Here is a 55535-nt window from a genome sequence, read left to right as displayed (position 1 = left end):
GCTGATCACCGGCCGGTGCCACACCGCCGCCAGCGCCTCCGCGCGCTCCGCGTCGACCTGCACCAGCACCGCCTCGCCGGTCTCCAGGCACTGCGCGTACGGCGTCCCCTCCGGGTAGACCAGCACCTCTTCCGGCGGGAACGCGGCGTCCCACGGATGCTCGGCGCTGTCGAACGCCGTCGCCATCCGCCGCATCGGCTGCGGCCCCCTGGCGAACCGTTCATCGGCGTCCACCAGGCTCTCCAGCAACGCGAGCGCGCCCGAGTTGGCGAAGTGCGGCACCACGATGTCCATGAGCCCGCGCGCGAGCTGGTCGAGGTCCAGCGACGCACCCACCCGCGGCAGCGAGTCGTCCAGCAGAGCCCGCCGCGTCACCGCCGGATCCAGGAACCGATCCGCCAGCGGCACCGGCACCCGTATGACGGCCAGCGCCGCCAGATCAGGGTCGCCGCCGCTCATCGGGTGCACGGTCACGACCGCGTCGAAGATCCTGCCGTCCGCCACCTCGATCGCGAGCATGGCGCTCGTCTCGCGCCCGTTCCCGATGGCGGCCAGCAGCCGCTCCAGCTCGCCCTCACGACCGCCGACGATCACATCGCCGAACGAGGCGCCGCACAGGTCGTCCGGATTCACCCCGAGAAGTGCCGCGGCGTTCCGGTCGAACTGGAGTATTTTCCCCGACGAATCCATGCCGACAATCAGAATTCGGGTGGACGACTCCATCGCTCGATTATGGGATATTTCACGCCGTGATGCGGCAGATACCGTCGATAAAAAGAGTGACCAGCGTGGCCCACGACATCGCGGCCGCCGATGGCGCCTTAGTGGGGGTAGCGGGCGGCCAGATAGTCGGACCAGGTGCGCTTGGCCGTGGGGTGGCCGGGGGCCAGGTGACGGCCCTCGCGGAAGGCTCGGCCTACGGAGCCGGGGAGGTGGAGAGAGATGAGGGTTCGGCGGCGGCCGGTGGCCTTGAGGTAGGCGCGGGCGATCTCGTTGAACGTGAGGACCTCGGGGCCGCCCATGTCGGGGACTCGGCCTGCGGGCTCGGCCAAGGCCAGTTCGGCCATGTGGGCTGCTACCTCGTCGACGTCCAGGGGCTGATCTGAGGTCTTGGAGAGGATCGGCATGACGAGGGGGGACTTGGCCAGGAGGCCTAGGACCATGTCCAGAAGCTCGAAGAACTGGGTCGTGCGCAGGATCGTGTGGGGCAGGCCGGAGTCGGCGATCAGGCGCTCTACGGCGTACTTGGTCTTGTAGTAGCCGTAGGGATGGTCGTCCACGCCGACGATGGAGATGTAGACGATGTGAGGCTTGTTCTTGGCGGCCTCAAGGAGGTTCTTGGTCGCGGGGAGGTCGGCCTTGGGGCGGCGCCAGTCGCTGGCGCAGTGCACGATCGTGTCGGCGCCCTTCAAGGCTTCTAGGCCGTCGCCGGTGCGCAGGTCGCCCTGGTGCCAGGTGACGCCGTCGGCCGCCGGTCTGGGTTGGCGGCTGAGGGCGTGGACGTCCGCGCCCGCGTCGACCAGCAAGGGGACTAGGGAGCTGCCCAGGTTGCCGCTTGCTCCGGTCACAAGAATCATGTCGTCACTCCTTTTCTCGCCAGAGGTGACCAGATGGCGAGGTGGGATGTGACAGCCGCTGGAGCTTGTCGGGGTTGAGGACGTTCCAGAGGCCCTGGATGCGGCCGTTGGAGGCTTCGAAGGCGGCGACGATCGCGGGTTCGCCGTGCAGTCTGCCGACGATGGCGGGGCGGCCGTTGATCTCCTCGAAGTCCAGGTCCATGGCCTCGACCTGGGCGACGACGCCGAGGACGAAGCGGGCGACGCGGTTGCGGCCGAGGATCGGGCGGCGGGCGGCGGTGACCTTGCCGCCGCCGTCGGACCAGGCGATGACATCCTCGGCGAGAAGTGCCTCCAGGCCGGAGACGTCGCCCTCGGACGCGGCGGCGACGAAGCGTTCGACGAGCTTGCGCAGGTCGGTGGGGTCGGGGTCGAAGCGGGGGCTCGCGTCGCCGAGGTGCTTGCGGGCGCGGCTGTGCAGTTGCCGGCTCGCGGCCTCGGTCACGTCGATGATGTCGGCGATCTCGCGGTGCGGGTAGGCGAACGCCTCGCGGAGCACGAAGACGGCGCGTTCGGCGGGGGTGAGGTTCTCCATGAGCGACAGGAGGGCCAGAGAGACGGTCTCGCGCTGCTCGGCGGTCTCCATCGGGCCGAACGCGGCGTCGGCGGTCGAGACGGGCTCGGGCAGCCACGTTCCGGCGTAGGACTCGCGGCGGACGCGAGCCGAGTTCAGCCGGTTGATGCAGAGGTTGGTGACAACCTTGGTCAGCCAGGCGGCGGGCGCCTCGATCCCCTCGGCCTGGCTCCAGCGCAGGTAGGCGTCCTGCACGGCGTCCTCGGCCTCGTGGACTTCACCCAGCATGCGGTACGCCAGGCCCATCATCAGGGGCCGCCACTGTTCGAACGCCTCAACGTTCATGCGCGCCCGAAGACCTGCGGCGGCGGAACGGGGGCCTCGACGTCCTCGCCGTCGTGCAGCGGTCTGGCCCCCGAGCAGAACGCGGTGAGGTCGGTGCCCTCCAGCAGGCGCGCCTGGACGATGCCGCCCGCGGCCCGGCGCGTCAGCTCTGCGACCGGCAGCGGCTCGCGGGAGGCGGCCACGATGAGGTTGCCGAACCGGCGCCCACGCAGGACGGCGGGCTCGGCCAGCACGATGACGTGCCGGAACACCGAGCGGACCGTCGCCGCCACGCGCCGCGCGAACGGCAGCCGGAACCCGTCCGCGACGTTGATCAGGTAGACGCCGCCGGGGCGCAGCACCCGCGCGATGTCGTAGGTGAACTCCTGGGTGGCGAGCTCGACCGGCATCGAGGCCTCGGCGAACGCGTCCAGCACCGCCAGGTCGTCGGCCTCGTCGTCGATCCCGGCGATGCCGTTCCGCCCGTCCACGATCCGGATCTTCAGACCGGGCACGCCCTTGACCGGGAGCTGCTCGCGGACCATCTGCACCAGCGGGCCGTCGGGCTCCAGCACGACCTGCCGGGACCCCGGCCGGGTCGCGGCGATGTAGCGCGGCAGCGTGCAGGCGGCGCCGCCGATGTGCACGGCGTCGAACGCCTCGCCCTCCAGCCCCAGGCAGTCGACGACGTCGCCCATCAGCCGCATGTACTCGAAGTCGAGGTAGGTCGGGTCGGACAGATCCACGTACGACTGGGGAACGCCGCCCACGCACAGGACCCAGCCGCCGTCGCGGTCGGCGTCGCGCAAGAGCTCCGCCTCGCCGCCGGCGATCTCGTACCGGTCCGCCCGCGGGCCTCCGCCGCTCCTGCTGCCCTTGCGCGCCATGCCTCAACTCTACGGAGGCCCCCGCAGCGGCCGTACGTGGGTGCTCACCCGGGTTTGACCACCCCTCGCCAGGCTCTGTGATCCTTCTCCCCCGATGAACGTTTAGACCACCTCATATCGGTCATGCATGACTCATGCATGACGAACGCCTCGCCAACCTGCTGGGCGCGCTCTCGCTGACGGTCCGCGACCTGATGCTGGGCGACGTCCTGCGGGCGACCGGAACGAGCGCCAGCGGCGCCGCGGCCATCAAGGTCGCGGCGACCGAGCCCGGCCTGTCGGTGACCGAGCTGGGGCGGCGGATCGGCCTGAGCCAGCCTGCGGCGGCGCGCATGATCGACGCGCTGGAGGCCCGCGGGCTGGCCGAACGCCGCCCGGCCGCGTCCCGATCGGTCGCCGTTCACCTGACCGACCAGGGCCGGCAGGCCGCCGAGCAGATCCGCCTGGCGCGCATCCAGGCCCTGCTCCCGCTCTCGGACTCCCTGGACGAGAACGAACGCGCCGTCCTCGCAGGCCTCTTCGACAAGCTGCTCGACGCCGCCTACGACCGGCTGCCCGACAGCGAACTGCTGTGCCGGCTGTGCGACGGGCCCGCGTGCCTCTCCGGAGGCAACACCTGCCCCGTCAGCGACGCCCGCAACGCCCGGGAGGCCGGCGACACCAGGGAGGCGACCGATGAACGGTGAGCTGATGGCACTGTCCGCGGCCGCCTGCTACGGCATCACGCACTTCGTCTGCGGCCTGCTCGCCCGCCGCGTCCCCGGGCTGACCGTCTCCCTGTACGCGCAGCTGGGTGGGACCGCCGTCTCGATCCTGGCCGCTCTCGCCCTCCCGTTCGGCACCCCCACGCCGGCCGATCTCGGCTGGGGCGTCCTGTCCGGCCTCGGTACGGGCCTGGCCGTCGCGTTCCTCTACCGGGCGATGAGCTCCGGAGCGATCAGCGTGGTCGTGCCGGTCAGCGATGTCGGCGCAGTGGTCATCCCGGTGCTGGTGGCGCTGCTGCTCCTGGGTGAACGCCCGCCGCCGGGCGGGATCGTGGGCTTCTGCGTCGCGCTGCCCGCGCTCTGGCTGGTCTCCCAGTCCGGTGGCCGCGAACGCGGGAACGCGGCGCCGGGCCTGCGCGACGCCCTCATCGCCGGAGTCGGCTTCGCGATCACGTTCCTGGCGCTGAAGCCGATCCCCCTGGACGCAGGGCTGTGGCCCATCGTGGCGAGCCGCGTGGCCTCGGTCGCGATGATCCTGCCGCTGGTCGCCACGATGGGCGCACCGCTCAAGGCGCCCCTCCGCCCGGGTCTGGCGGCAGCGGCCGTGGGCATCGTCGGCACCGCCGCGACCGTCCTGTACTGGATGGCCGTTCACCACCAGCTCGCGGCCGTCGCGACCGTCCTGGCGGCCCTCTACCCGGCCGTCCCCGTCGTCCTGGCGCTGGTCTTCCTGCGCGAACGCCTCAACCGCAAGCAGGTCCTCGGGCTGTGCGGCGCGGGCGCCGCGATAGCCCTCATCGCCCTCCCGTGAGCACCTCGACCGACGCGAAGTGGCAGGCGCTCGGATGCGCGGAGCCGTCCCGCTCGATCAGGGCGGGCTCCTCCTCGGCACAGATGTCCTCGGCCTTCCAGCAGCGGGTGCGGAAGCGGCAGCCCGACGGCGGGTCGATCGGCGAGGGCGGCTCGCCCTCCAGCTCGATCCGCGCGACCGGCGCCTCCGGGTCCGGAACGGGCACCGCCGACAACAAGGCCTGGGTGTACGGGTGCGTCGGCTGCTCGTAGATCTGCGCCTCGTCGCCGGTCTCCACGACCTTGCCGAGGTACATCACCGCGATGCGGTCGGAGATGTGCCGTACGGCCGCCAGGTCGTGCGCGATGAAGACGTACGCCAGGCCGAGCTCGCTCTGCAGCTCGCCCAGCAGGTTCATCACCTGCGCCTGAACGGACACGTCCAGCGCCGATACCGGCTCGTCGCACACGATGACGTCGGGCTTCAGCGCCAGCGCTCGCGCGATGCCGACGCGCTGCCGCTGTCCCCCCGAGAACTGGTGCGGGTAGCGGCTGACGTGGTCGGGGTCGAGGCCGACGAGCTCCAGCAGTTCCTGCACACGGGCACGTCGCTGCCCCTTGGGCGCGGCGTCCGGGTGGATCGCGAACGGCTCGCCGACGATGTCGCCGACCGTCATCCGCGGGTTGAGCGAGGAGTACGGGTCCTGGAGCACCATCTGGATGCGGCGCCGCAGGGCGCGCAGTTCGCGGCGCGGCAGCGAGTAGATGTCGCGGCCGTCGAAGCGGACCGTGCCCGAGGTGGGGCGTTCGGCGGCCAGCAGCAGCTTGGCCAGGGTCGACTTGCCGCAGCCGGACTCGCCGACGACACCGAGGGTCTCGCCGCGCCGCAGCTCCAGGTCGACGCCGTCGACCGCCTTGACGCGGCCCACCTCGCGCTTGAAGAGGATCCCCTGGGTGACCGGGTAGTGCTTCGCCAGGCCCTCGACCTGGAGGATCGGACCGTCACTCTGTTCCGGCACCGTAGACCTCCTCGGCGAAGTGGCAGGCGGCCCGGTGGCCGGATTCGCCCACCGGGGTCAGGGTCGGGCGTTCGTCGGTGCAGATCGCCTGGGCGCGGGGGCAGCGCGGCGCGAACGGGCAGCCGGGCGGCAGCGACGCCGGGTTGGGCGGCGTTCCCTTGATCGGTACGAGCTGCTCGCCCTTGCGGTCCAGGCGCGGCACCGAGGCCAGCAGGCCGGCGGTGTAGGGGTGGGCGGGCCGGGCGTACAGCTCCTTGGCGGACGCCTCCTCGGCGACCGAGCCCGCGTACATCACCACGATCCGGTCGGCGACGCCGGCGACGACGCCGAGGTCGTGGGTGATGAGGATGAGGCCCATCCGGTACTCGTCCTGCAGGTCCGCCAGCAGCCGCATGATCTGCGCCTGGACGGTCACGTCGAGCGCGGTGGTCGGCTCGTCGGCGATCAGCACGTCCGGCTCCAGCGCCAGCGCCATCGCGATCATGATGCGCTGCCGCATGCCGCCGGAGAACTGGTGCGGGTAATCGCCCAGCCGCGTCGCGGCCGACGGGATGCGCACCCGCTCCATCAGCTCGATCGTCTTGGCCTTGGCCTCCTTGCGCTTCATGCCGCGGTGGACCTGGAACATCTCGCTGATCTGGTCGCCCACGGTGAAGACCGGGTTCAGCGCGCTCAGCGCGTCCTGGAAGATCATCGCGATGTGGTCGCCGCGGAACGAGCGGCGCCGCCGTTCGGGCAGGTCGAGCAGCTCCTGGCCGCGCAGCCGCACCGAGCCGCCGGTCACGCGCGCGGGCGGGGTGTCGAGGATGCCCATCACCGCCTGCGCGGCGACGCTCTTGCCCGACCCCGACTCGCCGAGGATCGCCAGCGTCTCCCCCTCGGCGAGGCTGTAGGACAGGCCGTTCACCGCCCGCACGTCCTGGTCCCGCACCCGGAACTGGACGCTCAGGTCCTCGACCGCCAGCAGGGGCTCGTTCTGGTCCGTGCTCACCGGAGTCTGGTCCATGCTCACCGGAGTTTCGGGTCGAGGGCGTCGCGGACGGCGTCGCCCAGCATCAGGAAGCTGAGCACCGTCGTCGTCAGGAACACCGCGGGGAAGATCAGCAGGTGCGGGTGGTCGACGAAGTAGGTCTGCGCCATGTTCAGCTGCAGGCCCCACGACACCTGCGGGTACTGCAGGCCCACCCCGAGGAAGTCCAGCGTCGCCTCGCTGGAGATCACGTTGCCGACGTTCAGCGTGGCCACCACGATCACCGGCGCGATGGCGTTCGGCAGGATGTGCCGCGTCATGATGCGCAGATCGGACGCGCCCAGCAGCCGCGCCGCCTGGACGTAGTCGGCGTCCCTGGCCACGATCACCTGACCGCGCATGATGCGCAGCATGATCGTCCAGCCGAGCAGGACCAGGACCAGCGTCATCGCGTTCATCCCGTGGTCGGGGAAGGCGACCAGGATGACGGTGGCGCCCAGCACGAACGGCAGCCCGAAGAACACGTCGGTGATCCGGGCGATCACGGTGTCCAGCACGCCGCCGTAGTAGCCCGCGAGCATCCCGAAGACCACCGCGATCAGCATCGTGAAGATCGTGACCGACAGGCCGATCACCATCGTCGGCCGCGCGCCGTGCACGACGTGCGCGTAGTAGTCGCAGCCCGTGGTGTCGGTGCCGAAGCGGTGCCCAGGCCCGGGCCCGAGCTTGGCGTAGTTGGCGTTGCAGCCCTCGTTCTTGCCCTTGTCGGTGAACAGGCTCGGGAACGCGGCCATCAGCGTCACCAGCGTCAGCACCGCGGCCGACAGCCAGAAGACCACGCGCCGCCGCAGTTCGCGCCAGGCGTCGCTCCACAGCGACGCCGAGCGTCCCTCGACCAGCCCGCCGGCCTCGGCGACGGCGGACCCCTCGGCCCCGGCCTCACTCATAGCGGATCCTCGGGTCGAGCACGCCGTACAGCAGGTCGACGATCAGGTTGACCAGCAGGAAGATCAGCACCAGCACGGTGACCGCGCCGACCACCACCGGGCCCTCCTTCAGCTGGATGGACTGGAACACCTGCCCGCCGACGCCCGGCAGGTTGAAGATGCCCTCGGTGACGACGGCGCCGCCCATCAGCGTGCCGAAGTCGATGCCAAGGTAGGTCACGACGGGGATGAGCGAGTTGCGCAGCGTGTGGCGCCCGACCACGCGCACCCGTTTGAGGCCCTTGGCCCTGGCCGTGCGCACGTAGTCGGCCCGCAGGTTCTCCACCAGGCTGGTGCGGGTCAGCCGGGCCACGTACGACAGGCCCAGCGACCCGAGCACCATGCCCGGCAGGATGTAGCTCAGCGGCCAGCCGTCGTCGGTCCCGGCGGACGGGAAGATCGGCCACTTCACGCCGAGCAGGATCTGCGCGGTGTAGCCGAGCACGAACACCGGCACGGCGATCGCCAGCGTGGTCCCGCCGAGCACCAGCGTGTCGGCGAACTTGCCGCGCCGCAGGCCCGCCCACACGCCGAGCGCGATCCCGACGGTCAGCTCGAAGATCCAGGCGGTCGCGGCGAGTTGGAAGGTCACCGACCAGCGCCCGCTGAGCATGTCGGAGACCTTCTGCCCGTCGTAGTTCTCGCCGAGGTCCCCGTGCAGCAGGCCCCAGATGTACTTGCCGTACTGCACGAGGAACGGGTCGTCGAGGTTGTACCGGGCGTGCAGGGTGCGCACCACCGACTCCGGCAGCGGCTTGTCACCGGCCAGAGCGGCGATCGGGTCCCCCGGCAGCAGGAACACCATCGCGTAGATGAACAGCGTCGTGCCGAGGAAGACCGGCACGAACTGCAGGAGACGACGGACTGTGTAACGCCACATGATCGCTTACTTGACCGTCACTTCGTTCGCGATGAGACCGGTGGCCCAGGCGGTGATGGTCACGTTGGAGACGCGCTTGGAACGGCCGCCCTGGCCGGTCCAGGTCCACAGCGGAATCATCGGCATGTCCTGGGTCGCGATGTCCTCGGCCTTGTTGTAGTACTGCAGCGCGGTCGCCTGGTCAGAGGCGGTGTTGGCCTTCAGGATGGCGGCGTCGAAGTCCTTGTTCTTCCACGTCATCTTGTTGCCGACGCCCCACATGCCCTCGAGGTAGTTCTGGGGGCTCGGGTAGTCGGCCTCCCAGTTCTGCCGGTACGGGCCCTTCTCCTCGTGCTTGCTCAGCATCCCGAAGTAGTCCGAGGCCGGGGTCTGGCGGAAGGCGATCTGGTCGTCGGTGAGGCCCAGGTTCTGCTTGAGCGAGTTCGCGACGATCTGCATCCACTGCTGGTAGGTGGGCTGGGCGTTGGAGAAGTAGAGCTCCAGCTTGCCCTTGAAGCCGCCGGCCTTGGTGAACAGCTCCTTGGCCTTGGCCGGGTTGTAGGTGCACAGCTCGCCGCAGGCGTTCGCACGGTGCCCGGTGATGATCGGGGGCAGCAGCGAGTCGGCGGGCGTGTAGTCGCCGTTGTAGACCGCCTTGTTGATCGCCTGCCGGTCGATCGACATCGAGATGGCCTTGCGCAGGTCCGGGTTCTGGAAGCGCTTGTCCCACAGCGGGAAGCCCAGGTAGTCGATCGTCCCCATCTTGCGGGGCATGAAGCGGTCGCCGAGCAGCCGCTTGGCCTCGGGAACGCTGGCCGCGGGGATCGTCTGGAGCACGTCCAGGCGCCCGGCGCGCAGGTCGGTGTAGGCGGTCTGCGCGCTGGAGTAGCTCTTCCAGGTGTAGCCCTTGTTCTTGGGCTTGCGGGGGCCCGTGTAGGTGGGCGAGGGCACCAGCTTGATCTGCTTGTTGCGCTCCCACTTCCCGTCGACCATGTACGGGCCGTTGCCGATCGGCTTGTCGTCGAACGAGGCGGGGACCTTGCCGTCGGGGCCGAACGCGGCCTTCGGCAGCGGCGCGAACGCCGGGTAGGTCAGCAGGTACGGGAACTGGTTGAACTTGTCGGTCAGCGTGACTTCGAGCGTGGTGTCGTCGACGACCTTCAGCCCGCTCAGCTTGCCGGTCTTCGGCGCGGCCTTCTCGTCCTCGGGGTTGAGCTCGTCATACCCCTTGATCTTGGAGAAGTACTCGTTGGCCTCGTAGGCGTTGGCGCCGAGCGCGGCGTTGTTCCACGAGTCGGCGTAGCTCTGCGCGGTGACCGGCTCCCCGTTGGAGAACTTCTGGCCGGGCTTGAGCTTGATCGTCCAGACCTTCTGGTCCGTGCTGTCCACCGACTGCGCGGCCAGGTTGTAGGTCTTGCCCTCGACGGTGAGGCCGACGAGGTTGTCGTACAGCCCGCTCAGCACGTCGAAGGAGTAACTGCTGGTGGTGTTGCCCGGCGTCAGGTGGTCGGGCTCTGAGTGCCCGGCCGTGAAGGTCCCGTCGCTCGACTTCCCGCCACCTCCGCCACAGGCGGCCATCGCCGCTCCCAAGACCGCCACCACGGCGACCGACACGGCGCTCTTACGCAGGCCTAGTCCGGACATGATTCTCCCTTGCACGACCCCTGTTGAGGGAAGCGTGGTACCGCCGACCCCTCGCGCGGTACGCCTCTAAAGGATTCGTCACAAGATCGATACCATGACCACCTCGGGGATCTTCATTGACTAAGGTCAGAACGAGGGCGAAACGCAGGGGTCCTTCGAAACCGACGAAGTCGGCCGGGGGGCGTGGGGGGTCGCCCCCCTCGGGAAGTTCCGAAAGGCGCGCGGAAGGCGGGGCAGGGGTGACCGAACCGCAGGTACAGGAGCGGACGGCGGCCGATGAGGTCGCGGGAATCTGCTCCGACCTCATCCGGATCGACACCACCAACGAGGGTGAAGGCGTCGGCCGGGGCGAACGCGCGGCCGCCGAGCACGTCGCCGAACTCCTCGACGAGGTCGGCGTGCGGCCTCAGGTCGTGGAGTCGGCTCCGGGCCGTACCAGCGTCCTCGCCCGCATCGCCGGCACCGACCCGGACGCGCCCGCCTTCCTCGTTCATGGTCATCTTGACGTGGTGCCCGCCGACCCGGCCGAATGGAGCGTTCCCCCGTTCTCCGGCGAGGTCAGGGACGGCTGCGTGTGGGGTCGCGGCGCGGTCGACATGAAGGGCACCGTGGCGATGACCCTCGCGGTCGTGCGCCAGCGCATGCGCGAGGCGCGCAGGACCCGGGGCGATCTGGTCCTGGCGTTCCTGGCCGACGAGGAGTGCACCGGCGACTACGGCTCGCGCTTCGTGGTCCGCGAGCACCCCGAGGTCTTCACCGGGGTCAGCGAGGCGATCAGCGAGTCCGGCGGCTTCAGCGTCGTCGCCCAGGACGCCCACGGCGAGGACAAGCGGATCTATCCGATCGCGACCGGCGAGCGCGGCACGACCTGGATGAAGCTGTCGGTCCAGGGCACGGCGGGGCACGGCTCCAAGCCCGCGCCCGACAACGCGGTCGCCGAGCTCGCCCACGCGATCTCGCGGCTGGCCGCCTACGAGTGGCCGGTACGGCTGACCCCGGGCGTGCTGGCGCTGCTGGACGGCCTGGCGGACGCACTCGGCACCACCATCGACCACGACCGCCTCGACGAGGAGGCGCGGCGGCTCGGCCGCGTCGGCACCCTGTTCGCGGGCACCGTCCGCAACTCGGCCAACCCGACCCGGCTGGACGCAGGCTACAAGGTCAACGTCATCCCGGGCACGGCGACGGCGCAGGTGGACGGCCGCTACCTGCCGGGCACCGGGGAGGAGTTCCTCGCCACGGTGGACCGGCTGCTCGGCCCGAAGGTCACCCGGGAGTTCATCAACTACGAGAAGGCGCCCTCGGCCGACCCGGCGGGCGCGACGTTCGCCGCGCTCGCCGCGTCACTGCGCGCCGAGGACCCGGCCGCCCACCCGGTGCCGTACGTCATGGCGGGCGGCACCGACGGCAAGTCCTTCAACCGGATCGGCATCAAGAGCTTCGGCTTCGCGCCGCTGCTCCTCGGCCCCGAGCTGGACTACTTCGGCATGTTCCACGGCGTGGACGAGCGGGTTCCCGTGGAGGGACTGCGCTTCGGCACCCGCGTCCTGGACCGTTTCCTCGGCACGCGCTGAGTTCCGGCGGCTACTCCGCGACCGCCGTACGCTCGTACCACCTGAAGACGGGCAGCCTGCCCTCCGGGGTGTCGTGGTGACGCCCGGTCACCTTGAAGTGCTCGAAGCCGCCCCGGAAGGGCAGCTTCAGCTCGACACCGGGAGGAGTGATCCCGACGACCCGCTCCGGCAGATCCGCCGGGCCGCCTTCCAGGAATGCCTTCAAACTGGTGTCCATTCCCGGATGGAAACACAGCGGGACGCGTCAGCCAATCTCCCCGGGGGAGGTATCCCCGGTACCCGCCAGGCCGAGCCGCTCCAGGAGCTCCTCGAAGACCGCCTCCAGGTGCGGGGCCGAACGCGCCGCGAGCAGGTCGGCGATCGGCCCGGCCTCGACCTCGCGGCCGGCCGCCGTCGCCCACTGGACGGCCCGTCCGGCGACGTCGCCGGCGCACGAGGCGCGGGTGAGGCGGGTCCACCAGTAGCCGTACGGGCCGCTGAAACCCTCGACCGCGGCGCCGTCCTCGCCCACGGTGAACGAGGCCAGCAGCACGGGCTCGAAGGTCTCGGCGGCGACCTCGATCAGCAGCGAGATCGAGTCGCCCAGACCGGCGTCGGGTCCGAGCGAGCAGACCTGCCAGTTGTCGGCGCGCGGGCGGTTGCCCGTCACGCACTGCCGGTGCTGTTTCAGAGAATGGAGCTCGGGAAGCGGCCGGTCGTCTCTGCCGACGATGAGATAGCCCGAGAAGCCCATCCGCATCCTTCCGTCCCTTCCGGCGGCTCTCCTTTCTTAGGTCAGCGCTCCGGATCGTCGAATGCGTCACAGACGCTGTTAATGGCGGTGCGCGGCGTCGGCGTGACGCGGGTCGGCGGGGTGCTCGAAGCCGGGCATCAGCCGTACGAGGGCCGCGTGCCGGCGCGCCAGCCAGAGCGCGAACGCCCGGTCCGCGGCCTCCCGGCGCAGCCGCTGCGCCTCGCCCGGCGTCCCGGCGCGGTCGGGGTTGCGTTCGAAGTACGCGCGGATCTCCTCGTCCGGCACCTCGACGCCCGCCGTCACGTGCCGCCGCACCTCGCGTGCGAGCGGCGAGCGGGCGAGGACGGCCGCGGCGACCCCGCCCATCCGCATCGCCGCCGGGAGCGTGAGCGTCTCCCCCGCACCGCCACCGTCCACTCTCAGCCCGAGAGCAGCCGCCTCGGCCTCGATGACGGCCTCGTGGGTCATGACCTGGACGACCCAGCGGCGCAGGTTGCGCCCGTCGGCAGTCTCGGAACGCGGCAGCCGGGCGGCGAGCGGCCCGGTCCGCAGCGCGGCGACCCGGGCCTCCACCTCCTCTTCGAGGATGGCCCGCTCCCCCACGTAGGCGGCCGCGTTCACGCGGTCACCTCGACGCCGATGGCCTCGGTGTAGTGCAGGCTCCCGGCGGCGGCCAGCTTGACGACCGCCCACCAGCGGCCGGGCCGCGTCCCGGGCGGAACCTCCACCGGGAAGGTCAGCCGCGCCTCGCTTCCCGCCGGGACGTCGAGGCCCGCGTTCCAGACCGGGAACAGCTCGAACGTCTGCCAGGGGCTGATCAGCTGCGCCTGGAGGCCGATCGGCGTTCGGACCGCCGACGCGACCGACACCACGACCGACCCGGTCTCGCCGGGCGCGAGCCGCACGTCCTGCGTCTCCAACGTGACCGTCAGCTCCCGCTCCGGAGGCTTGTCACCGACGACCAAGCGCGCCACGTCCTCGAAGGTCTGCCCGTCGTGGATGATCCTCGCCCGCAGCCAGTAGACGCCCGGCTGAGCGTCCTCGGGCGGCACGGCGCGGATCGGGTGCTCGAGGTGGCCGCCGGGCGGCAGCTCGTACGGCACGCCGCCGGGTTCGACCGTCCAGCCGGGCGGCCCGATCAGCTTGACCTCGCCGTCGACCTCCACCTCGGTCAGGTCGGAGGCCACGGTCACGGCCGAATCGGTCAGATGGACCGCGACGGGCAGGTTGCCGATCGGGGCCGGGCCGGTGTTGTTCAGCCAGTAGCGCGTGTAGACGGGCTGCCAGGGCTCGCGGCCCGTCCCCGGATCGATGGCGGTGCGCAGCCGCGCCCGGACCGTCGCGATCTCCATGCCGTCCACGCGTGCGGCGACCGTCTCGGCCAACCGCGTCGTCACGGTGACGTCCGCCGCCGAACCGGTCACCTCGTGCAGGCGGACGTCGAGTGCCTCGACCGGCCCGGGGACCTCGCCACGCGCGAGCGGCTCGCCACTCGGCTTCAGCGTGGCCAGCACGATCTGCTCCGCGGGCTCGACGGTCAGGAACGAGTGACTGTCGGTCCTGTCCCGTCCGCCCGCGGCCACCACCGCACGCAGCGGATGGTTGACGTCGTGGGCCGCGTGAACGGTCGAGCGCGCCCGCCAGTCCCCCGGCCCTGCCAGCAGGCTGTATTCGAACGAGTGGGTCCAGTGCTGCTGCTGGAAGTTCGACCCGTCCGGCACCGTACGGCGCGGTGGATCGATCCACACTCCGGAGGGCCAGCCGGTGCACGACCGCATCAGCGACAGGTGCAGCGCGCCGCCGCTGTCCACCGCGAACCCGGGAACGCCCTTGTTGACCAGCGCGACCGTGTAGTCGTCCAGCGACGGATCGGTCAGTTCGCTCAGTGACGGATCCTGTGCGACCTCGACGGTGGCGTCGTGGAGATCGTTCACCAGGTCCTCCACGGCGCCAGGCCCGGCGATGACCAGCACGGGCAGCGCTCGCGCGGGGGTGAGGTCGGCGCTGGGCACCCAGACCTTCGCCAGGGCCTGGCCGGCGGGAACCCACACCCGAGCCCGGCCCCGCGCCGCGAGCTGGGCCTTCAGCTCGGCGGCGTGGTCGGGCGTGAGGACCTCGGCGACGAACGGGTTCTGCTCGGGCGTGCCGATCGCGATCCGCACGTCGGGCAGGTTGGAGTCGAAGGCGAGGCTGCCGTAGCGCGCGCCCGGAGCGGCCGAGCAGGTGCTGGTCACCCCGGCGCGGACGAGCGCCAATGCCAGGTCACGCGCCCCGTCCTCGTCGCCCTCCGTCGTGATGACCTCCGCGACGCCGATCGCCCGCACGCCGCCCCCGGCGAGGCGGACGCGGGCCGTGGACGACAGCCCGAACCAGGTGTGCGCCGGGTTGTCCAGGGTCCACGGATGGTCCTTGGAGTCGACGTCGATGAGCCCGAAGCCGCGCCCGATCACCGCGCCCGCGACCTCGCTCACCGGCAGCGCGCCGGGAACGCGGACCGGCCAGCGCAGCCGGACGAGCTGGTCCTCGCCCTCGAACTCGTCGATGTGCGTGACGCCGTCGACCCGGTCCAGGCCATACCAGAGCGTCAAAGTCTGGGTGTAGCGGACCGGGCCGACCTCACCGGTCACGGTGATCCGCTCGCCCAGCGACGAGGTCTCGACGGCGACCGAGGCGGCGGGCGCCTCGGCGCTGCCCTTCTGGGGCCCGGACGGCGTCAGGTGCCACGGCCCCTCGTGCATCCGCGGGTGATCCGGATACTCCTTGTAGACGACCAGCTCGTTGCCGACCCTGCCCTCGTGCAGGAGCTCGCGTCCATCGACCTTGATGCTGGACACGCAGCCGCCGCGCGCCGGGTCCACCTCGATCGCGTGCGTCTCGTTCGAGATCCGCGTCCCGGCGGCGGGCCGCCACCCGTCGGCGTCCCCCACCACCGTCTCAGGGCGGAACACCCGGTAGCCCAGCGCGGGCACGTCCTCGGCCAGGAAGGCGCCGCCGTCGACGCGCACCAGATCGGTGCGCGGCCACGACGAGGGGTTGAAGACCACCACGCCGTCATGGCCCGCGGACAGCGTGCGCAGCGAGGCGTCCAGCACGTCGCGTCCGATGTCGTGCGCCTCCCGCCAGCCCGTCAGCAGGTCCAGGTAGACCTGGTCGGACTCCGAGCCGGTGATCGCGTCGTGGTGCGCGCCGTAGGCGAGCTGCCGCCAGGCCTTGTCGAACGCGGCGTACGGATAGGGCACGCCCGTCGTCGCGGCCGCGAACGTCGCGAACTTCTCCGCGTCGACCAGCAGCGTCTCGGCCGCGCGCTGCGCCTGCTTGGTGTCGATGAACGAGACGTCCTTGCCGGTGTAGACCGGGTTCATGTCGCGGGTCTGCGGCGTCGGCGACCGCCCGTCGGCCTCCAGACCGGCCCGTACGGCGGCGAAGAACTCGCTCGGCAGCGCGCAGACGAAGCGCGGCCACACATAGCGCGCGTTCCAGTCCCGCTGGATCTCGGTGACCCAGCGGTTGGGCGGGGTGTAGTCGGTGCCGACGGGCAGCAGCACGTTCCGCGTCGAGGCGACCCCGCGCATCAGCCGGAACAGTTCGAAGACCGCCTTCTCGGCGTCCTCCAGCGAGGTGGCCTGGTCCATCCACCACCCGGCGCTGTAGTGGGCGGGCATGTAGTGGGTGAGGACGCCCTTGCCGCCGGGCGCCAGCCATTCGAACTCGGCCGGGAACTGCATCCTGGCGCGGGGATCGGCCCAGGCCTGGCCGCCTTCGCGTGCGGTCAGCATCGGACCCCACTGGTGGAACGGTCCGCGTGCCCAGGACGAAGAGGTCAGCCCAGCGTCCGCCGCCAGCGCCGGGAACTGCGGGTCGTGCCCGAACACGTCCAGCTGCCAGGCCGTCGCCGGGTCGCCGCCCATGATGCGGCGCTGGAAGCCCGTTCCGTAGACCAGGTTGCGGATCGTCGACTCGGCGGAGGTGAGGTTGGTGTTGGGCTCGTTGTAGGTGCCTCCCATCAGCTCCATGCGCCCCTCGGCCATGAGCCGGCGCAGGTAGGCGCGGTCGCCCGGGCAGGCGTCCCAGTACGGCTTGAGGTAGTCGACCTCGGCCAGCACGAACTTGTAGTCGGGGTCGCGGCGTGCGGCCTCCATGTGCAGCCGCATCAACTCGAAGCCCGGCTGCTGGAAGTCGCTGCGGTTGCGCTGGGCGGCGTCCCCGGCGTCGTCCCAGGTGGTGGTGTAGGCGGCCTGGGTGTTCCACCACACCGGGTCGTAGTGGAAGTGCGGGACCATCCAGACCGTCCAGCCCGGCTCGGCCACGGTCAGCTCGGCGACGGTCTCGCGGTCGCCCGAGGTGACGACGATGGGAACGACGGTGCCCGGCGGCGCCTCGCAGCGCACGCCGACCTCGGGGCCCGTCCCCTCGCCGTGCACGCCCTCGCCGGTGATGCGGACGAACGACGTCGAGGACACCCGCACGACCTGCAGGGGGTCCTCGACGCCGCCGATGAACACGTCAGTGGGCTCTACGTCCACGCACACCTCTCATCCGATGTCACCGTCCAGATCATTCGATCGTCACCCGCTCATTCGGTGGTCACCGCCCGGAGCACGTCGATGCGCGCGGCGCGGCGGCCGGGCAGGATCGCCGACACGACGCCGACCAGGCCCGCGGCCACCACCAGCGCGATCAGCGTGCCGATCGGCAACTGGAACTCGGTGATGCCCTGCGACTTCAGCGAGCTGACGAGCGTCCAGCCGAAGAAGATGCCGACCGCCAGGCCCAGCACGGCGCCGAGCACCGAGATGATGACCGCCTCCCAGCGGATCATCGCGCGCAGCTGGCCCCGGGTCATGCCGACGGCCCGCAGCAGCCCGAGTTCGCGGATCCGTTCCAGCACCGACAGCGCGAGTGTGTTGATGATCCCGATGAACGCGATGATGACGGCCAGCGCGAGCAGGATGTAGAACAGCACCAGGATCTGGTTGACCTGCTTGGCCTGCTCGTCCTTGAACTCGGCCTGGTCGCGTACCTGGACGGTCGGGAACTGCGCGACGACCTTGTCGATCGCCGCCCTCGACTCGGCGGGCGGGACGCCGGACTTGGCCTTGACGAGCGCCAGGACGTCCAGCTGGTCCTGATAGTGCCGCTGGTAGACCGTCAGCGGTATCAGGTAGCCGCCGTTCAGCTGGTTGTCCTTGTAGACCACCTTGATCGGCAGCCGTTCGGTGCCGCCCACGGGGAACTCGGCGGCGACCGCGTCGCCGAGCTTCCAGCCGTGGTCCTTGACGACGTCCTCGCGGACGGCGATGCCGCCGCCGGTGAGGTCGGTCATCTTGCCGTCGGTCGTCTCGGTGCGGACCGTCTTGTCGTAGGCGATCGGGTCGACGCCGTTCAGGCTCTGGTTCTTGCCGTCCAGCTTGAACGAGCCCGTCCGGATCCCGACGGCCGAGTCGATCTGCGGCTGCCTGGACAGCTGCGTGACCACGTCGGGGCTGAAGCCGACCGCGGCGCCGCCGGACGGGCCGCTCAGGATGTAGTCGGCCGCCACGCTCTCGTCCAGGATCTTGGTGAACGACGCCTTGAGCGACGCCGCGAAGATCGTCACCAGGCTGACCAGCGCGAGCCCGATCATCAGCGCCGCGGCCGTGGAGGCGGTGCGGCGCGGGATGCGCATCGCGTTCTGCCGCGCGAGCCGGCCCGGCTCGCCCGCCCAGTGCGCGAACGGCCAGCCGATCACCCGCGACATCGGCCGGGCCACCAGCGGGCTCAGCACCGCGACGCCGAGGAAGATCACCACGGCGCCGGTCGCGACGGTCGCCAGCCGGTTGCTCGCCTTGTCGTTGAAGAGGCCGGTGAGCAGCAGCGCGATGCCGATCACGGTCATCACCGCGCCGATCGCGATGCGCACCTTCCCGGTCCGGGTCGGCGACAGCGTCGTCGCCTCCTGCACCGCCGCGACGGGCGCCACCCGCGTGGCGCGCAGCGCGGGCATCAGCGAGGCGACCATCGTGACGACCAGGCCGACGACCAGCGCGACGATGATCGTGCGCAGCCGGATCTGCGGCGAGGTCGACGGCAGGTCCACGCCGAGCGCGCCGAACACCCCCTGCAGGGCGAGCGCGATGAGGATGCCGGCGCCGATCCCGACGATCGAGGCGAGCAGCCCGACGATCGCCGACTCGGTCAGCACCGACCGCAGCAGCTGCCGCCGCGAGGCGCCCATGCAGCGCAGCAGGGCCAGCTCGCGGGTGCGCTGGGCCAGGATGATCGAGAACGTGTTGACGATGATGAACGAGCCGACGAACAGCGCCACGAAGGCGAACGCCAGCAGCGCGATGTTGATGAACTTGGTGAACTGCCCGATCGCCTTGGCGTTCTCGTCGGCGAGCTGCTTGCCGGTGAGCGCCTCGTAGGACGGCCCGATCCTGGCGCTGATCCGGTCGCGCAGCGCCTCGTGGCCGACGCCGGGCACCGCGACGACGTCGACCTCGTCGAAGACGCCCTTGCGGTTCAGCACGTCCTGGGCCGTGGCGGTGTCGAACCCGGCCAGCGTCGCCCCGGCGAGATTGTCGGCCTCCCCGAACCCGACGACGCCGCTCACGGTGAACTCGCGCGGCGCCTTCTGGAAGAGGATCTTCACCCTGCTGCCGACCGTGAACCCCTGCTTGGACGCGGTACGGGCGTCGACCACGACCTGGTCCGGACCGGTCGGGAACGCGCCGGACCGCAGCGTCGACGACTGGCGCAGCTGGGGCGTGGTGGAGACCGAGACGCCGAGCGTCGGGGCGCCGCCGGTGGTGACCGGCTTGCCGTTCCTGCCGATGAACTGGGCGTAGCCGCTGACGCCGCCCTCGGCCGCCTTGACGCCGTCCACCCCGGCGATCTGGTCGCGCACCGAGGCCGGGATCGGCGTGCGTTGGTCGCCCTGATCCCCGCTGAACTTCTCCTTGCTGCGGACCGCCACGTCGGTGCCCTTCGCGACGTCCTGGAAGAGCTGGGTGAAGGTCTTGTTGATGGTGTCGGTGAGCACGTACGTCCCGGCGACGAAGCCGACGCCGAGGACGATCGCCAGGGCCGTGAGGGCCAGCCGCAGCTTGTGGGCCAGCAGGCCCTTGAGCGTGACCCGCCACATGGTCAGTCCCCGAGTCTCTTGAGGAAGTCCAGGACCTTCTCGGCGGTCGGGTCGGTCATCTCGTCCACGATGTGGCCGTCCGCCAGGAACAGGACCCGGTCGGCGTAGCCCGCCGCGCTCGGGTCATGGGTCACCATCACGATCGTCTGCCCGAACTCGTCGACCGAGCGCCGCATGAAGGTCAGCAGCTCGGCGCTCGTGCGCGAGTCCAGGTTGCCGGTCGGTTCGTCGGCGAACACGATCGTCGGCCGCGACAGCAGGGCGCGGGCGACCGCGACCCGCTGCTGCTCACCGCCCGACAGCTCGTTCGGGCGATGGCCGAGCCGCTTGGTCAGGCCGAACTCGCCGGTCACGCGCTCGAACCAGGACCGTTCCGGCTTGGTGCCCGCGATCGCCAGCGGCAGCTCGACGTTCTCGGCCGCGGTGAGGGTGGGGACCAGGTTGAACGCCTGGAAGACGAAGCCGACCCGTTCGCGGCGCAGCATCGTCAGGCGCCGGTCCGACAGCGAGCCGAGCTCGGTGTCGCCGATCCAGACCTCGCCGCCGCTCACCCGGTCGAGCCCGGCCATGCAGTGCAGCAGCGTCGACTTTCCCGAGCCGCTCGGGCCCATGACTGCGGTGAACTGCCCCGCCGGGAACTCGACCGACACCTCGTCGAGCGCCTTCACCTCGGTGTCGCCGGTGCCGTAGACCTTGCTGATCGCCACAGCCCGCGAGGCGACCTCATGGCCCCCCGCGCCCCCCGTGGGGCCGGCAGTCCCTTCCGTCTCTTCGGCCATCCGCCTCCGCTCCTTACCCGCCCACTTGCGACTCTCCGGGCATTGCCCCACCTTCGTCAATGGCTGATAGTGAGGCTGCGAAATACCGTCCCCCGGCACGCAGGAATCCGGCGCGGGCCTCCGTACGATCATGCGTTCGTACGTGAGCCGCGAACAGGAGCTGACCATGGGCCCCCGCCAGGACATGAAGAAGGCCAGAAGCCGCGGTGACCTCACCGATCGCGTGAAGATCGAGCTGGTCCGCGAGGACGGCGTGGTCCGGGAGGTGCGCGCGTCGGCCCTGGTCGCGCCGCCGGTCGCGGGCAGCATCGCCGACATCCCGTTCGTGAACGCCGCCGAGGCACCGTCCGCCGTGGTCGTACGGCGCAGGACCGACACCGGATGGGAGGGCGTCACCGCCGCGGAGTTCGCGGCCGAGGTCCAGGCGGCGGCGCGCGGCCTGGCCGCGGCCGGGCTGGCCCCAGGTGGCCGCGTCGCCATCATGTCCAGAACCCGCTACGAGTGGTCGGTGCTGGACTTCGCGGTGTGGGCGGCGGGCGGCCAGAGCGTGCCGATCTACGCGACGTCCTCCGCCGAGCAGGTGGAGTGGATCCTGCGCGACTCCGGCGCCGCGTTCGTGGTCGCCGAGACCGCGGCCAACGCCGCGACGGTCGCCACCGCCACCGCCATGCTGCTGGAGCCGGCCACGGTGTGGTGCCTGGACCAGGGCGGGCTGAACGAGCTGATGAACGCGGGCGACGACGTTCCCGATGAGGAGGTCGACAAGCGGCGCGCGAGCCTCACGCCCGACACGATCGCCACGGTCTGCTACACCTCCGGGACGACCGGGCGGCCGAAGGGCTGCGTGCTCACCCACGCCAACCTGCACGCCGAGGCGGCCAACACGATCGAGCTGCTGCATCCGATCTTCACCGAGATCACCGGCAAGACCGCCTCGACGCTGCTGTTCCTGCCGCTCGCGCACATCCTGGGCCGTTCCATCCAGATCGCGTGCCTGAAGGGCCGCATCGAGATCGGCCACTGCCCGAGCATCAAGCCCGACGAGCTGCGGCCCGAGCTGAAGTCGTTCGGGCCGACGTTCGTGGTCGGCGTCCCGTACCTCTTCGAGAAGATCCACGACACCGGCCGCGCGATGGCCGAGAAGCTGGGCCGCGGCTCCTCGTTCGAGCGCGCCGACCGCATCGCCGTCCGCTTCGGGCAGGCGCAGCTGGCCAAGTACCTCGGGACCGGGCCCGGCCCGTCCCTCGGCCTGTACGCGGCCTGGGCGCTGTACGACCTGCTGGTCTACCGGCGCATCCGCAAGGAGCTGGGCGGCAACCTCAGCTACGCCATCAGCGGCGGCTCCCCCCTCGACCCCCGGCTGAACTTCTTCTTCTACACGGCACAGATCGTCATCTTCGAGGGCTACGGCCTGACCGAGACCACGGCGGCGGCGACCATCACTCCCCCGCTCAGCCCGCGCCCCGGCACGGTCGGCCTGCCCGTCCCGGGCACCTCGATCCGGCTGGGCGACGACGGCGAGGTGCTCATCAAGGGCGGCGTCGTCTTCGAGGGCTACTGGCAGAACGAGACCGCGACCCGCGCGGCCCTGAACGACGGCTGGTACGCCACCGGCGACCTCGGCCACCTCGACGACGACGGCTACCTGTCGATCGTCGGCCGCAAGAAGGACATCCTGATCACCAGCGGCGGCAAGAACGTCTCGCCCGCGCCGCTGGAGGACCGGCTGCGCAGCCGCCCGCCGATCATGCAGTGCGTCGTGGTCGGCGACGGCCGCAAGTACATCGCCGCGCTGGTCACCCTCGACCCCGAAGCGGTCGAGCACTGGCTCGCGGTGCGCAAGCGCCCCCGTGACACCCCGATCGAGGATCTGCGCGAGGACCCGGACATGCTCGCCGACGTCCAGAGGGCGGTCGACTTCGCCAACGAGGCCGTCTCCAAGGCCGAGTCGATCCGCGCCTTCCGGATCGTGGCGGGCGACTTCACCGAGGAGAACGGCCTCCTCACCCCGTCGCTCAAGGTCAAGCGCAAGGCGGTCCTGGGCGCCTACGCCGACGAGATCGAGGCCCTCTACGCCGACTGACCCGCCTGCCGCATTGGCAGAGTGCCCAATAACGCCGTGCGAACGTTGCCCCAGATGCGGACAGACAGGCACGTCGCCCTCGGTGAGGATGGGCGGTCAAGAGGTTCCCACCCCCCCTCGGGCCTCAAGGAGGTCCCATGCGTCCCATCCTCGGCCGACGGCTGCTGTCCCTGGTCGCCGCCGTCGCCACCGCGCTCGCACTCCTCGCCGTTCCCGCGCATGCCGTGCCCGCACGCGCCTACGCGGGACCCGACTGGGACAAGCCAGGTCCCTACCAGGTCTCGTCCCAGTCGGACTCGGTGACGACCTTCTACTACCCGAGCAACATCGGCAGCGACTCCGCCAAGCACGCCGTCATCATCTGGGGCAACGGCACGTTCGCGTTCCCGGTCATCTACGACGGGCTGCTCGAACACTGGGCCAGCCATGGCTTCATCGTCGCGGCGGCCAACACCTCGTTCTCCAACACCGGCCTGGAGATGCGCACGGGCATCGACACCCTCACCAAGTGGAACGGCCAGAACGGCAGCCCCTTCAAGGGCAAGGTCGACCTGGGGAACGTCGGCGCGGCCGGTCACTCCCAGGGCGGCGCGGGCGCGATCAACGCCACGCTCGATCCGCGGGTCAAGACCACCATCCCGATCCAGCCGGGCCCGCTGGCCCTCCCGTCCTACCTGCACGGCCCGACGCTCTATCTGGCCGGTCAGTACGACGTGATCGTGTTCCCGGCGCTGGTGCAGGCCTTCTACGACAACTCCGGGCACGTGCCGGCGATCTACGCCGAGCTCGCGGGCGCCACGCACTTCACCACGATCGGTGACGGCGGCGGCTTCCGCGGCATCACGACCGCCTGGTTCGCGCTGCAGCTGCAGGGCGACGAGCGGGCCCGCGGGCTCTTCTACGGCCAGAACTGCGGGATCTGCTCCGGTTCCACCTGGCTGAACGTCAAGCGCAACGCCAAGATCACCGGCTAGCGCGCGGGCTCTACAGCAAGGCCCCTGCCAACTCCCGCCATTCCCGCATCGGGAGGGCGGAGGGATCGGCGGTCAGCACCTGGAGGCAGACGTGGTCGGCGCCCGCCTCCAGGTGCTGCCGTACGCGGTCGGCGATCGTGTCGACATCTCCGTAGGCCACCAGGTCGTCCACGAGCCGGGCGGTGACCCCGTCCTCGTAGCCGAGGCGGCGGACGCTCGCGGCCTGGTGAGGCGCGGCCTCCACATAGCCGGTAACGTGGGCCGTGGCCACCGCGCGGGCCCGGTCCAGGTCGGTGTCCAGGACCACGGCCTGCTCCACGCCCAGGAACGCGTCCGGCCCCATGATCGCCCTGGCCTTCTCGGTGTGCGCGACCGGAACGAAGTAGGGATGCGCCCCCCAGGTCCGTTCGGCCGCAAGTTCGAGCATCTTCGGACCGAGCGCCGCCAGGACGCGGGGTGGCGGCGAGGCCGGGACGGGCCCGTGGTTGGGCACCGCGTCCATCGCGTCCAGGTAGCCGCGCATCATCGCCAGCGGACGGCCGACCGGGGGCATCTGGTAGCCGTCGAAGACGCCGGCCACCGCGTCCACGCGCTGGCCGCCCAGCCCGAGCACGTACCGGCCGGGGAACGCCTCCCCCAGCGCCCGCTCGGCGGCGGCCATCGTGATCGGGTCGCGGAACGCCACGTTCGCGATGCCCGCCGCGACCACGATCCGCCGCGTCGCCGACAGCAGCAGCCAGGCCTGGCTCACGCTGTCGCGGCCGAGCCCCTCGCCGAACCAGAGCGCGCCGTAGCCGAGCTCCTCCAGTTCGGCGGCGGCCTCCCGTACGGCGCCGGCCGGCTGCCCCTCGAAGGCGAAGGTCCACAGGCCCACCCGGCCCAGGTCGTCAACGTTCACGAGCACTCCTTTCCGGAGAACCTCTCCGGTTCGCCGCCAGACTATACGGAGAACCTCTCCGCTTGGCTAGCATGGGGTCATGACCACGACCCGGCCGCTGCGCGCCGACGCGCTGCGCAATCGCGACCGGCTGCTCGCCGCGGCCGAGGAGGCGTTCGCGACCGAGGGCCCCGAGGCGTCGCTGAACGAGATCGCCAAGCGGGCGGGAGTCGGGCCCGGCACGCTCTACCGGCACTTCCCGACCCGCCAGGCCCTGCAGACCGCCGTGCTCAAGGACCGGATCGAGCGGCTCTGCGCGCGGGCCGAGGCGCTCTCGGGCAGCCGCGCCCCCGCCGAGGCGCTGGCCGAGTGGGCGCGGGTCTTCCTCGTCCACGCCCGGACGAGCCAGGGCATGGGCGGCGCGCTGTTCCTGGAGGAGCTGGAGGAGACCGCCGGACTGGGCGTCGACTGCCACGCGATGATCGAGGAAGCGGCGGCGGCCGTGCTCGGGCGGGCCCAGCGGGCGGGCGCCGCGCGTTCGGACCTGTCACCTGCGGACTTTCTCCAGCTCGTCACCGGCATCGCGCTGACCACCGCGAGGGACGCCGACACCGGGCAGGCCGAACGGCTTCTGGGGCTCGTGCTGGACGCCGTACAGGGGTAGATGTGGTCTTGTGGACCTTGCCAGCGCGACGCGCGACCTCTACGGAGTGATCCCGGCCGAGTTCATGGCCAGGCGCAAAGACCTCGTGCAAGAGGCGCGAGACTCCGGCGACCCGGCCCTCGCCAAGCAGCTCGGGGCGCTGCGCAGGCCCACCCTGTCGGCCTGGGCGGTCAACCTGCTGTCCCGCTCGTCCGCCGAGGAGCTCGGCTGGCTGCTGGACGTCGGCGCCGACCTGCGAGCGGCCTGGGTGTCCGGCGGGCACATCGGGGGCCTGGAGCAGCGCCGCACCGAGCTGATCACCCTGCTCGTGCGGACCTCCCGACGGCTGGCGAGCGACGCCGGCCAGCCGCTCCGGGATCCGGCCGTACGGGAGGTCGAGGAGACCCTGCAGGCGGCGACCGTGGACGAGGACGTGGCGGCGGAGGTCCGGGAGGGCCACCTGGCGCAGGCCCGCAGCCATTCGGGGTTCGTGCCGACGGGCTTCGGGACCGCCGGGTTCGGCGGGATCGAGTCCGGCACCGCCCTCGCCCGGTCCTCGGCGGCGCCGGCTCGGGCCGCGGCGCCCGCCGAGGCCGCGCGGACCGCCTCGGTGTCCGATCTGGACCGCAAACGCACTGAACGAGCCCGCAAGCGGGCCGAGCAGGCCCAGGCCGCCAAGGCCGAGCGCAAGGCCGAGCTGGACCAGGCCCGGCGCGAGCTCGACGAGGCGAACAAGTCGCTGGAACGGGCCCAGCGGACGCTCAGGGAAGCCCAATCTCACCAGGAGACCGCGCAGCGGCGGCTGGACAAGGCGGAAAAGGCCTACGACAAGGCGCTGGAGGCCGCCGACGAGGCCCGCCGCCGGGCCGAAGGGCAGTACTAGCCGTCCGGTATCCGCCCCCGATGACAAATTGGAACACGGAAATGAAGTAGGTTCTTTCCGAACATCGTTCTAATTCGGAGGGGGCAGCCGTGGCGGTACCGATCCTGGAGCAACCGTCGGACTGGACGGAGCCGGGCGCCCACCCGGTCGCCCCAGGGGTGCACCGCATCCCGCTGGAGCTGCCCATCGCGTCCCTGCACGCGGTCAACGTCTACGTGATCGAGGATCCGGGCGGCCTGGTCGTGGTGGACTCCGGCTGGTCGATGCCCGACAGCCGCGCGGCGCTGCAGGACGCGCTGCGCACGCTCGGCCACCGGCTCGACGATGTCTCCCAGTTCCTGATCACCCACGCGCACTGGGACCACTACTCGCAGGCCCTGGCGCTGCGCGACGCGTTCGGCACCCGGGTGCGCATCGGGCGCGGCGAGAAGCCCTCGCTCACGGCGTTCGACGTCTCCAGGGGGCTGCACCCGCGCCAGGTGGAGCTGCTGCGGCGGGCCGGCGCGACCGACATCGCCGACCAGGTCGCCGCCTTCGGCGTGAACGCCGATGAACGCGACATGCCGCACACGATGCCGGACGCCTGGCTGGACGACGGCGAGCGGGTCGAGCTGACCCGGCGCGGGCTCGACATCTTCGAGACGCCCGGCCACACGCGCGGGCACATCGTGCTCCGCGACGCCGCCGCCGGGCTGCTGTTCTCCGGCGACCACGTGCTGCCGCACATCACGCCGTCCATCGGCCTGGAGACCGAGCCCGAGGCCAAGCCGCTGCGCAGCTACATGGCGTCGCTGCGGATCGTGCGCGACATGCCCGACACCCTGCTGCTGCCCGCGCACGGCCCGGTGGCGACCAGCGTGCACACCCGGGTCGACCAGCTGCTGGAGCACCACCGCGAACGCCTGGACGTCGCCGCGCAGCAGGTCCGCGACGGCCACGGCACCGCGTTCGAGGTCGCGGCGGCGATGTCGTGGACGCGGCGCCGCAAGAAGCTGGACGAGCTGGACGTCTTCAGCCAGATGCTCGCCGTGCTGGAGATCGACGCGCACCTGGACGTGCTCGTCGACCAGGGCGTGCTCGACGCGCACGAGTCCGGCGGCGTGCGCACCTACGCCATTAAGGGCTGATCCACGCCGGGTCCCGGCCGAGCAGGGCGACGAGCCGGTCGCCGGCGGGCGCGTTCGGCGGCACCCGCACCGGCGGGTCGAACAGGCCGTGGCGGACGTCGTCGGCGACCAGCATCGGGCTGATCCGGATCAGCTGCTCGGCCAGCGCGGCCGGGACGGGCGTGCGGCGCCCGCAGGCGCGCGCGATGTCCCAGGCGTGCACGGCGACCTCCATCGCGCCCGTGCTCGCCATCGCACCGGCCTGCATCGGGCAGCCGCCCACGGTCACCAGCCGGTCGGTGCGCGAGTCGTGCGCCCACGCGCCGAGCAGCCGCGCCGCGCGGTCCCGGAAGTCGGCGACGACGTCACCGCCGGGGTCCTCGGGCCGCCAGTCGGGCATCAGCGGGACCGACCCCCGGTCGATGCCCTCGCACAAGGCGTCGAGCGAGTCGTTCAGATGCAGGAACAGCATCCGCAGGGTCCAGCCCCGGCACGGCGTGGGCCCGGCCATGCGGTCATCGTTCACATCCTGAGCCACGCCGAGTGCGAAACTGATCGCCCGTTCCAGAAGTGCCGCGGTGAAGTCCTGCAGAGCCGCGGCATCCGGTGCGTTCGCAGGCGTCACCGCACGGTCGTCTCCCATGGGGGCCTCCCTTCCCCAATAGAGACCCTGCCGCACGCCCAAAGTCATCGGTCCGCGCGCCGGTTCGGGCAATGACCTTCGGGGCCGCCGCCTGACCTGGCGCCTTACGATGAGCCGATGAGACCGAGCACGCGCGAGGCACTGGTGGGGGCCGCCGCCGAGCTGCTGGACGAGGGCGGCCCCGAGGCGGTGACCCTGCGCGAGGTGGGGCGGCGGTCGGGCGTCTCGCACAACGCTCCGTACAAGCACTTCGCCGACAAGGAGGCTCTGCTGGCGGCCGTCGCCGCCCGGGAGCTGGGTCACCGGGCCGTGTTCCTGGCGACCGCGGCCGAACAGCCTCCCGGCGAGGCCGTACGGACAGCGATGCACGGCTACATCGCCTGGGCGCTGGCGAATCCCAGGCGCTTCAAGCTCGTCTACGGAACGTGGCGCACGGGCTCCCCCGAGCTGGCGGACGCCGCGCACGCGGCCCGTTCCCGCCTCGTCGGCCTGGTTACGGCGGCGCAGAAGGCCGGCACGCTACCCGACGGCGACGCCGAACGGCTGACCTCGCTGATCCTGGCGCTGGCCCACGGCGCGGTCGACCTGGCCCTCTCCGGGCACCTGGCCCGGGACGGCAAGGGCCGGGCCGACCCCGACGACCTCATCGACGACCTCTTCGGCCAGCTCGCGAAGAGCTGAACGGCTGCAAGGGCTGAAGGGCTGAGCCCGCCCGAGGGCCGGAAATGCCGAAAAGGTAAAATTCAGGCCCAATGTCCCTTCGATGGGAGGATCGATGGCGGAGACCACCGAGCTGGCGGAGACCACCGACACCGTGGAGATCACCTCGGCGGACGAGCTGCGCGAGCTGCTGGGCGACGTCATGCCCCGCGCGGCGGCCAAGGAGCGGCCCCGGCTGCACCAGCGGGACCTGGAATGGCTCGCGGCGTCCCCGTTCTGCCTGGTAGCCACCGCCGACTCCGCGGGCAACTGCGACGTCTCCCCCAAGGGCGACCCGGCGGGCCAGCTCGCCCACGTCATCGACGAGCACACGATCGCCATCCCCGAGCGCCCGGGCAACCGGCGCGCGGACGGCTTCTTCAACGTCCTGGACAACCCGCACGTCGGCCTGATCTTCCTGATCCCGGGCCGGAACGAGACCCTGCGCATCAACGGCCGCGCCCGCGTGGTGCGGGAGGCCCCGTACTTCGACGAGATGATCGTCAAGGGTTTCCGGCCGAAGCTGGCGCTCGTGGTCGAGATCGACACGATCTTCCATCACTGCGCCAAGGCGTTCATGCGCTCCGCGCTCTGGAAGCCGGAGAAGTGGGGCCCCGACGACCTGCCGTCGCACGCGCAGATCACCAAGGACGTCATGATCACGCCGGAGAGCGTCGAGGAGCTGGAGGCCTACTACAGCGAGGCCGAGTACTCCAAGAAGCTCTACGCCCGCTAGCTCTCCGTACCTCCCCGTAGAGACGAAAAAGCACGGCCACCGCGCCCTGGGGGCGGTGGCCGTGCTGAATATCCAGGCGGATCAGCCGCTCTTGCGGCGGAACTGGCGCTGATGGTCGGCGCGGCCGTGCGTGCCGCGGACCTTCGAGGAGCTCTTGCCCGAGCCGTTCCCGTGTCCCTCCGCCGCTCCGCGCTTGCGCTCCAGGGCCTCCCGGAACTTGCGCTTCACGTCGTCCTCCGCGCCTTCCGTCACCTCGGCGGAATCGTTATCTCCAGCAGAGTCGGCCATGGGGACCTCCCGCTTCTTCAGTCATCAAGCGTTGCCAGCCTTCCTACCCTCGCATGTCCGGCGCTCTAACGCCCAGCCGCGCCCGCGCGGGTCTCCTCCCCGATCCGCCGCCAGGCCGCCTGGACGTGCGCGTCCGTGGTGGCCGGGCCGCCGATCGCGAGCCTCAGCAGCACGCGGCCATGGATCCTGGTGTGGGTGAGATAAAGATCACCAGAGGCGTTCAGGCGCTCCATGAGGGCCAGGGTGGCCGCGTCGGCCTCCTCGTCCGGCAGGCCCTCCCAGCGCGGCCGGAAGCACACCAGGCCGAACCTGGGCTGCTCGAACAGCTCGAACGCCGGGTCCGCGGAGATCCACCCGGCCAGCTCGGCCGCCAGCCGCACGCCGGTACGGACGTGCTCGCGCAGCCCCTCCGCCCCGTACCAGCGGATCACCGACCACAGCTTCAGCGCGCGGAACCGGCGCCCGAGCGGGATCTGCCAGTCGCGGTAGTCGACGACCTCGCCCGACGCGGTGGCGGCGTTGCGCAGGTACTCGGGCAGGATCGACAGCGCGCCGATGAGCGGCTCCCGGTCGCCCACCCACATCACGGTGCAGTCGAAGTTGGTGAGCAGCCACTTGTGCGGGTTGGTGGCGTAGGAGTCGACGTGCTCCTCGAACCCGTCGTTGATCCAGCGCAGCTCGGGGCAGACCGCCGCCACGCCCGCGTACGCGCCGTCCACGTGCAGCCAGACGCCGTGCCGGGCGCACACCTCGCCGATCGCGGCGACCGGGTCGACCGCGCTCGTCGACGTCGTCCCGACGGTGGAGCACACCATGACGGGCGTCGCTCCGGCGGCCGCGTCCTCGGCCAGCAGGGCGTCCAGGTGGGCCGGGTCCATCGCCATCGTCGCCGGGTCGACGTCGACCACGCGCACGTTCTCCGCGCCGATCCCGGTGATCCGGGCGGCCTTCTCCAGGGAGGAGTGGGTCTGTGAGCTGACATAGAGCTTGGGGCGCCGGGTGAGGCCCTCCCGCGCACTGAGGCCCTCCTGCGCGCTGAGGCCCTCCCGCGCCGCCGTTCCGCCGCCCGCCCGGTGCAGCGCGGCCAGGATCGCCACCAGGCACGCGCTGGACGCCGAGTCCTGGATGACGCCGCCGCCGGGGCCTGCCATGCGGAACCTGGCGGGCAGGCCGAGCAGCTCGGCCATCCAGTCGACGACCCGGTTCTCCAGCTCGGTGCACGCCGGGCTGGTCGCCCACAGCATTCCCTGCACGCCGAGCCCCGCCGAGAGCAGGTCGCCCAGGATGGCGGGCCCGGTGGCGTTGGAGGGGAAGTAGGCGAAGAAGCTCGGGTGCTGCCAGTGCGTGACGCCCGGCATGATCACCCGGTCGAGGTCGGCCAGCAGGTCCTCGAAGCCCTCGCCGCGCTCGGGCGGGTGCTCGGGCAGCCCCGCCAGGACGTCGCCCGGCCGCGCCTGGGAGAGCACCGGATACGCCTCGACCTTCTCCTGGTAGTCGGCGATCCAGTCGATGACCTGTTTGCCGTAGCGGCGGAACTCCTCCGGGGTCATGTGTGCGCTCATGGAGTCATTCTGGCCCAAACGATCAGGGACCGCATCAGGCGATCGGATGCCGGTCCCCGCTGGGTCCCGTCCGGTCGGTCCGGTCGGTGCGGCCGGTGTGGCGGTCGGCGGGCGCGCCGCACCAGTAGCCGAGCGCGCGCCGGATCTCGGTGGCGCGGCGGTCGGGCGCGGTCTCGTCGGTGGCCCAGGCGATGTAGCCGTCCGGCCGGACCAGGGCCGAGGTACGGGTGGCACCGCCCGCGACCGAACAGTGCACCCGGTCGGGGTAGCAGTGCCCGGCCAGGTAGCTCACGGCGCGGTCGTTCGCGGCCACCACCAGCACGAACTTGCCCTCGCGCAGCGCCTCGTACAGCCGCGTCGGCTTGCCCGCCAGCGGAACGTCAGGGGCGCGGCGGCCGGTGAGGCGGTGGGACCCGCGCGGCGCCGGGTAGGCGATGTCGATCCCGGACACGGCACCGGCGGCCCGCCGCACGATCGGCGGTGTACGGGTCGCCGCCGCGATCGCGCCCTCCCGCAGCCACCGCAGGGCCTGCGACTCGACCAGGCCGCCGCGCAGGATCGCCCCGCTGAGGCGCAGCACGCGCCGCCCGACCGGATGCCGCTCCTCCTGGTAGGTGTCCAGCAGGCCGTACCGGCCCCAGCCCTGGAGGTCGGCGGCGAGCTTCCAGCCGAGGTTGGCCGCGTCCTGCAGCCCGGTGTTCATGCCCATCCCGCCCGCGGGCGAGTGCACGTGCGCGGCGTCGCCCGCCAGGAACACGCGGCCGACCCGGTAGTTCGGGACCTGGCGCTCGTCGCTGTGGAACCGCGACGACCACCGCGGATCGTGCAGGCCGTGGTCGGTGCCGAAGACGCGGCGCATGACGTCCCGCATCTCGTCCAGGTCGACCGGATCGGAGTCGGGAAGCTGATGGGCGCGGTTCCAGGCGATCACGCGATACCAGCCGTCGCCGAACGGGACGACGAACGCGAACCCGTCACCGTCGACCCCCGCGTTCAACTGGTCGGGCGGCGGGTCGGTCAGCCGGACGTCGGCCATCATCACCGACCGGACGGCCGACTGCCCGGGGAACGGCAGGCCCAGCACCTCCCGCACGACGCTGCGCACGCCGTCGGCGCCGACCAGGTACGCCCCGCGCCGCGGCTCCTGCCCGCGCACCAGCACCTCGACGCCGTCGCGATCCTGGCTGAACCCGGTGACCTCGGCGCCCTCGACGATCTCCGCGCCCGCCGCGCGGGCCCGCGCGGCCAGCAGCCGCTCGGTCTCGTACTGCGGCGTGATCAGCGCGTACGGGAACCGTCCCGGCAGCCGCGACAGGTCGATCCTGGCCCATCGGAACGGCTGGACCGCCCGGACCAGATGCCCCGTGGCGATGAGCGCGTCCGCGAGACCGCGCGCGTCGAGCATCTCCAGCGTGCGCGCGTGGACCGCGAACGCGCGGGTGAGGTTGGGCTCGTCCGCGCGCCGTTCGAGCACCGTGCACGGCACCCCGGCCTCGGCCAGGTCCCCGGCCAGCAGCAGCCCGGTGGGCCCGGCTCCCACGATCAACACGTTCCCGGTGGCAGGCATCCCGCCCCCTCTGTCTGGATCAACGTTTCGTAGGCGGCCCTTCCCCAGGCGCGCAAGCTATTCACATCGTCGTCGCGTTTCTGCCGCTTTGCGACCACCCCGGGGGTCAGCCCTTGATGCGGTGCTCCTGGCCCGCCCACTCCTTCTCGCGCAGCGCGAACTTCTGGATCTTGCCGGTGGAGGTCTTGGGCAGCTCGGACACGAACTCGACGTGATCGGGGGCCTTGAACCGCGCCAGGCCGCCGCGCACGTGCTCGATGATCTCCTCGGCGGTGGCGGTCCGGCCCGGGCGCAGGATGACGAACGCCTTGGGCCGTTCGCCCCACTTGTCGTCGGGCACCGCGACCACGGCCACCTCCAGGACGGCCGGATGGGAGTCGACGGCGCGCTCGACCTCGACGGTCGAGATGTTCTCGCCGCCGGAGACGATGATGTCCTTGGAGCGGTCACGCAGCTCGACGTAGCCGTCGGGGTGGCGGACGCCGAGGTCGCCGGAGTGGAACCAGCCGCCGCGGAACGCCTTGGCGGTTGCCTCCTCGTCGCCGTAGTAGCCCTTCATGACGTTGTTGCCGCGCATCACGATCTCGCCCATGGTCTCGCCGTCCCAGGGGACGTCGTTCATGTCGGCGCCCACCACCCGCAGCCCGTCGGTCTGGAGCATGCCGACGCCCTGGCGGGCCAGCAGCCGGGAACGCTCGCCGGGCTCCAGGCCCGGCCAGCCCGGCTGGGGTTCGCAGACCGAGTACGGCCCGTAGGTCTCGGTGAGGCCGTAGACGTGCACGATGCTGGCGCCCAGGCCCTCCATCTGACCGATGATCGTGGGGCTCGGCGGGGCTCCGGCGGTCGTGACCACGAGCGGGCGCTCCAGCGTGTGCGCCTGCGCGGCGTTCGCGATGGTGACCAGCACGGTCGGCGCGCCGTTCAGGTGCGTGACGCCCTCCTCGTCGATGAGCCGCCAGATCTCCGCCGCGTCGACCGCGCGCAGGCAGACCTGCGTGCCGCCGATCGCGGCGAGCGCCCACGGGGTGCACCAGCCGTTGCAGTGGAACATCGGCAGCGTCCAGAGGTAGACGCTGTCGGGGGTGTGCCGCGAGTGCATCACCTCGCCGAGCGCGTTCAGGTACGCGCCGCGATGGGTGTACATCACGCCCTTGGGGAGCCCGGTCGTGCCCGAGGTGTAGTTGATGGAGATGACCGCGTTCTCGTCCTCCACCTCCCACGGAAGCGGGTCGTCCGAGCCGAGCAGGTCGGCCCGCTCCTCCGGAACGGTGATGACCCGTTCGACCGTCTGCAGGCCGCCCTCCAGCGGCGCGATCGTCGGATGCAGCCCGGAGTCGACGACCAGGATCCTGGCGCCGGAGTGGTAGAGGATGTGGCGGACCTCCTCGGAGGCGAGCCGCGTGTTGATCGCGACCAGGACCGCGCCGGCGAGCGGCACCGCGAAGTGCGCGATCAGCAGGTCGGGCACGTTCGGCGCGAGGTAGGCGACCCGGTCCCCCGGCCGCACGCCCAGCGCGCGCAGGCCGTTCGCGACCCGGGTCACCTCGGCGGCGAGTTCGGCGTATGTCATCCGCTGATCGCCGAAGGAGACGGCGGTCTTGCCGGGGAAGACCTCCGCCGAACGGTCCAGGAAGGCGAGCGGAGTGAGCGGGGTCTCCATCAGTGGTCTCCAAGCTCCGAGGGCCGGCGACGCGACTCCAGGCCCAGATGGATCCGGTAGCGGTCGGCGCGGTAGGTGGCCATCGCCACCTCGACGCAGACTCCCCGGCTGAACGTGCGCTGCTGCATGAAGAAGACGGGACTGCCCGGGTCGATCCCCAGCAGGCGCGCGTCCTCGTTCCCCACCGGACCAGCCTCGATGGTCTGCTCCCCCGCGTCCAGCAGAATCCCGTACTCCTTCTCCAGGACGCCGAAGAGCGACGCCCCGGCGGGGCGCCGCTGCGGCAGGTCGGGCGCGAGCGAGGCGAGGATGTGCGATCGCTCCACCGCCATCGGCTCGCCGTCGGCGAGCCGGAGCCGTTCCAGCACGTGCACGCCGGCGCCCACGTCCACCTCGAACAGGCGCGCCAGGTGCGGGTCGGCCTCGACGGTGCGCGTGGCCAGGTCGACCGAGCCGGGCCGGAGCCCGCGCGTGAGCATGTCCTCGGTGAACGAGACGAGCTCTTTCGGCATCTGCACCTTGGGCCGGGCGACGAAGGTTCCCTTGCCGGGGATGCGCCGCAGCCGGTCCTCGGCGACCAGCTGGTCCACCGCCTGCCGTACGGTCATCCGCGACACCCCGAACCGGCGGCACAGCTCACGCTCTGACGGAACCGGCGCGTCGACCGGCAGCCGCTCCTCCTCGATCATGCCGAGCAGGATCGCCCGAAGCTGAAGGTACTTCGGCAACGGGGCCGCAGGATCAATCACCCTCCTTTCATATCCGAAATCCGGATACCCCTGGGGGCTCTACCCCGCGTTACCGCGCGCCCGGCCTCAAGCGGACGCCTCGTCGAGCAGCGCGACCTGGCCGTCGGTCAGCTCGAGATCGGCGAGCGCCAGCAGCGCGGGAAGCTGCTCGACCGTGCGGGCGCTGGCGATCGGCGCGATGACCGTGGGCTGGGCGTTGAGCCAGGCGAGCGCGACGGTGGAGTGCTGCGCGCCGGTTTCCTCGGCGACGGTGTCGAGGGCCGCGAGGACCTTCTGTCCCCGCTCGCTCTCCAGGTACTGGCCGGCCTTTCCGGCCCGGGCGCTCTGCACCTTCTGCCCGGGGCGGTACTTACCGGTGAGGAAGCCCGAGGCCAGGCTGGAGTACGGAAGCGCCGACAGGCCGTTGCGCTTCACCACGTCCTCGCGTTCGCCCTCGTAGGTGTCGCGCGAGAGGAGGTTGTAGTGCGGCTGGAACGCGACGTACCGCGCGAGCCCCTCGGCGTCGGAGTGCGCCAGTGATTCGGCGAGCCGTTCGGCGGTGAAGTTGGAGGCGGCGATGTGCCGCACCTTGCCCTCGCGGACGAGCTCGTCCAGCGCGCCGAGCGTCTCGGCCACCGGCGTGTCCGGGTCGTCGAAATGCGCGTAGTAGAGATCGATGTAGTCGGTCTGCAGGCGGCGCAGCGACTCCTCGGCCGCCGCCTTGACCGTGGCGGCGCCCAGCCCGCGGAACTTCGGGTGCGCGCCGGCCTTGGTGGCGACCACGACCTCGTCGCGCCTGCCGCGCGCCTTCAGCCACGCGCCGAGGATGGTCTCGGACTCGCCGCCGGAATTGCCCTCCACCCACGCCGAGTAGGCGTCCGCGGAGTCGACGAAGTTGCCGCCCGCGGCGGTGTAGGCGTCCAGGACGGCGAAGGACTCGTCCAGGTCCGACGTCCAGCCGAAGACGTTGCCGCCGAGGGTGAAGGGTCCGACTTCCAGGTCTGTGCTGCCGATGCGTGCCATGTCCTGCGGCAACTCCGCCGCACTCCACCCCTATTCCTTGATCCTGGTTCTCTTGACCCGATGTTGACGGTCGCGGCGGTCGTGACCGGCCGCGACCGCGCACGACCGGCTACTTGCTCGGCTCTGGCGTCTTGCAGTGGATCTTCGGGTTGACGCCGAGGTAGTTCAGCGGGCCGGCGATGACGGTCACGGCGATGGTGGCGACGCGGTTGCAGTTCTTCTTCTTGTCGCCGTCGTAATAGCCGCGCTGGCCGGCCGCGATCGCGCCGATGATCAGCCAGATCACGAGCACGGCGGTTCCGAGCCGCATGGTTGCCTCCCGCGGGTGAGGGGTTGTCCGGGGCGTGGATCTTTCCCTCTTCCTCCCGCTTCACTCGCGTAACACGCCGTTACGGCCAGTTCTGGCAGGTTGGACGATCATTTCCAGGCCAGCCGGAGGGTCTCCGGCGACCGGTCGATGAGGCTGGGGCGCATCCGCGGCTCCTCGGCCAGTCGCAGGCCGGGAAGGCGGCGTACGAAGGTCTCCAGGCTGATGCGCAGCTCCTCGCGGGCGAGCTGGGCGCCGGGGCAGGCGTGCACGCCGTGGCCGAACGCCAGGTGCCGTTCGCGCGGCCGGGTGATGTCGAACACATCGGGGCGTTCGTGCGCTGTGCCGTCTCGACCGGCGGCGCCGAACGCGACCAGGACGGCGGCGCCCTCGGGCAGTTCGGTGCCGGCGAGCGTGGTGGGCCGGGTCGTGATGCGGCGGAACGCCTGGACCGCCGTGTCGTAGCGGGCGGCCTCGTCGATCGCGTCGGGGATGAGCGACGGATCGGCGACCAGCATCTCCCACTGCTCGCGATGCGAGAGCAGGTGCGTCATCGCGTTCCCCATGAGCGCGGTCGTGGTGAGGTGCCCGGCGATCACGAGGTTGGACAGGTTGGAGAGGATCTGGCCGCGGGCCTCGGGCGTGGGTGCGCCGGGCGCGAGGGCCTCGATCATCTCCGAGATCAGGTCGTCGCGCGGCTGCGCGAGGCGGTCGGTCAGGTGCGCGTCCAGGAGCGTTCGCAGGGCGGCCATGTCCCTGGCGGCGGCGACCTGATCGCCCGTGCTCATCCGCCGGAACCCCAGGCGCTCGGCCTGCACGCTGCCCTGGATGGCCACGTCCGCGTCGGCCGGGTCGAGCCCGTAGATGTGCGCGATCACCTCGCCGGGGAGCCTGCGCGCGTACCGGCTCATCAGCTCGACCTCGCCGTCGCCGATGAACGCGTCGACCAGCGCGCCCGCGCGTTCGGTGATGAACGGCAGCAGCGCGGCGACCCTGGTTCCCGAGAACGCGCGGGTGAGCGGGGCGCGCAGGCGCAGGTGCGCCTCGCCGTCCGCGCTCACCACGACCGGGCCGCCGCCGGCCGGGCCCTTGACCATCTCGGCGATGGCCTCCGGCGACGGGTGCATGTCGGGGCGCAGCACGTTGGCCGAGGAGAAGATCTCCGGGGTCCGCAGCACCTCGCGGACGTCGGCGTGCCGTGCGACCAGCCAGCCGTCCAGTTCCGGCACGTACAGGAGCCCGTCGGTCTCCCGGGCCTCGGCGTAGAGCGGGTACGGGTCGCGCCGCAGCGCGGCGAGCCTCTCGAAATCCCTCTCCCCCACGATGTCCCTTCCGTCGGCGGCGCCTCAGCCATCATGCTCACCGATCGCCGTCTGGCCCGGAAGGGGCGGGGTCAATCGGGCGGTCCGGCGAGGCCATTCAGCAGCAGGGCGGTGAGGGTGTCGACGATCTCGTCGTCGGTGACGTCCGGGCCGTGCTCGCCCGCGGTGAGGACGGAGTAGCCGAGCATCGAGATCATCGAGCCCATCGCGGCGGCCACGAGAATCGGGTCGCCGGGGATCTGACGGCCCTTCTCCCGCATGAACTCGAGGTGGTCGCGCCAGGGGTCGGTCTCGGTGACCAGGCTCTGCCAGGCGCGGCCGGCCGAGGGGCTCTCGGCGACCATCGACTGCATCTGGGCGACGATCACCGGCAGGTTGTCGCGGTAGACGCGCCAGGCCACCTCCAGGTGGCTGCGCAACTGCTCGCGCTCGGCCAGGTCGTGGTCGCGCGAGTGCGCATGTCCGGCCGCCTCGATCCCCGCGTCGGCCTGGGCCTCCAGGTCGGCCAGCAGCGCCTCCAGGAGCTGCTCCTTGCTAGCGAAGTGGTCGTAGAACGAGCCGGTCGCGCGCCCGGCCGCCGCCGTGATGTCGGTGATCTTGGTGTTGAGGTAGCCGCGCTCCATGAACAGCCGCCGGGCGGCGTCCTTCAGCGCGGCCTCGGTCTCGGCCGCCTTGGCCTTCCGTACGCCCACCGGCCTCCGCCCTCCGTCGCAGCGCCACTCGTGGTTGACGCCCGCCCAGTATCGCATGATACTGAATCCACATTCGCCGAATATAGATTCAGTGAACTGAGATTCAGGAGGCGTTCATGCGGGTCACGGTGATCGGCGGCGGGGTCGCGGGCGCCACGAGCGCGATCGCGCTGCGGCGGATCGGCGCCGAGGTGACGGTGTACGAGGCCTACGCCGACCCGGCGGGGCCCGTCGGCTCGTTCCTCAGCCTGGCCACCAACGGGCTCCGGTGCCTGCGGGCGCTGGGCTGCCTGGAGGCCGTGCGGGCCGCCGGGCACGACATCGGGCACCAGCGTCTGTGGTCGGACACGGGCCGGCTCCTCGGCGCGATGCCGCGGGGCAGGCTCACCGGCGACCCGCTGCACAGCGTCACGCTGATGCGCGGGCGCCTGGTGGAGACGCTGCGCGCCGAGGCGGTACGGGCCGGGGCGCGGATCGTCACGGGCGAACGGCTCGTCGGAGCAAGCGAAAGCGACAGCAGCGTGACGGCGGAGTTCGAGAGCGGGCTCACGGTCGAGGCGGACCTGCTCGTGGGCGCCGACGGGATCTGGTCGGCGACCCGGCGGATCCTCGACCCGGGTGCGCCCGAGCCCACCTATGCGGGCCTCTTCACGGCCTCGGGCGTCGCGTCCGGCGTCGAGGTGGAGGCCGGCACGTTCAACATGATCTTCGGGCGGAACGGCGCGTTCGCCTACGTCGGGATGCCCGGCGGCGAGACCTGGTGGGCGGCGCAGGTCGCCGACCCCGCGCAGCCCGATCTCGCGTCGGTGGACCTGGACGCGCTCCGCCACCTCTACCGGCACGAGGAGATGGCGCGGACCCTGCTGTCGGCCGCCACGACGATGCAGCGGCCGACGCTGATGCACGTGCTCGGCGAGGTCCCGGTCTGGCACGGCGAACGCATCGTGCTCGTCGGCGACTCAGGCCACCCTGTCGGCGCGGGCCAGGGCGCGTCGATGGCGATCGAGGACGCCGTCGTGCTCGCCCGCGCGCTGGAGACCGCGGACGTTCCGGCGGCACTCGCCGCCTACGACGGTGAACGGCGCAAGCGCATGGCGAAGATGGTCAAGGCCGCGAGCGACAACCGCGACGCCAAGACGGCGGGCCCGGTCGCACGCCGCGTGCGCAACGTCGTCATGCCGCTGGCGACCCGCCTGTTCTACGAGCGGGCCACCTCATGGCTCTACACCCACGACGTGACGGAGGGCTGGCGCCCGTCCACCGCCGCACTCACGCAGGCGTGAGGCTCATGCAGGCGTGACGCGGGCCAGGAGCGCCTCGACGCGGTCGTGCGCGGCGGTGTCGTCCACGCCGCCGCGCCGGTGCCGCGACCATTCGAGCGCGGTGCGCCCGTACTCCAGGTCGCGCACCGACGGGTCGGCGCCGCGCGCGAGGAGGCGTTCGACGGAGGCGGCCCGGCCGTTCTGCGCGGCCAGGCGCAACGCCTGGAGGCCGTATTCGATGTCGGTGGCGTCGATCGGCGCCCCGGCGGCCAGCAGCTGGTCGATCACCTCCAGGCGTTCGTGGTCGGCCGCCGTCGCCAGCGCCCGGATCAGCTCCTCCTCGGACACGGCCGGCGTAAGGAAACCGGTGACGTCGCCGACGGCGGCCGCCTCGATCAGCCCGTCCACCCGCGCCCCGGCGGCGACCAGCACGTCCACCACCCCGGTCATGCCGAACACGGCGGCGTGCATTAGCGCCGTTCCGCCGGGGACGCCGCCCGAGTCCGGCGCGGCGACCGCGTTCACGTCCGCGCCGGCGGCGATGAGCACGGCCGCGACCTCGGCGTCGCCGTAGCTGGCGGCGGTGATGAGCGGGGTCTCGCGTTCGCCGGGCTCCCCGTCGACCAGCGCGCCCGCCGCGATCAGCGCCTCGGCGATGACGCCGGTGCCGGTCAGCGGTCCGGTGAGGCCGAGCCGGCGGGCGTCGAAGTGCAGCATCGCGATGTAGCCGAGCGGCGAGGCGCCCCGGGGGTGGTCGCACCAGTGCAGCATCGGGCTGAGCGCCAGCTCGGGCCGGTCGGCGAGCAGCGCGGCGAGCGCGGCGGCGTCGCGGCGGTTCAGGATGTCGCGGCGGTTGACCTCGGTCGCCATCTCCACCCAGGCCTCGAAGCCGTGCTCGCGCGCGACCGCGAGCCGCGCCGAGTCCATCGTGTGGTCCTTCGACACCAGCTCCAGCCGGATCACCGCGGCCTCGTCGCCGCCGCGGGCGGCGCGCAGGAGTTCGATCGCGTGACTGTGCAGAAGACCCATGTCGGGGCGGGCGGGCAGATCGGGCATGACCTCTCCTTGTGGGAGCTTGCTCAGGCGGGTGCGTACACGTTGCGGACGGCGCGCTTGAAGTCGGGGCACTCGACCAGGGGTTCGTGGGTGCAGACCGCGGCGTGGTCGAGGCTGTCGCGCATCCTCGTGAGCTGCGCGATGCGCTCGTCGAGCTCGCGGGCCTTGTCGGCCATCCGCGCGCGCAGCAGCTCGTCGCCGGGCCTGGCCTCCAGGAACCGCGCGATCTCGGCGATGGTGAACCCGGCGCTGCGGGCGCAGGTGATCAGGCCCAGCCGTTCCAGCACGTCGGGGCGGTAGGTGCGGCGCAGGCCGTTGCGGCCGGTGGGAGCGATGAGGCCGCGCTTCTCGTAGAAGCGGAGCGCGGAGGGCGCGAGGCCGGTCCGCGCGGCGACCTCGCCGATGTCCAGCAGGATCTCGTTCGACGGCGATGTCGACATCCGTGGCCTCCTTGACGTGAACCGCCTTGACTTGAACCGCGCTTCAAGTCGCAGTCTAAACGCCATGAACATCCATCACCTGAACCTGGGGTCGTTCCGGGCGATCGACCCGACTTACACCACCATCTCCCCCGCGGCGGTGGTTTGCCATGCCCTCCTGGCCGAGACCGATTCCTCCGGACTGGTCCTGATCGAGGCAGGTCTCGGCTCTGTCGACGTCGAACGGCCTGGTGAGGCCCTGGACGCCGAATGGCTGGCGATGACCGAGGCCGTCCTGTCCCCCGGCGAGACGGCCGTCCAGCAGATCTCACGGCTGGGTTACAACCCCGCCGACGTACGCCACATCGTGCTCACCCATCTGGACGTGGACCACAGCGGCGGTCTGCCCGACTTCCCCGACGCCAAGGTGCACGTCTTCGAGACGGAACGGCAGGCCGCCTACGCGGAGGGCCCGAGCCGCCGCTACCGGCCGCTGCACTGGGCGCACGGCCCGGACTGGGCGACCTATGGCGAGGGCGGCGAGGAGTGGTTCGGCTTCGAGGGCGTCCGCGAGCTGGACGGGCTGCCGCCGGAGATCCTGCTGGTCCCGCTGGGCGGTCACACCGCGGGCCACGCGGGCGTGGCCGTACGCGGCGACGGCGATCGGTGGCTGCTGCACGCGGGCGACGCGTACTTCTACCACCGGGAGGTCGATCCGGAGGACCACCACGGCCACCCGCTCCTGGACATCCTGCAGAACGACTCGCAGGTCGACGAGAAGCTGCGCCTCACCACCCACGACCGGCTCCGCGCGCTCGTCCGCGACCACGCGGACCAGGTGGAGGTCGTGTCCGCGCACGACCCGTGGGAGTTCGCCCGCTACGTCAGCACGCAGCGAGTCCCGCTGTAGATCGTCGGCATGCACCGGTTGCAGTGGATACAGCGCGACTCGGTGGACTCGTCGCGGGCGATCCGTTCGATGAGGTCGGGCTCCATGAGCAGGGCCCGGCCCATCGCGACGAACTCGAAGCCCTCGTCCATCGCGCGCCGCATCCCGGCGTGGTCGGTGACGCCGCCCAGCAGGATCAGCGGCATGGTCAGCTCGGCCCGGAACGTGCGGGCCATCGGCAGCAGGTAGAGCGGCTCGTAGGGATAGTGCTTCAGGAACGCGCGGCCGAAGACGCGCAGCCCGGTGCGCAGCGGCTGCGGGAACGCCGCCGCGAAGTCCCTGACGGGCGGCTTCCCGTGGAAGAGGTACATGGGGTTGAGCAGGGAGCTGCCCGCGGTGAGCTCCAGCGCGTCCAGGTGGCCGTCGTCCTGGAGCAGCCGCGCGACCTGCAGGCTCTCGTCCGGCTTCAGCCCGCCCCGCACGCCGTCATCGAGGTTCAGCTTCGCGGTGACGGCGATGCGGGTGCCGACGCGGGTCCGCACCGCCTCGGCGACCTGCCGGGCGAGGCGGGCCCGGGCCTCGGTCGTGCCGCCCCAGCCGTCGCGGCGGCGGTTCAGGCGCGGGCTGAGGAACGAGCTGATCAGGTAGTTGTGGCCGAAGTGCAGCTCCACCGAGTCGAACCCGGCGTCCGCCGCCAGCTCGGCCGCGTCGGCGTGAGCCGCCGTGATCCGTTCGATGTCGTCCTCGCTCGCCGCCTGGATGAACTGGCCGGTGAGCGGGCTCAGCCGCCGGGAGGCGCCGAGCGCGGGGGCGCGGTTGGAACGGGCGTCGGCGACCGGGCCCGCGTGGCCGACCTGCGCCGCGACCTTGGCGCCCTCGGCGTGCACCGCCTCGGCCAGCCGGGTGAGGCCGGGTACGGCCTCGGGACGCATGTGGATCTGCCGCCGTTCGGTGCGCCCCTCGGGCGCCACCGCACAGTAGGCGACGGTCGTCATCGCGACCCCGCCGGCGGCGATCGCGCGGTGGAACTCGATCAGTTCGTCGGTGACCAGCGCCTTCGGCGTGCGCCCCTCGAACGTGGCGGCCTTCAGAACGCGGTTACGCAGGGTCAGCGGCCCCAGTCGCGCGGGCTCGAAGATCGTGGTCATGGGGGTCTCCTTCCGCGGCAAGACCTGCCGCGACGAACGCGATGACCGTCCGGGCGGGGGGCGGCTCGGGCGGGTGGCCGGGCTCGGCCAGCGGCGCGCCGTACGTGATCAGTACGAGGTCGCGGGCCAGCCGCCAGCGGTCGGCCGCGTCCCGTTCCGACAGCCCGGGCACGGCCCGGCGGACGATCTCGATCCACGGCTCGGGCGCGGGCCACGGCGACCGCCACGGCAGCGGGTGACCGGCGAGCACGAGCCGGGCCAGCAGCGCGAGCAGCCACCCGCGGGACTCGTCGGCGGCGAGCGCGGCCATCGGCTCGACCAGGACGCGCGCCAGTTGCCCGATGTCGGGCGGGGTGCCGGTGAGATCGGCCAGCGGGCCGTCCCAGGAGCGTCGCAGCCGGTCCTCCAGCAGGGCGGTGACCAGGGCCGGCTTGGAGCCGAAGTGGTAGTGGACGGCCGCCGGGTTCATGCCCGCGGCCTTGTTGACCGCGCGGATCGACGTCCGCTCGTACCCCTGCTCGCGCAGCAGGAGTTCGGCGGCGTCCAGGAGCCGCAGGCGGGCGTCGGGCTCGGTCTGCACGCGCCCAGTGGACCATGGCGCGGACGGGTCGTCAATCACTGATTGAAACGATGATTGGAGAATGCGACACTGCCTGACCATGACGACTTTTCACCGGAATCGCCCCAGCCCGCTGGCGGGCCGCGTCGCCGTCATCACCGGGGCCGCCGGGGGCATCGGCGGCGCGGCCGCCCGGCAGCTGGTGGCCAGGGGCGCGCGCGTCGCGCTCCTCGACCGGGACGCCGAGGCCGCGGCGGCGCTCGCCGCCGAGCTGGGCGAACCGGCCGCGCCGTTCGCGGTGGACGTCACCGACCCGAACGGGCTGGAGCGGGTGATGGCCGAGGTCGCGGGCCGATTCGGCGGCATCGACGTGGTCGTCGCCAACGCCGGGGTGAGCGGGCCGCTCGCGACCGTGTCGGCCATCGAGCCCGCCGAGTTCGAGCAGGTGGTGGACGTGAACCTGCTCGGCGTCTGGCGCACCGTGCGGGCCGCGCTGCCGCGGGTCACCGAGCGGCGCGGCTACATCCTGCTGACCTCGTCGATCGCGGCGGCGATCCCGTGCCCGACGGTCGCCGCCTACGCCGCGACCAAGGCCGCGGTGGAGGCGTTCGGGCGCGCGCTGCGGCTGGAACTCGCGCACACCGGGACCGGCGTCGGCGTCGCCTACTTCGGCGCGGTCGACACCGGCCTGGTACGCGGCCTGATCACCCGTCCGGCGCTGGCCGACGGGCTGGACCGGATGCCCAAGGTCATCGGCGCGCCGATCTCGCCCGCGCGGGCGGGCGCGGCGATGGTGAACGGCATCGAGCGCCGGTCCAGGTCGGTCTACGCGCCGTGGTGGGTGCCGGGCCTGCTGGCCGTACGCGCCCAGGTCGCGCTCGCCGACCCGCTCGCGGCCCGGTTCCCGCCGCTGACCCGCCTCATCAAGGACTCCGAACGCGCCAGGCCGTGAGCACCAAGCCGTGAGGCGGGCGGGCCGCGGACCGGGCTGCCGCCCGCCGGTCGGACCTCCTGGCTGCGGTCAGACCTCCTGGCTGCGCAGGCTGAGGCCGAGCGCGCGGAACTGCTCGACCGGGTGGTGGTAGCCGCGTTCGATGTGGTGGACGCCGCGCAGCGTGGAGGGGCCGTTGGCGACCGCGGCGGCCAGCACCGCCGAGAACCCGGCCCGGATGTCGGGCATGGTGACGTCGCCGCCGCGCAGCTTGGAGATGCCGCGCACGACCGCCGAGTGCTTGGCGCCGGTGTCGTGGTAGCGGCAGGCCGGGCCGCCCAGGCAGGTGTCGTACACCTCGATCTCGGCGCCCATGCTCTGCAGCGCCGGAACGTACGCCAGCCGGTTCTCGTACACCGTCTCGTGCAGCACCGACATGCCGTCGGCCTGCGTGAACAGCACCATCAGCGGCGTCTGCCAGTCGGTGGCGAACCCGGGGTGGGTGTCGGTCTGCACCGCGGCGGGGCTGAGCAGGTTCGGCGCCGACGCCATGATCCAGTCGTCGGTGATCTCGAACTTGGCGCCCATCCGGGCCAGCGTGGTGATCGGCGTGACCAGGCGGTCCTGCGGGCAGCCGTGCACCCGCACCTCTCCCCCGGTCACCAGGCCTGCGACCAGGTAGGAGAACGCCTCGATGCGGTCGCCAGCGAGCCTGGTCTGCGCGCCCGCCAGCCCGTCGACGCCCTCGACGACGATCCGGCGGTCCGGGCTGAAGGAGATGCCCGCGCCCATCCGCTGCAGGAACAGCGCCAGCTCGATGATCTCGGGCTCGGTGGCGGCGTTGCGGATGACGGTCTTGCCCTCGGCCAGCACCGCCGCCAGCAGCACCGTCTCGGTGGCGCCGACGCTCGGGTAGGGAAGGTTGATCCGGGTGCCGCGCAGCCGCTTGGCGCGGGCGTGGATGCCGTCGTGGGCGATCTCGACCTCGGCGCCGAACGCGCGCAGCGCGTCCACGTGGAAGTCGACCGGCCGGCGGCCGATCGGGTCGCCTCCGACCAGCGGGACGAACGCCTCGCCCGCCAGGTGCAGCAGCGGGCCGAGCATGAGGATCGGGATCCGGTTGAGCCCGGTGAACGTCCGGTCCACGCCGGCCTCGGTCACCGGCCCGGGCACGACGGTGACCTCGTCACCCGCGCGCTCGACCTTCATCCCCACGTGTTCGAGCATCGCGGTGGTGATGCCGACCTCGCCCACGTCGGGCGCATTGCGTATGGTGCTCGGCCCCTGGCCCAGCATGGCGGCCACCATGTGCTTGCTGACCGCGTTCTTGGCGCCCCGCACGGTGACGTCCCCGCGCAGTGGCCCGGACGGTTCGATCTGCCACAGCTTCTCGGTCACCGTTGCAGCCTAAGGGCAACGACCCGGCAAAACGCCGAAGTCGCCCGGACGTTCACTCAGAAGCCCACGATCGCGAACGCGATCCCGGCGATCACATGCGCGAGCACGGTCACCACCAGCACCGCGATGAAGACGTACTTGGCGGTCGGGTGGTCGAACTGCGAGCCCTTCGGGGTCGTCTGGGCGGAGCGGTCGAGGGCCTCCTGCTCCAGGGTCTCCAGCGAGGGAAGGAACGACGGCCGTCGGGGCATGAGCGGCTCTCCTCGGATAGGCCACTAACGGTTAGTGCACTAATCATTAGTGTACGATGACCGCGTGAGCGACAGTGAGCCCGTGGCGAGTGACTTCGGCGACATCGACCCGCTGGCCTTGGAAAACCAGGTGTGCTTCGCCCTGGCGGTCGCCTCGCGGTCGGTGATCGCCGTCTACCGGCCGCTCCTGGAGCCGATGGGCCTCACCCACCCGCAGTACCTGGTGATGCTGGCTCTCTGGCAGCACGCGCCGCTGTCGGTCAAGGAGATCAGCGGCATGCTCCAGCTGGAGCCCGCCACCCTCTCCCCCTTGCTGAAGCGCCTGGAATCAGCGGGCTACATCCGCCGCCGGCGTTCCGGCGACGACGAGCGGTCCCTCGCCATCGCCCTGACCGACACCGGCCGCGAGCTGCGCACCGAAGCCCTCAAGATCCCGCCCACGATCGTCGACCGCCTGGGCATGGACCTCACCGAACTGCGCAGCCTCCACGCCGCCCTCACCCAGGTCATAGCCGCCGCCAACACCGCCCGAGCCCACCAGGGCGCCTAGCAGCGGATGAGTCGCGGCCTAGTCGCCGTGGAGGCCCCAGGTGATGTCGTGGTCGGCGTCCTTGGCGTGGAAGGCCAGGAGGGCGGCGCCCTCCTCTTCGAGCGGGGCGCGGTCGGCGGCGGGGAGGGGCTTGAACGGTCTGATGCTGAGCGTGGCCTTGCCCTTGGTGTTGTCCAGGTTCCACGTTCCGCGTAGGAAGCCGTCCACCGTGAAGACCGGGTAGTTGACGTTGGCCAGCCACACCGCCTCGGCGGCTTCGTCGCTCACCACGCGGGCGCGGTCCTTGTAGCCGATGAAGACGTTGTCGTACTCGGGCAGGAACCGTACGGGGGCGGGGGTGTCCTCGTCGGGGCGCGGCGCGTCGGGGAGATCGAAGAGCTCCACGCCGTTCTCGTCCCGGAAGGTGATCAGCTCGCCGCGGTGCCGATCGACCACCTCGGCCAGCTTGGTCAGCCCGCACCACAGCTGGAGGTCGCGGACCGAGGCGGGGCCGAACGCGGCGAGGTAGCGCATCACCATCGCGTCGGGCGTCACGTCGGCGTTGAGGTCCTTGCCGAGCCAGTGCTGCAGGGTGGTGTGCCGGGCGAGGCCGCCCCGCTGCCACAGCCCGCGCGGCGTCACCTGCGCCATCGCGAGCAGGTGACGGGAGACCATGCCGAGCGCGTCGGGGCGGCTGTCCGGCCACTCCTCGATCAGGACCTTGCCGATCTCGCCGGCGGTCATCGGCCGTTCCTCGACCAGGGCGCGGGACCGTTCGGTGGCGCGCCCGAGATCGACGCTCGCCAGCGGCTTGCCGAAGTTGGTCTTCAGGATGCGCCGCATCAGGTCCTGGAAGAGCGGCTGCAGCATCAGGGCGTCGCGGGCGGTGACGGTGTGGATGGTGCACCGCATCAGGCTCAGCCGGACGAACTCGCGCGCCTCGTAACGTTCGGAGAACGCGACCGGGTCAAATCCCTCCAAGCGCGATCAGAGCTGCGTGTAATGGTTGTGCGGGACCTGCGTCTGGAGCCCGACCAGATGCTCCACCGCCTCGGCCGGGTCCATGGCCGTACGGCGCAGGAGCAGCTGGCGGTCCAGGGTCGCCCGGTTCAACGCCCGGCGGCTCAGTACCTCACCCATACCGACAACATACTGGGGTGGCCACGCAGCGTCCCGACGTGATCCACTGCCTGCACCATCAGGCCGTTGACATGCGGAGGCCCCTCAAGATGCGGCTGCGGCCCCATTCGATTCGCGGACGCGACACGGTGCTGGCGACCATCTTCGCCGCCGTGGTCCTCACGCTGCTCGCGACCGGCTCGGACCTGGTCGTCCGGGAGCACTACAAGCAGCAGGTCTCCAACCGCACCCGGATCGCGGCCACCCAGGTGACCTCGGCGGTCCGCGACGGAACGCTGCGTTCGCCGATCAGGCAGAGCGTCGAGGGCGCCGACTACCTGCAGGTCATCGGGCCCGACCGGCGGGTACGCGACGCCAGCGCCAAGGCCGCGGGCCGCCCGCCGCTGGCGCCCCTGTTCCCGCCGGCGAACTCGCGCGTGCGGGAGGCCACGATGTGCCCCGCGCCAGGCGGCGGCTGCATGTTCGTGGTGGCGATCCGGGTCACCAACGCCCCCGACTCGCCGGTGGCGCTCAGCGCCAGCCCGCTGCCCGGGGTCCTGCTCGGCCACCACCTGGAGTACTTCCTCGCGGGACTGGTGATCGCGCTGACCGGGCTCGCCGCCCTCACGACCTGGCAGGTGGTCGGGCGGACGCTGCGGCCGGTCGAGCAGATCAGGGCGCAGCTCGCCGAGATCACCGGCAGCGACCTGTCGCGGCGCGTTCCGCAGCCCACCGGGCAGGACGAGATCGCCCAGCTCGCCCGGACCGCGAACCAGACGCTGGAACGGCTGGAGGAGTCGGTCGCGCGGCAACGCCAGTTCGCCTCGGACGCGGCGCACGAGCTGCGCACCCCGATCACCGGCCTGCGGGTCAACCTCGAGGACCTGGCGATGAGCCCGCACGACCCGGAGCTCACCACGTCCGCCACCCAGGCCGCCCTCGCCGCCACCGACCGGCTCGAGGCGATCGTCACCGACCTGCTCCTGCTGGCCAGGCTCGGCACCAGCACGGGCACGGTCGTCCATCAGCCGGTCGACCTGGCCGACCTGGTCTCCACCGAGCTCGACGCCCGCCACCCGGCCGCGCTGTCGGCGCCCGACGGCCGGCGCCCCACCGTCAGCACGCGCGTCGGCGCCGACGTCGTGGTGGACGGGGTACGGGTGCAGCTGGCCCGGCTGCTGAACAACCTGCTCGACAACGCCGAACGGCACACGACCGCCTCCATCGACGTCCAGGTCGTCCGGGACGAAGGCGACATCCTGCTGGCGGTCACCGACGACGGCCCGGGCGTGCCCGACGCCGACCGCGAGCGCATCTTCGAACGCTTCACCCGCCTGGACTCGGCCCGCAGCCGCTCCTCGGGCGGTTCGGGCCTGGGCCTGGCCATCGCCCGCGGCATCGCGAACTCGCACGGCGGCTCGCTCACCCTCGACGACCATCGTCCCGGCGCCCGCTTCGTGCTGCGGCTTCCGGCTCACCGGCACCCGGGGGACGACGTCGAGGCCGGATGATCTGTTTTCACGACGAACGCGCACTGTGACCGATGTAGCACGTTGAGTCGAAAAGGCGATGTCCGCCCACCGCCGGTCTGGCAGTGGACGGACATCATCGAGCGGGCCTAGGGCCTACAGAGGCCGTGTCAGGCCTACTTGCACTGTGTTCCCTTGCAGGATTTCAGCCGGTTGAGCTCGGCCTTGAGCGAGGCCAGCTTCTGGCGAGAGAGCTTCTTCGCCGTGTTGTTGAGCTCCAGCGGATCGCGTCTCAGGTCGTAGTACTCCCGTTCGCCGGTGACGTACTCGACATAGAGCTCATGGTCGTTGCGGATGGCCGCGTAGGTCGGCGGGTTGCCGCTCGCGGCGTCCTGGCGGTCCGGGTCGTCCGCGGCCGTGTTGGGACCATGGTGCTCGACCAGCACCGACTTGCGGTCGGCCTGGCCCTGGCCGTGCAGGTACGGCAGCAGCCCGTGACCGTCGACCGACTTGGCCACCTTGCGGCCGGCGATCTGCTCGAAGGTCGGACGCAGGTCGGTGTTCTGGACCAGCTTGGAGTTGGTCGCGCCGGACTTCACGCCCGGGCCGAGGACGACCAGCGGCACCCTGATGTCGCTGTCGAACGCCGTCTGCTTGCCCGGGGTGAGCCGATGCTCGCCGAGGTGGAAGCCGTTGTCGGAGCTGAACACCAGGTAGGTGTTGCGGTCCTGGCCCTGCGCCTTGAGGGTGGCGCGCAGGTTGGCGATCATCCGGTCCACGGCCTGCACGGAGCGGGCGCGCTTGCGGAACGAGTTGTCGATGTTGGCGATCTGCGCCTTGGTGAGCTTGCTCCGGGACTTCAGCCAGCTCGGCTTGTCCCTCATGTCGGCCTCGTTGAAGGCCTTGCTGCGGGGAGCCTTCGCGTCGGGGAAGAGCTTCTTGTCCTTCGGCGCAGGGGTCGCCGGGCCATGCGGCGCGAACGTCGAGAGCTCCAGCATGAAGGGCTTCTTGCTGGACACCGACTTCTTGATGAAGGCCTGGCCCTTGTTGGAGATGACGTTGGTCAGGTAGTCCTTCGGCTGCTTGCCGTACTTGACGACCTTGCCGTTCTCGTTGAGGGAGTAGTTGTACTCCGGGTAACCGTTGCCGGCGACGGCCCAGTCGGTCCAGCCCGGCGGCACCCCGTTCTTCTTCGGGTCGTAGCCGTTGAGGTACTTGCCCATGAGAGCGGTGTTGTAGCCGGACGCCTTCAGCGACGTGGCGAACGTGTCGTTCTGGTTGCCGTTCTTGTTGAACGCTCCATAACCGCCGTCATCGCCACTGTTGGTGAACACCCCGGTGTTATGCGGGAAACGCCCGGTGAACGTGGTCGTACGCGACGGGCAGCACAGGGAATCGGTGACGTAGTAGTTGTTGAACGACATCCCTTCCTTCTGCATCTGCTGCACCTGCGGCATGTACGGAAGGAGGTTGGTGTTCAGGTCATCGGTCAGAACGAAGATGATGTTCGGTGGTCGTTTCTTCGCCGAGCTCGACGCCCCGTTGAGGGCGGCGGACCCGGCCGCGCAGCCACTGGACATGACAACAGCCAGAAGCGCGGCGAGCGACCAGCGCATCGGTCGAATTCTCAAGACATACCTTCCTTTGCCCTACATCAGGCGGCGCCATCCTGACGTAGAAGGCTCTGATATGTCTGAGAAACCGGTGTGAACGACGTGTCGAAAGCGTCACATTCGTCCAGGAAGGGCTCAGGTGGTCTCCAGGGCCTGCTCAGCGGACTCGTAAAGTCGCAGCCGGCCGGCCACTCCGTAGACGTTGAGCACCCGCCGCACGCGCGGCCCGCATCCGGAGACCGCCAGGTGGCGGCCCCTTTCGGTGGCCTCACGGTCGGCCCACACCAGCACGCCGATTCCTGTGGAATCGATGAACTCCAGCTCGGAAAGGTCCAGCACCAGCCGGATCACCTCGTCCGAGTCCAGTGCCGCCCGGATGTGCACGCGGAGGTCGGGGGTGTAGAGGAGGTCGAGCTCGCCGGACAGGTACAGCACCTTGCCCGGTGGCGAGTCCAGCTCTCGTACGGCGAACCAGTGCGGCGCGTCCGGCCGGGTATGCCTGATCGCGTCGTCGGTCACAGGGATCCCCCTGCCGCCGGCTGGGGCGGCGGGGGCGGGGTGGTCGGGTCGCCGAGCAGCTCGGCGGCCAGGTCGGCGACGCGGCGCCGCTGGTTGCGCGCCTCGGCGCGCAGGTACTGGAACGCGTCTCCGGCGTCCAGCCCGTCGCGGCCCATCACGAACCCGATGGCCCGCTCGATGATCACCCGGTAGTCCAGCGCGTACTGCAGCTGGCCCGCCAGCACGCTGTGGTCGCGCGCGGCGACCGCGGTGGCCAGGATCTCGCCGACCAGCGCCGTGTAGGCCATGAGCGCGTCGGTGTCGGAGGAGTCCCACTCCTGCGCGGTCGAGCGGTAGACGTTCAGCGTGCCCACCGGTCCCCCGCCCAGCCGGATGGGTGCTCCCGCCACGGCCTGAACGCGCCGGTCCAGGTGCTTCGGCAGCTCCTGCCAGCGCGCGTCCGAGTGAACGTCCTTGCTGCTCACCACGCGGTTGTGCAGGTAGGTGTCGACGCAGGGGCCCTGCCCGGCTGCCAGCTGCGCCTCCTCCAGCGCGCGGCCGATCTCGTCGGTCGAGGCGACGTAGCGCAGCGCGCCCGCGTCGTCGACGAACATCACCCCGGCGCCGTCGTAGTCGAACAGCGCGTTGACGGCGGCGATGATCCGCCCCATCGCCGTCACCAGGTCGGTCTCCTGGGGCGTCGATCTGATGCGCTCCAGACTGTCCTGCAATGCTGCGGTATCGATATGCATGAAGTTCTCGCCTTCCTGATCCGGGAGCACGCGGGGCTTACAAGCCCTGGCGGCCCGGACTGTTCCAGAGTTCGGGGGGTGGCTCAGCCGGCGTCCGGCCCGGTGACGCTCTCACCGCGGCCCGCGGTGCGGGCCGCGGTTCGTCCCACGGCGCGGTTCGTCGGTCGCGCCAGCATCTCCAGGAACACCGCGAGCACGTCGGCGAGCCGCTGCGCGGCCGCGATGTGATCGGGCCTCCAGCGTGTGGGCGCGTGCCGGTAGAGGTTGAGTGCGCCGACCATGCGCCCGTAGGCGCTCACCGGCAGCGACAGCACGGCCCGCACCGGGGCCCGTTCGGGCATGTTCTCGACCGCGACCGGGGCACCGGTGGTCAGGCAGTCGAACGCCGGACCCGACCGGCTCGACTGCTGGATGACCTCCAGCTCCATGCCCTCGCCCGTGGTGGCGCCGACCGCACGCAGATCCGCGTGCTGGTCCAGAAGCATCAGCGCCGCGCCGTCCGCTCCCGAGATCACCGCGGCGTTCTCCAGCGTTCGCGACAGCCGTCCTGCCGCCTCGGCGAGATCGACCGCCCAGCCCTCATCAGGCATGATCGTGCTCCTTCGCTTCGAAGTCACGATCCGCAGGGGGCAGGGCGGATACCGCTACTCTTCGTAGGCTACAGCAGTTATGCAAGCCCGCGATCCGTTCTCGCTCCGCCCTCGCACGATCACGCTCTCACCTGCGAGGATCGCCCTATGGATCTTGGGTTGAGCGGCAAGCGGGCCTTCGTCACCGGCGGATCGGCCGGGATCGGGCTGGGAATCGCCGAGGCACTGGCCGGAGAGGGCGCCTCGGTCGCCATCTGCGGGCGGGACGAGGCCCGTCTCCAGGCCGCCGAGGCCAGGTCGGGGGCGGTGGGCCTGGTCGCCGACGTGACCGATCCGGACGCACTCGGCCGGGCCGTCGACCAGGGCGCCGAACGGCTGGGGGGCCTCGACATCGTCGTCGCGAACGCGGGCGGCGCGTCCGGCGGCGGGCTGGTCGACTCCACCCCGGACGACTGGGCCGAGACGTTCGCCATCAACGTCCTGCACGCCGCGCACGCCATCCGGACCGCCGTTCCCCATTTCGAACGGCAGGGCGGCGGCGTCGCCCTGATCATCGCGTCCATCACCGGCTGGAAGCCCGGCCCCAAGTCCTCCTACGCCGCCGCGAAGGCCGCCGAGATCCACCTGGCCGCCACGCTCGGCCAGGAGCTCGGTCCGCGCAATATCCGCGTCAACGCCCTCAGCCCAGGCTCGGTGCTCTTCGAGGGCAGCGGCTGGGAGATGTTCAAGGAGACCCGTCCCGAACGCTTCGCCGCGTTCGCACGCGAGGACTTCCCGTCCGGCCGCCTGGTCACGCTCGACGAGGTCACCGACGTGGCCTGCTTCCTGCTGTCGGAACGGGCCCGTGGCATCAACGGCGCCAACATCTGCGTGGACGGCGCACAGGACCATCCCAGCGCCGGACGCTTCTTCCCCTGATCGGCTGGTCGGCGATGAGTTCTCTGCCCTGAGCCGGTCCATCTCCTTGAAAGCGGCATTTCTGGGGAGGAGAACAGCATGAGTGATGCTCAGACGCGCGTTCAGGACGCAGTCGACGGGCTCGTCGAGACGGGCAAGGAGATCGGCGTCCAGGTCGCCGTCTACCACCACGGCGAGCAGGTCGTGGACGCGGTGGCGGGCGCCGCCGACTCCGAGACGGGGCGGCCGGTCGAGCCCGGCACGCCCTTCTACAACTTCTCGATCGGCAAGGGCGTGACCGCGACGATCGCGCACGTGCTCGCCGAACGCGGGCTCTTCGACTACGACACCCGCGTCGCCGAGCTCTGGCCGGAGTTCGCGGCCCATGGCAAGGAGAACGTGACCGTACGACATGTCCTCAACCACTCGGCCGGCCTGCCGGGTGTACCGGTGGACGCGACGATCGAGGACGTCTGCGACTGGGACAAGATGACCGCCTTCCTGGCCGACGCCGAGTTGTGGTGGGAGCCCGGGACCGAGGTCGGCTACCACGCCTACACGTTCGGCTACCTGGTCGGCGAGATCGTCCGCCGGGCGACCGGCAAGCCGATCTCCGAGGTCCTCGTCGAAGAGGTGTCAGGTCCCCTGGGCGTCGCGGACGAGATCTACTTCGCGATGCCCGCGTCCGAGCAGGCCAGGCTCGCCCGGCTGGAGGACGAGCCTGGCCTCGGCGAGATGGCCGGCGACATGCCGCCGGACCTGCCCATGTTCAAGGCCGGGCCGCTCGTCCTCTTCCCGAACGCCGCGCTCGGCAACCGGCCCGACATGCTCGCCGCCACCATCCCCGCGGGCTGCAAGACTTCCGCCCGCGCGATCGCCCACATGTACGCCGCGGTGATCGGTGAGGTGGACGGCGTGCGCTTCCTCTCTCCCGAACGGCTCGCCCAGGTCTGGGCGGTCTCCGCGACCGGCACCGACCAGATCTTCGGCAACCCCAGCACGTGGGGCCTGGGCTACGCCGGCGGCTTCTCCGGCTCGGACACCGAGTTCGGGATGGCCGGCGCGGGCGGCAGCTACGCGGGCGCCGACACCGCCACCGGCGTCGCGTTCGCGGTGACCAAGAACCGTTTCTCCATGAGCTTCGACTCGGCCACCGAGATCATCAAGCTCATCCGGGAGCTCTACGGCTGATCAACGCTCCACGGTCAGGCGGACGCCGAGACCGATGAAGATGCCGCCCGTCGTGACGTCCAACCGGCGGCGGGCGGCCTTGCGCTCGCGCAGCCATCCGCCGATCCGGCCCGCGAGAACTCCCACCAGGCCGTCGACGAGGAACTCAAGGACGATCAGGATCGCGCCGAGGATCGTGAACTGCACCCAGACCGGGCCGAGGGCGGGGTCGATGAACTGGGGCAGGAAAGCGATGGTGAAGGTGACCATCTTCGGGTTGAGGAGATTGGTCACCAGGCCGTTCAGATAGGCACGGCGACCGGCCATCCCGCCATTCTCGGCCGGCAGTTCCTCCATGCCCTTGCGTTGGCGGATCATCTGCACGCCCAGATAGATCAGGTAGACCCCGCCGATCATCCGCACGACGGTGAACGCGGTCGGCACGGCGGCGAACAGCGCCGCCAGCCCCGCGGCCGCCACCGCCACATGAACGGCCTCGCTGGTGGCCACACCGGCCGTCGCCAGGAGCCCCACACGAGGCCCGCCCCGCATCCCGCACCCGAGGATGTACAGCATGTCCGGACCGGGAACGATCATGGCCACGATGGTCGTCACGGTGAACGCCGCGAGCAGATGAGAATCGATCGGCATGGGACTCCCTCTCCACCAGT

At 71.2% G+C, this 55535-nt stretch carries 56 protein-coding genes (1 of these 56 running past the window's edge); 17 read left to right on the top strand and 39 right to left on the bottom strand.

Annotated features, from left to right (window positions below; all coding sequences use genetic code 11):
* The 4 genes from J4573_RS36675 to J4573_RS36660 form a co-directional block, all read right to left on the bottom strand.
* On the bottom strand, positions 1 to 723 hold the beginning of the coding sequence (locus J4573_RS36675) for an ATP-binding SpoIIE family protein phosphatase (protein WP_208260703.1). 1287 nt of this gene lie to the left of the window's left edge; the window shows 723 of its 2010 coding nt (coding positions 1-723); the start codon lies at positions 721 to 723; its stop codon lies beyond the left edge, outside the window.
* Positions 724 to 821: 98 nt separating this feature from the next.
* Complete coding sequence (locus J4573_RS36670) at positions 822 to 1577, bottom strand: SDR family oxidoreductase (RefSeq protein ID WP_208260702.1); 756 nt, start codon at positions 1575 to 1577, stop codon at positions 822 to 824.
* Positions 1578 to 1581: 4 nt separating this feature from the next.
* Complete coding sequence (locus J4573_RS36665; protein WP_208260701.1) at positions 1582 to 2475, bottom strand: RNA polymerase sigma-70 factor; 894 nt, start codon at positions 2473 to 2475, stop codon at positions 1582 to 1584.
* Complete coding sequence (locus J4573_RS36660; RefSeq protein ID WP_208260700.1) at positions 2472 to 3341, bottom strand: spermidine synthase; 870 nt, start codon at positions 3339 to 3341, stop codon at positions 2472 to 2474. Before J4573_RS36660 ends, J4573_RS36665 begins: the two co-directional genes overlap by 4 nt.
* A gap of 134 nt (positions 3342 to 3475) precedes the next feature.
* Here J4573_RS36660 and J4573_RS36655 point away from each other — a divergent pair, with 134 nt between their 5' ends.
* Both J4573_RS36655 and J4573_RS36650 read left to right on the top strand, forming a co-directional pair.
* Entirely contained in the window at positions 3476 to 4027 is a 552-nt protein-coding gene (locus tag J4573_RS36655; RefSeq protein ID WP_208260699.1) for a MarR family winged helix-turn-helix transcriptional regulator, read from the top strand.
* The gene (locus J4573_RS36650; protein ID WP_208260698.1) at positions 4017 to 4856 is read left to right on the top strand and encodes an EamA family transporter; all 840 of its coding nucleotides are present in this window, start codon (positions 4017 to 4019) and stop codon (positions 4854 to 4856) included. The genes J4573_RS36655 and J4573_RS36650 overlap by 11 nt, the downstream gene beginning before the upstream one ends.
* On the opposite strand, the gene J4573_RS36645 is transcribed toward J4573_RS36650, so the two are convergent.
* Genes J4573_RS36645 through J4573_RS36625 form a run of 5 tightly spaced genes read right to left on the bottom strand, consistent with a single transcriptional unit; the run spans position 4840 to position 10312 of the window.
* Positions 4840 to 5853 (bottom strand): ABC transporter ATP-binding protein, encoded by a 1014-nt coding sequence (locus J4573_RS36645; RefSeq protein WP_208260697.1) that lies wholly within the window; start codon positions 5851 to 5853, stop codon positions 4840 to 4842. The genes J4573_RS36650 and J4573_RS36645 overlap by 17 nt on opposite strands.
* The gene (locus tag J4573_RS36640) at positions 5837 to 6859 is read right to left on the bottom strand and encodes an ABC transporter ATP-binding protein (protein WP_208260696.1); all 1023 of its coding nucleotides are present in this window, start codon (positions 6857 to 6859) and stop codon (positions 5837 to 5839) included. The genes J4573_RS36645 and J4573_RS36640 overlap by 17 nt, the downstream gene beginning before the upstream one ends.
* 2 nt (positions 6860 to 6861) lie before the next feature.
* The gene (locus J4573_RS36635) at positions 6862 to 7770 is read right to left on the bottom strand and encodes an ABC transporter permease (RefSeq protein WP_208260695.1); all 909 of its coding nucleotides are present in this window, start codon (positions 7768 to 7770) and stop codon (positions 6862 to 6864) included.
* Positions 7763 to 8689: an ABC transporter permease gene (locus J4573_RS36630; RefSeq protein WP_208260694.1), complete on the bottom strand. Its 927-nt coding sequence runs from the start codon at positions 8687 to 8689 to the stop codon at positions 7763 to 7765. The genes J4573_RS36635 and J4573_RS36630 overlap by 8 nt, the downstream gene beginning before the upstream one ends.
* 6 nt (positions 8690 to 8695) lie before the next feature.
* Positions 8696 to 10312 (bottom strand): peptide ABC transporter substrate-binding protein, encoded by a 1617-nt coding sequence (locus J4573_RS36625; RefSeq protein ID WP_208260693.1) that lies wholly within the window; start codon positions 10310 to 10312, stop codon positions 8696 to 8698.
* Between the two features lie 239 nt (positions 10313 to 10551).
* Between J4573_RS36625 and J4573_RS36620 the strand changes: the two genes are divergently transcribed.
* Positions 10552 to 11886, top strand: a complete 1335-nt coding sequence (locus J4573_RS36620) for a M20/M25/M40 family metallo-hydrolase (protein WP_208260692.1) — start codon at positions 10552 to 10554, stop codon at positions 11884 to 11886.
* A 10-nt stretch (positions 11887 to 11896) separates the two neighbouring features.
* Here J4573_RS36620 and J4573_RS36615 read toward each other — a convergent pair whose 3' ends face one another.
* The 6 genes from J4573_RS36615 to J4573_RS36590 form a co-directional block, all read right to left on the bottom strand.
* Positions 11897 to 12103 (bottom strand): DUF5988 family protein, encoded by a 207-nt coding sequence (locus tag J4573_RS36615; RefSeq protein ID WP_208260691.1) that lies wholly within the window; start codon positions 12101 to 12103, stop codon positions 11897 to 11899.
* 27 nt (positions 12104 to 12130) lie between these two features.
* Positions 12131 to 12625 carry a hypothetical protein gene (locus tag J4573_RS36610; RefSeq protein ID WP_208260690.1) on the bottom strand — a complete coding sequence of 165 codons (495 nt, stop codon included), beginning with the start codon at positions 12623 to 12625 and terminating at the stop codon, positions 12131 to 12133.
* 72 nt (positions 12626 to 12697) lie between these two features.
* The gene (locus J4573_RS36605; protein ID WP_208260689.1) at positions 12698 to 13240 is read right to left on the bottom strand and encodes a DUF7158 domain-containing protein; all 543 of its coding nucleotides are present in this window, start codon (positions 13238 to 13240) and stop codon (positions 12698 to 12700) included.
* Entirely contained in the window at positions 13237 to 17142 is a 3906-nt protein-coding gene (locus J4573_RS36600) for a glycoside hydrolase family 38 N-terminal domain-containing protein (protein ID WP_208260688.1), read from the bottom strand. The genes J4573_RS36605 and J4573_RS36600 overlap by 4 nt, the downstream gene beginning before the upstream one ends.
* 50 nt (positions 17143 to 17192) lie before the next feature.
* Positions 17193 to 19742, bottom strand: a complete 2550-nt coding sequence (locus J4573_RS36595; RefSeq protein WP_208260687.1) for an ABC transporter permease — start codon at positions 19740 to 19742, stop codon at positions 17193 to 17195.
* A gap of 2 nt (positions 19743 to 19744) precedes the next feature.
* Positions 19745 to 20521, bottom strand: a complete 777-nt coding sequence (locus J4573_RS36590) for an ABC transporter ATP-binding protein (protein WP_208260686.1) — start codon at positions 20519 to 20521, stop codon at positions 19745 to 19747.
* Between the two features lie 142 nt (positions 20522 to 20663).
* Between J4573_RS36590 and J4573_RS36585 the strand changes: the two genes are divergently transcribed.
* The gene (locus J4573_RS36585; protein WP_307797183.1) at positions 20664 to 22604 is read left to right on the top strand and encodes an AMP-dependent synthetase/ligase; all 1941 of its coding nucleotides are present in this window, start codon (positions 20664 to 20666) and stop codon (positions 22602 to 22604) included.
* Between the two features lie 137 nt (positions 22605 to 22741).
* Positions 22742 to 23578 carry an alpha/beta hydrolase family protein gene (locus J4573_RS36580; RefSeq protein ID WP_208260685.1) on the top strand — a complete coding sequence of 279 codons (837 nt, stop codon included), beginning with the start codon at positions 22742 to 22744 and terminating at the stop codon, positions 23576 to 23578.
* Between the two features lie 10 nt (positions 23579 to 23588).
* On the opposite strand, the gene J4573_RS36575 is transcribed toward J4573_RS36580, so the two are convergent.
* Positions 23589 to 24476 (bottom strand): TIGR03620 family F420-dependent LLM class oxidoreductase, encoded by an 888-nt coding sequence (locus J4573_RS36575; protein WP_208260684.1) that lies wholly within the window; start codon positions 24474 to 24476, stop codon positions 23589 to 23591.
* Between the two features lie 79 nt (positions 24477 to 24555).
* Between J4573_RS36575 and J4573_RS36570 the strand changes: the two genes are divergently transcribed.
* The 3 genes from J4573_RS36570 to J4573_RS36560 all read left to right on the top strand — a co-directional run bounded on the left by J4573_RS36570 (position 24556) and on the right by J4573_RS36560 (position 27108).
* On the top strand, positions 24556 to 25119 hold the full coding sequence (locus J4573_RS36570; RefSeq protein WP_208260683.1) for a TetR/AcrR family transcriptional regulator: 564 nt from the start codon (positions 24556 to 24558) through the stop codon (positions 25117 to 25119).
* Positions 25120 to 25129: 10 nt separating this feature from the next.
* A complete protein-coding gene (locus J4573_RS36565; RefSeq protein ID WP_208260682.1) occupies positions 25130 to 25981 on the top strand; it encodes a TolC family protein in 852 nt (283 codons plus the stop codon).
* 89 nt (positions 25982 to 26070) lie between these two features.
* Positions 26071 to 27108 (top strand): MBL fold metallo-hydrolase, encoded by a 1038-nt coding sequence (locus J4573_RS36560; RefSeq protein ID WP_208260681.1) that lies wholly within the window; start codon positions 26071 to 26073, stop codon positions 27106 to 27108.
* Here J4573_RS36560 and J4573_RS36555 read toward each other — a convergent pair.
* On the bottom strand, positions 27098 to 27730 hold the full coding sequence (locus J4573_RS36555; RefSeq protein WP_208260680.1) for a TIGR03086 family metal-binding protein: 633 nt from the start codon (positions 27728 to 27730) through the stop codon (positions 27098 to 27100). The two genes, J4573_RS36560 and J4573_RS36555, sit on opposite strands and share 11 nt — an antisense overlap.
* Before the next feature lie 117 nt (positions 27731 to 27847).
* Here J4573_RS36555 and J4573_RS36550 point away from each other — a divergent pair, with 117 nt between their 5' ends.
* Both J4573_RS36550 and J4573_RS36545 read left to right on the top strand, forming a co-directional pair.
* Complete coding sequence (locus J4573_RS36550; RefSeq protein WP_208260679.1) at positions 27848 to 28411, top strand: TetR/AcrR family transcriptional regulator; 564 nt, start codon at positions 27848 to 27850, stop codon at positions 28409 to 28411.
* Positions 28412 to 28505: 94 nt separating this feature from the next.
* Positions 28506 to 29165 (top strand): pyridoxamine 5'-phosphate oxidase family protein, encoded by a 660-nt coding sequence (locus tag J4573_RS36545; RefSeq protein WP_208260678.1) that lies wholly within the window; start codon positions 28506 to 28508, stop codon positions 29163 to 29165.
* Positions 29166 to 29246: 81 nt separating this feature from the next.
* Here J4573_RS36545 and J4573_RS36540 read toward each other — a convergent pair whose 3' ends face one another.
* From J4573_RS36540 to J4573_RS36500, 9 genes are all read right to left on the bottom strand, one after another.
* The gene (locus J4573_RS36540; RefSeq protein WP_208260677.1) at positions 29247 to 29453 is read right to left on the bottom strand and encodes a DUF5302 domain-containing protein; all 207 of its coding nucleotides are present in this window, start codon (positions 29451 to 29453) and stop codon (positions 29247 to 29249) included.
* 65 nt (positions 29454 to 29518) lie between these two features.
* On the bottom strand, positions 29519 to 31015 hold the full coding sequence (locus J4573_RS36535) for an aminotransferase class I/II-fold pyridoxal phosphate-dependent enzyme (protein WP_243774161.1): 1497 nt from the start codon (positions 31013 to 31015) through the stop codon (positions 29519 to 29521).
* Between the two features lie 34 nt (positions 31016 to 31049).
* The gene (locus J4573_RS36530; RefSeq protein ID WP_208260676.1) at positions 31050 to 32582 is read right to left on the bottom strand and encodes an FAD-dependent oxidoreductase; all 1533 of its coding nucleotides are present in this window, start codon (positions 32580 to 32582) and stop codon (positions 31050 to 31052) included.
* 106 nt (positions 32583 to 32688) lie between these two features.
* Positions 32689 to 34242, bottom strand: coding sequence for a long-chain-fatty-acid--CoA ligase (locus J4573_RS36525; RefSeq protein WP_208260675.1), 1554 nt, complete (start codon positions 34240 to 34242; stop codon positions 32689 to 32691).
* Positions 34242 to 34991 (bottom strand): GntR family transcriptional regulator, encoded by a 750-nt coding sequence (locus J4573_RS36520; protein WP_208260674.1) that lies wholly within the window; start codon positions 34989 to 34991, stop codon positions 34242 to 34244. Before J4573_RS36520 ends, J4573_RS36525 begins: the two co-directional genes overlap by 1 nt.
* Positions 34992 to 35057: 66 nt before the next feature.
* Entirely contained in the window at positions 35058 to 35993 is a 936-nt protein-coding gene (locus J4573_RS36515) for an aldo/keto reductase (RefSeq protein WP_208260673.1), read from the bottom strand.
* A 109-nt stretch (positions 35994 to 36102) separates the two neighbouring features.
* Positions 36103 to 36303: a hypothetical protein gene (locus tag J4573_RS36510; RefSeq protein WP_208260672.1), complete on the bottom strand. Its 201-nt coding sequence runs from the start codon at positions 36301 to 36303 to the stop codon at positions 36103 to 36105.
* A gap of 107 nt (positions 36304 to 36410) precedes the next feature.
* The gene (locus J4573_RS36505) at positions 36411 to 37622 is read right to left on the bottom strand and encodes a cytochrome P450 (RefSeq protein WP_208260671.1); all 1212 of its coding nucleotides are present in this window, start codon (positions 37620 to 37622) and stop codon (positions 36411 to 36413) included.
* A gap of 71 nt (positions 37623 to 37693) precedes the next feature.
* Positions 37694 to 38371 (bottom strand): TetR/AcrR family transcriptional regulator, encoded by a 678-nt coding sequence (locus J4573_RS36500; protein ID WP_243774160.1) that lies wholly within the window; start codon positions 38369 to 38371, stop codon positions 37694 to 37696.
* Between the two features lie 59 nt (positions 38372 to 38430).
* On the opposite strand from J4573_RS36500, the gene J4573_RS36495 reads away from it, so the two are divergent.
* Entirely contained in the window at positions 38431 to 39597 is a 1167-nt protein-coding gene (locus J4573_RS36495) for an FAD-dependent oxidoreductase (RefSeq protein ID WP_208260670.1), read from the top strand.
* Between the two features lie 3 nt (positions 39598 to 39600).
* Here the strand turns inward: J4573_RS36495 and J4573_RS36490 are convergent, their stop codons facing one another.
* The gene (locus tag J4573_RS36490; protein WP_208260669.1) at positions 39601 to 40632 is read right to left on the bottom strand and encodes an ankyrin repeat domain-containing protein; all 1032 of its coding nucleotides are present in this window, start codon (positions 40630 to 40632) and stop codon (positions 39601 to 39603) included.
* Between the two features lie 23 nt (positions 40633 to 40655).
* Positions 40656 to 41072: a MerR family transcriptional regulator gene (locus J4573_RS36485; protein ID WP_208260668.1), complete on the bottom strand. Its 417-nt coding sequence runs from the start codon at positions 41070 to 41072 to the stop codon at positions 40656 to 40658.
* Positions 41073 to 41136: 64 nt separating this feature from the next.
* Here J4573_RS36485 and J4573_RS36480 point away from each other — a divergent pair, with 64 nt between their 5' ends.
* Positions 41137 to 41961, top strand: a complete 825-nt coding sequence (locus J4573_RS36480) for an MBL fold metallo-hydrolase (protein ID WP_208260667.1) — start codon at positions 41137 to 41139, stop codon at positions 41959 to 41961.
* Here J4573_RS36480 and J4573_RS36475 read toward each other — a convergent pair.
* Complete coding sequence (locus J4573_RS36475) at positions 41931 to 43088, bottom strand: NADH:flavin oxidoreductase (RefSeq protein ID WP_208260666.1); 1158 nt, start codon at positions 43086 to 43088, stop codon at positions 41931 to 41933. The genes J4573_RS36480 and J4573_RS36475 overlap by 31 nt on opposite strands.
* Entirely contained in the window at positions 43039 to 43668 is a 630-nt protein-coding gene (locus tag J4573_RS36470) for a TetR/AcrR family transcriptional regulator (protein WP_208260665.1), read from the bottom strand. Before J4573_RS36470 ends, J4573_RS36475 begins: the two co-directional genes overlap by 50 nt.
* Before the next feature lie 79 nt (positions 43669 to 43747).
* Here J4573_RS36470 and J4573_RS36465 point away from each other — a divergent pair, with 79 nt between their 5' ends.
* Entirely contained in the window at positions 43748 to 44599 is an 852-nt protein-coding gene (locus J4573_RS36465; RefSeq protein WP_208260664.1) for a short-chain dehydrogenase/reductase, read from the top strand.
* 69 nt (positions 44600 to 44668) lie between these two features.
* On the opposite strand, the gene murA is transcribed toward J4573_RS36465, so the two are convergent.
* Both murA and J4573_RS36455 read right to left on the bottom strand, forming a co-directional pair.
* The gene (gene murA / locus J4573_RS36460) at positions 44669 to 45976 is read right to left on the bottom strand and encodes a UDP-N-acetylglucosamine 1-carboxyvinyltransferase (protein WP_208260663.1); all 1308 of its coding nucleotides are present in this window, start codon (positions 45974 to 45976) and stop codon (positions 44669 to 44671) included.
* 56 nt (positions 45977 to 46032) lie between these two features.
* Positions 46033 to 46227: a hypothetical protein gene (locus J4573_RS36455; RefSeq protein WP_208260662.1), complete on the bottom strand. Its 195-nt coding sequence runs from the start codon at positions 46225 to 46227 to the stop codon at positions 46033 to 46035.
* Positions 46228 to 46291: 64 nt separating this feature from the next.
* Between J4573_RS36455 and J4573_RS36450 the strand changes: the two genes are divergently transcribed.
* Positions 46292 to 46777, top strand: coding sequence for a MarR family winged helix-turn-helix transcriptional regulator (locus tag J4573_RS36450; RefSeq protein WP_307797179.1), 486 nt, complete (start codon positions 46292 to 46294; stop codon positions 46775 to 46777).
* An 18-nt stretch (positions 46778 to 46795) separates the two neighbouring features.
* Here J4573_RS36450 and J4573_RS36445 read toward each other — a convergent pair whose 3' ends face one another.
* Positions 46796 to 47737: a winged helix DNA-binding domain-containing protein gene (locus J4573_RS36445; protein WP_208260661.1), complete on the bottom strand. Its 942-nt coding sequence runs from the start codon at positions 47735 to 47737 to the stop codon at positions 46796 to 46798.
* 6 nt (positions 47738 to 47743) lie between these two features.
* The gene (locus J4573_RS36440; RefSeq protein WP_208260660.1) at positions 47744 to 47896 is read right to left on the bottom strand and encodes a hypothetical protein; all 153 of its coding nucleotides are present in this window, start codon (positions 47894 to 47896) and stop codon (positions 47744 to 47746) included.
* Positions 47897 to 47913: 17 nt separating this feature from the next.
* Between J4573_RS36440 and J4573_RS36435 the strand changes: the two genes are divergently transcribed.
* Positions 47914 to 49386 (top strand): sensor histidine kinase, encoded by a 1473-nt coding sequence (locus tag J4573_RS36435; protein ID WP_307797177.1) that lies wholly within the window; start codon positions 47914 to 47916, stop codon positions 49384 to 49386.
* 134 nt (positions 49387 to 49520) lie between these two features.
* On the opposite strand, the gene J4573_RS36430 is transcribed toward J4573_RS36435, so the two are convergent.
* The 4 genes from J4573_RS36430 to J4573_RS36415 form a co-directional block, all read right to left on the bottom strand.
* Positions 49521 to 50975 carry a sulfatase family protein gene (locus J4573_RS36430; protein WP_208260659.1) on the bottom strand — a complete coding sequence of 485 codons (1455 nt, stop codon included), beginning with the start codon at positions 50973 to 50975 and terminating at the stop codon, positions 49521 to 49523.
* Between the two features lie 117 nt (positions 50976 to 51092).
* Positions 51093 to 51476, bottom strand: coding sequence for an STAS domain-containing protein (locus J4573_RS36425; RefSeq protein ID WP_208260658.1), 384 nt, complete (start codon positions 51474 to 51476; stop codon positions 51093 to 51095).
* Positions 51473 to 52207 carry a GAF and ANTAR domain-containing protein gene (locus J4573_RS36420; protein ID WP_208260657.1) on the bottom strand — a complete coding sequence of 245 codons (735 nt, stop codon included), beginning with the start codon at positions 52205 to 52207 and terminating at the stop codon, positions 51473 to 51475. The genes J4573_RS36425 and J4573_RS36420 overlap by 4 nt, the downstream gene beginning before the upstream one ends.
* Before the next feature lie 83 nt (positions 52208 to 52290).
* On the bottom strand, positions 52291 to 52797 hold the full coding sequence (locus J4573_RS36415; protein WP_208260656.1) for a GAF domain-containing protein: 507 nt from the start codon (positions 52795 to 52797) through the stop codon (positions 52291 to 52293).
* A gap of 147 nt (positions 52798 to 52944) precedes the next feature.
* Between J4573_RS36415 and J4573_RS36410 the strand changes: the two genes are divergently transcribed.
* Together J4573_RS36410 and J4573_RS36405 are read left to right on the top strand one after the other, a co-directional pair.
* Positions 52945 to 53715 carry an SDR family NAD(P)-dependent oxidoreductase gene (locus J4573_RS36410; protein WP_208260655.1) on the top strand — a complete coding sequence of 257 codons (771 nt, stop codon included), beginning with the start codon at positions 52945 to 52947 and terminating at the stop codon, positions 53713 to 53715.
* Positions 53716 to 53793: 78 nt separating this feature from the next.
* Positions 53794 to 54885, top strand: coding sequence for a serine hydrolase domain-containing protein (locus J4573_RS36405; protein ID WP_208260654.1), 1092 nt, complete (start codon positions 53794 to 53796; stop codon positions 54883 to 54885).
* On the opposite strand, the gene J4573_RS36400 is transcribed toward J4573_RS36405, so the two are convergent.
* Positions 54886 to 55515, bottom strand: a complete 630-nt coding sequence (locus J4573_RS36400; protein ID WP_208260653.1) for a LysE family translocator — start codon at positions 55513 to 55515, stop codon at positions 54886 to 54888.
* Positions 55516 to 55535 lie beyond the last annotated feature (20 nt).

Source organism: Actinomadura barringtoniae (genome assembly GCF_017573505.1).
GTDB classification, from domain to species: Bacteria; Actinomycetota; Actinomycetes; order Streptosporangiales; family Streptosporangiaceae; genus Spirillospora; species Spirillospora barringtoniae.
Note: the sequence above shows the minus strand (reverse complement) of the source record. Positions and strands in the feature narration are given on the sequence as shown.

What these genes read in the sequence shown, in the direction of transcription:
- J4573_RS36480 (WP_208260667.1), top strand. Translation starts at nt 41,137, where the DNA reads ATGAACATCCATCACCTGAACCTGGGGTCGTTCCGGGCGATCGACCCG.
- J4573_RS36440 (WP_208260660.1), bottom strand. Translation starts at nt 47,896, where the DNA reads ATGGGTGAGGTACTGAGCCGCCGGGCGTTGAACCGGGCGACCCTGGAC.
- J4573_RS36590 (WP_208260686.1), bottom strand. Translation starts at nt 20,521, where the DNA reads ATGGCCGAAGAGACGGAAGGGACTGCCGGCCCCACGGGGGGCGCGGGG.
- J4573_RS36405 (WP_208260654.1), top strand. Translation starts at nt 53,794, where the DNA reads ATGAGTGATGCTCAGACGCGCGTTCAGGACGCAGTCGACGGGCTCGTC.
- J4573_RS36570 (WP_208260683.1), top strand. Translation starts at nt 24,556, where the DNA reads ATGACCACGACCCGGCCGCTGCGCGCCGACGCGCTGCGCAATCGCGAC.
- J4573_RS36490 (WP_208260669.1), bottom strand. Translation starts at nt 40,632, where the DNA reads ATGCCCGATCTGCCCGCCCGCCCCGACATGGGTCTTCTGCACAGTCAC.
- J4573_RS36475 (WP_208260666.1), bottom strand. Translation starts at nt 43,088, where the DNA reads ATGACCACGATCTTCGAGCCCGCGCGACTGGGGCCGCTGACCCTGCGT.
- J4573_RS36485 (WP_208260668.1), bottom strand. Translation starts at nt 41,072, where the DNA reads ATGTCGACATCGCCGTCGAACGAGATCCTGCTGGACATCGGCGAGGTC.
- J4573_RS36500 (WP_243774160.1), bottom strand. Translation starts at nt 38,371, where the DNA reads ATGCGATACTGGGCGGGCGTCAACCACGAGTGGCGCTGCGACGGAGGG.
- J4573_RS36635 (WP_208260695.1), bottom strand. Translation starts at nt 7,770, where the DNA reads ATGAGTGAGGCCGGGGCCGAGGGGTCCGCCGTCGCCGAGGCCGGCGGG.
- J4573_RS36400 (WP_208260653.1), bottom strand. Translation starts at nt 55,515, where the DNA reads ATGCCGATCGATTCTCATCTGCTCGCGGCGTTCACCGTGACGACCATC.
- J4573_RS36610 (WP_208260690.1), bottom strand. Translation starts at nt 12,625, where the DNA reads ATGCGGATGGGCTTCTCGGGCTATCTCATCGTCGGCAGAGACGACCGG.
- J4573_RS36540 (WP_208260677.1), bottom strand. Translation starts at nt 29,453, where the DNA reads ATGGCCGACTCTGCTGGAGATAACGATTCCGCCGAGGTGACGGAAGGC.
- J4573_RS36495 (WP_208260670.1), top strand. Translation starts at nt 38,431, where the DNA reads ATGCGGGTCACGGTGATCGGCGGCGGGGTCGCGGGCGCCACGAGCGCG.
- J4573_RS36410 (WP_208260655.1), top strand. Translation starts at nt 52,945, where the DNA reads ATGGATCTTGGGTTGAGCGGCAAGCGGGCCTTCGTCACCGGCGGATCG.
- J4573_RS36525 (WP_208260675.1), bottom strand. Translation starts at nt 34,242, where the DNA reads ATGGAGACCCCGCTCACTCCGCTCGCCTTCCTGGACCGTTCGGCGGAG.
- J4573_RS36515 (WP_208260673.1), bottom strand. Translation starts at nt 35,993, where the DNA reads ATGGCACGCATCGGCAGCACAGACCTGGAAGTCGGACCCTTCACCCTC.
- J4573_RS36415 (WP_208260656.1), bottom strand. Translation starts at nt 52,797, where the DNA reads ATGCCTGATGAGGGCTGGGCGGTCGATCTCGCCGAGGCGGCAGGACGG.
- J4573_RS36670 (WP_208260702.1), bottom strand. Translation starts at nt 1,577, where the DNA reads ATGATTCTTGTGACCGGAGCAAGCGGCAACCTGGGCAGCTCCCTAGTC.
- J4573_RS36555 (WP_208260680.1), bottom strand. Translation starts at nt 27,730, where the DNA reads ATGGGAGACGACCGTGCGGTGACGCCTGCGAACGCACCGGATGCCGCG.
- J4573_RS36580 (WP_208260685.1), top strand. Translation starts at nt 22,742, where the DNA reads ATGCGTCCCATCCTCGGCCGACGGCTGCTGTCCCTGGTCGCCGCCGTC.
- J4573_RS36550 (WP_208260679.1), top strand. Translation starts at nt 27,848, where the DNA reads ATGAGACCGAGCACGCGCGAGGCACTGGTGGGGGCCGCCGCCGAGCTG.
- J4573_RS36455 (WP_208260662.1), bottom strand. Translation starts at nt 46,227, where the DNA reads ATGCCCCGACGGCCGTCGTTCCTTCCCTCGCTGGAGACCCTGGAGCAG.
- J4573_RS36545 (WP_208260678.1), top strand. Translation starts at nt 28,506, where the DNA reads ATGGCGGAGACCACCGAGCTGGCGGAGACCACCGACACCGTGGAGATC.
- J4573_RS36660 (WP_208260700.1), bottom strand. Translation starts at nt 3,341, where the DNA reads ATGGCGCGCAAGGGCAGCAGGAGCGGCGGAGGCCCGCGGGCGGACCGG.
- J4573_RS36655 (WP_208260699.1), top strand. Translation starts at nt 3,476, where the DNA reads ATGCATGACGAACGCCTCGCCAACCTGCTGGGCGCGCTCTCGCTGACG.
- J4573_RS36640 (WP_208260696.1), bottom strand. Translation starts at nt 6,859, where the DNA reads ATGGACCAGACTCCGGTGAGCACGGACCAGAACGAGCCCCTGCTGGCG.
- J4573_RS36625 (WP_208260693.1), bottom strand. Translation starts at nt 10,312, where the DNA reads ATGTCCGGACTAGGCCTGCGTAAGAGCGCCGTGTCGGTCGCCGTGGTG.
- J4573_RS36665 (WP_208260701.1), bottom strand. Translation starts at nt 2,475, where the DNA reads ATGAACGTTGAGGCGTTCGAACAGTGGCGGCCCCTGATGATGGGCCTG.
- J4573_RS36420 (WP_208260657.1), bottom strand. Translation starts at nt 52,207, where the DNA reads ATGCATATCGATACCGCAGCATTGCAGGACAGTCTGGAGCGCATCAGA.
- J4573_RS36510 (WP_208260672.1), bottom strand. Translation starts at nt 36,303, where the DNA reads ATGCGGCTCGGAACCGCCGTGCTCGTGATCTGGCTGATCATCGGCGCG.
- J4573_RS36630 (WP_208260694.1), bottom strand. Translation starts at nt 8,689, where the DNA reads ATGTGGCGTTACACAGTCCGTCGTCTCCTGCAGTTCGTGCCGGTCTTC.
- J4573_RS36535 (WP_243774161.1), bottom strand. Translation starts at nt 31,015, where the DNA reads ATGAGCGCACACATGACCCCGGAGGAGTTCCGCCGCTACGGCAAACAG.
- J4573_RS36595 (WP_208260687.1), bottom strand. Translation starts at nt 19,742, where the DNA reads ATGTGGCGGGTCACGCTCAAGGGCCTGCTGGCCCACAAGCTGCGGCTG.
- J4573_RS36530 (WP_208260676.1), bottom strand. Translation starts at nt 32,582, where the DNA reads ATGCCTGCCACCGGGAACGTGTTGATCGTGGGAGCCGGGCCCACCGGG.
- J4573_RS36615 (WP_208260691.1), bottom strand. Translation starts at nt 12,103, where the DNA reads ATGGACACCAGTTTGAAGGCATTCCTGGAAGGCGGCCCGGCGGATCTG.
- J4573_RS36650 (WP_208260698.1), top strand. Translation starts at nt 4,017, where the DNA reads ATGAACGGTGAGCTGATGGCACTGTCCGCGGCCGCCTGCTACGGCATC.
- J4573_RS36465 (WP_208260664.1), top strand. Translation starts at nt 43,748, where the DNA reads ATGACGACTTTTCACCGGAATCGCCCCAGCCCGCTGGCGGGCCGCGTC.